The organism is Streptomyces sp. LaBMicrA B280 (assembly GCF_049222185.1).
Taxonomy (GTDB): Bacteria; Actinomycetota; Actinomycetes; order Streptomycetales; family Streptomycetaceae; genus Streptomyces; species Streptomyces murinus.
This window is the reverse complement of the sequence record NZ_JBMJCT010000044.1, coordinates 282,052-337,710: the sequence shown is the minus strand read 5'-3', so window position 1 is coordinate 337,710 and position 55,659 is coordinate 282,052. Positions and strand designations below refer to the sequence as shown.

Here is a 55,659-nt window from a genome sequence, read left to right as displayed (position 1 = left end):
TCGGCTCGCTGCTGCTCGGCTCCCTGGCCGACCGGCTGCCGCCGCGCGCGCTCATCGTCGGCGGCTACGCCCTGGAGTGCGCCGCCGCCGTGCTGCTCGCCCTGGTGCGGATGCCGATCGCGGCGAGTCTCGCTGTCGTGGCCCTGATCGCCCTCGCCACCCCGCTGTTCAGCGGCGCTTCGAGCCGACTGGTCGCGCGGTGGCTCAAGGGCGACGCCTATGTCCTGGGCCGCTCGCTGAACAACATGGCCGCCTCCGGCGCGCAGCTCTTCGGCCTGGCGCTGGGCGGCGCCGCCGTCGCGGTGCTCGGCGCCCACCGGGCGCTCGCGGTGAGCGCCGCCCTCTACCTCGGCTGCGCGCTCGCCGTCCGCCTGCGGCGCCGGGACGTCCGCGAAGAACTCCGCCGCCGCCTCCACCGTGAGGTCCAGCACCTCGGCGATGTTCCGCCCCCGGTACGCCACCTGGAGGGTGTCGGGGTTGTAGCGGGCCCCGCCTCCGGCGGCACTCACGGCGACGGCGGCGCCGTCCGGGCCAGCCTGCGCGGCGCCGGTCTGCTGCTGCGCGCTCGTACGGTACGACGGCTGATGCTGGCCCAGTGGCTGCCGTCGGCGTTCGTGGCGGGCGCGGAGGGACTGATCGTCGCCTACGCGGGCGGACGGCACTTCGCGCCCGGCTGGTACGCGGTGCTGATGGGCTGTCTGCCGGTCGGCATGCTGATCGGTGACCTGCTGGTGGGCCGACTGCTGCGGCCGCCCACCCGGGAGCGGCTGGTCGTCCCGCTGGTCGTCCTGATGGGACTGCCGCTGATCGGCTTCGCCGCCGAGCCCGGCGTGGGCGTCTCGTGCGCCCTGCTGCTGCTCACCGGCTCCGGTTTCGCCTACGGCCTCGGGCTGCAACGGCCCTTCCTGGACGCCCTGCCGCAGGACGGCCAGGGGCAGGCCTTCGGACTGCTCGGCTCCGGCAACATGACGCTCCAGGGTGTCGGCCCGGCCTGCTTCGGCTCGGTGGCCGAGGGCATCGGAACGGGCGGCGCGATCGCCCTTGCGGGCGGCGCGGCGGCGCTGACCGCGGGCTGGATCCTCAGCTGGCGGCAGGCCCCGTGAGGCAGGATGGGGAACGTGGACGCGGAACTGTTCCCCCGGGAGCGCGCGGAGCCCGCGCCGGGCGCCGCGCACATCCCGGACTGGCTGCCGGCCGAGCGCCAGCGTGAACTCCTCGCCGCCTGCCGGGACTGGGCACGGCCCCCGGCCGGGCTGCGCACCGTGCGCACCCCGGGCGGCGGCACCATGACCGCCCGCCAGGTCTGCCTCGGCCTGCACTGGGGCGTCGTACGCGGCTGCCCCGCCTGCGGACGGCCCCTACGGGACAACCCCGGCTGCCCCGGCCCCCATCAGTACCCCTACGCGTACACCCCTACGGCCGTCGACGGCGACGGCGCCCCGGTCAAGCCCTTCCCCGGGTGGCTCGGCGAGGTGGCACGGCGCGCGGTGGCCGACGCGCTCGGACCGGCGGCCGTACCCGGGCCGCCGTACGACATCGCGCTGATCAACTTCTACGACGGCGCCGCCCACATGGGCATGCACCGCGACAGCGACGAACGGGCCGACGCACCGGTGGTCTCCCTGAGCCTCGGTGACACCTGCGTCTTCCGCTTCGGCAACACCGCGACGCGGACCCGGCCGTACACCGATGTCGAGCTGCGCAGCGGTGACCTGTTCGTCTTCGGCGGCCCCGCCCGCGCCGCCTACCACGGGGTGCCCCGGGTCCACCCGGGCACGGCACCGCCCCGGCTGGGGCTGGCCGGGCGGCTGAACATCACGCTGCGGGTGAGCGGGCTGTGACGGCGGCGCGGGCCACGGGCGGGGCGGATCATGGGAGACTCGCCCTCATGAGCGGCGAGGCGGAACCCCGGGCGGCGGGGGAGAGGACCACCACGAGGGCACGGCTGGACCGGGGCCGGGGCGCGCTCGGACCCGCCCTCGAACTGGTGCACACCGGACGGGCGCCGACCCGGGCCGTGCTCACCGCCGAACTCGGCGTCACCCGGGCGACGGCCGGCGCGGTCGCCGCCGAACTGGAGGCCCTCGGCCTGATCCGGGTGGACGCCCGCCCCGCCGCGGCCGGCTCCCAGGGCCGCCCCTCGCACCGGCTCGATGTCGCCGAGGAGGGCCCGGTCGCACTGGCCGCGCAGGTGCACGCCGACGGCTTCCGGGCCGCGCTGGTCGGCCTCGGCGGCCGGATCGTGGCCACCGCGCCCGGCTGCGAGACCGTGGCCGCCGACCCGGCGAAGGTGCTCGGCTCGGTGGTCGAGGCGGGCGCGGAACTGCTGCGCGGCACCGGCCGCCGCTGTGTCGGCGCCGGGCTCGCCGTGCCGTCCGCCGTCGCCCAGCCCGAGGGCCTCGCCCTCAACCCGCTGCACCTCGCCTGGCCCGTCGGGGCGCCGGTCCGCCGCCTGTTCGAGGAGTGCGTGCGCGCGGCGGGCATCCCCGGGCCCGCGTTCACCGGCAATGACGTCAATCTCGCGGCGCTCGCCGAACACCGGCATGGCGCGGGCCGGGGCGCCCGCGACCTGCTGTGCGTGGCCACCGGACACCGGGGTGTCGGCGGCGCGCTCGTCCTCGACGGCCGTCTGCACACCGGCAGTTCAGGGCTCGCCCTGGAGGTCGGGCACCTCACCGTCAACCCCGAGGGCCGCCCCTGTCACTGCGGCGGCCGGGGCTGCCTGGACGTCGAGGCCGATCCGCTGGCGCTGCTCGTGGAGGCCGGCCGCGAGCCGGGCCCCGAGGACTCGCTCCTGAAGCAGGCGGACGACCTGCTGCGCACCCAGTACGACGACCCCGCCGTGCGCCGCGCCGCCGAGGCCCTGATCGACCGGCTGGGCCTCGGACTCGCCGGTCTCGTCAACATCCTCAACCCCGACCGGATCATCCTCGGCGGCCTCCACCGCACCCTGCTGGACGCCGATCCGAGCCGATTGCGCGCGGTGGTCGCCGACCGCAGCCTGTGGGGCCAGAGCGGCGGCGTCCCGATCCTGCCGTGCACCCTGGACCACAACAGCCTCGTCGGCGCCGCCGAACTGGCCTGGCAGCCGGTCCTGGACGACCCGCTGGCCGCACTGCGCTGAACACCTCGGCGGCGTGAGTCACCCCCGCCGCCCGGCCCCGGCATGCCACCGGCCGGTCGGGGTACGGGCCGAGCTTTCACAGGGCATCGGCGCGGGCCCGGCCGTCGTACCAGCCGCGCCAGCGGCCGTCGGCGCCGGTCCCGCGGGCGCGCGCCCAGGCGATCCCACCGGGGCCCGAACGGCATCCGGTCGATGCCGCGTTGACGCGGTCAAGCGCGCCCGGCCGTCGTCCGGCGCGGACGGCCCCGCGCGTTCTCGTACGCGGCGACGATGAGCCACTCGTGGTGCGCCGACGTCATGCCGGACATGATGGCCGCCGGGACCGTCACCGTCACGCCCAGTCGACGGAGAACGCCCTCCCCGGGTTCTCGGTGAGGATCCGGTCGACCAGTTCCGGGCCCAACTCCGCGGCCAGGCGCGGGCGCAGGCGTCGTAGCAGGTACGGCATCCCCGGTCCGCCGTCGACCGAGCGCGCTCCCGCGGTCACCGTGTCGCCCCCGAGCAGCAGACGGTCGCCGAAGCCGGCCTCCGCGAGGGCGCGGGCGGCGGTCGGCATCTGCCAGTCGGTGGCGTGGTTCGCGCGGGAGGGGCCGTCGAAGGCGAGCCAGCAGCCGGAGGCGGCGGCCTGCCGCTGGGTCACCGGGTCGGGGAAGCGGTTCAGATGGCCGAGGATCACCCGCTCACCCGGAACACCCAACTCACCGCAGAGCAGGTCGAGTACGTCGAGCGCGCCGGTGCCCAGTTCCAGGTGGACGGCGACGGTCGCGCCGGTCGCATGGTGCGCCTCGGCCGCCGCGGCCATGGTCCAGCGGGCGTGCGCGTCGAGCGTGTGGAATCCGCCCGCCACCTTGATCAGCCCGGCCCGTACCCCGGTCGTGCCGATGCCCTCGGTCAGCTCGGTGACGAAGACCTCGGCCAGCCGGCCGCGCAGCCCCTCCAGCAACTCCCGTGCCACGTGCGGGGCTTGGTGCAGTCCCGTCGCACAGACCAGGTGCACCCCGGTGGCCCGGGACAGGTTCGCGAGGTCGGCCGCGCGGCGGCCCATGCCGTGCGGTGTCCACTGCACGACCGCGGCACCGCCCTCCGCCCGGAACGCCTCCAGTTCGGCCCGCGCGGCGGCGACGTCGTCCAGTTCCCTGCCCGGCAACTGCCTGCTGCGCAGGAAGAGATGGTCGTGGGCGTCGCACACCCCCAGCTCCTGCGGATGGATGTCGCCGAGGACCGTACGGATCACCAGTGCCTCCCGCGCGGGAGCCGGTCGCGGCCGGGGGCGGACAGATGCAGCACCCGGAAGAGGTCGCCCTCGGCCTTGGGGGTGTCGTGCTCCCACAGGGAGAAGTGGACCAGCTCCCAGCGGTGCGGGTCGGCGGCCGTCGCGGCCAGCACGGCACCGTCCTCGGCGGCCAACCGCTCGGCCGCACCGGCCGCTTCCTCCATCAGGGACGGCAAGTCCGCCCCTTCCGGGACCGGTTGCCCGCGCCGCACGGCGAACGCGGCACGGGTGCCGGTGCCCTCCGCGTAACCGAGCCCCGTCCACTGGCGTACGGCCGGCCGCCCGAAGTCATCGGCCAGGCGCTGGAACCCGCCGCCCCACAGGAAGCGGTTCATGCCCTCGACCGTGTGCCACAGATAAAACGGCGCGTACTCGTTGACCGGTGAGCCGTGGACACCGCGTTCCCGCAGCAGATACGCCTTGAGGCCGAGCCCCTCCCAGTCGTCCAGCAGATGCCCGAGGCGGTCGACACGGGCACGGATGACGCCCGTGTCGTAGTCCGCGGGCAGCGTCACCTCGTACTGCATGGCATGCATCAAGTGGCCCCTGTTCTCAGGCGGTTCGGGGTGCGAGGAGGACGAGCAGACCGTCGACGGCCGCGTCGAAGGCGGCGGGGGAACCGGCGGCGCGGGCCAGCACATAGCCGCCCTGCACGGTCGCGAGGATCGTCGCGGCGATCCGTCCGGCGTCCAGCTCCGGCGCGAACTGCCCCTGCCGCTTGCCCTCTTCGACGATCCCGGCGATCCGCTCCCGGATCGCCGCGAGGGTCTCGTCCACCGGGGCGCGCAGTTCGTCGCTGGCGATCACGTCCGGGTCCATGGTCAGCCGCCCGACCGGGCAGCCGCGCAGCACCTCGCGTTCGCGGCGCAGATACGCCTCGATGCGCTCGTACGGCGTGCCGGGGGCCTCCAGGGAGCGTTCGGCCGCCGCCCGCAACTGCTCGGCGGTGCGCCGGATCGCCGTCAGGGCGAGGTCCGGCTTGCCCTTGAAGTGGTGGTACATGCTGCCCTGGCCCGCGCCCGCGCGCTCCAGGATCGCCTTGGGGCTGGTGCCCACGTAGCCGCGCTCCCAGAGCAGGTCGCGGGTTGACTCGATGAGTCGTTCGGAGGTGCTCATGGAGTCAGTGTACATACTAGTAGATACAGAGAGGTCGGCAGATGCGGAAATGCTCGCCCCGCCGCTCGTCCCGCTGCTTGCCCTGTTGTTCGTGCCGTTGTTCGTCCCGGGGGTGCGCGGGTGTACGGCGGGCGGCCCGTCGCCGCTCGCCGTACACCGTGCCGCCGGGCGCCTGCCCGCCGGTCCGGTTCAGCCCGTGCCCGCCGGGACCGGCTGGGTGGCGGCCAGTTCCTGCCCGCCGGGGGCGGTCGTGACCGCCGCCGGGACGGCCGCGGGGGCCGCCGTACCGACGGCGCCCGCCGCGACCGGGGTGGGCGTCGGCTGGTGTTCCGGGGTGCGGCACGGCACCCGGGCCGCGAGGCCGGGCGTCGCGGGCAGGGTGAACCAGACGACCTTGCCGTTGTCACCGTCCGGCCGCGCGCCCCAGCTCTCGCTGACCGCGGCGACCATGGCGAGGCCCCGCCCGCAGGTGGCGAGCGGTGTGGTGTCTCCCGCGTCCATGTCCGTGTCGTCGGCCGGTACCGGCAGTCGCGGATCATGGTCGCGTACCGACACGGTGAGCCGGTCCGGTCGCAGCTCCAGCTCGACGGTGCACGACTTGTCGGGCCTGGCATGTCGGTGGACGTTGCTGAGCAGCTCGGTCACGCCGAGCGCGGCTCGGTCTATCAACGGGTCCAGATGCCAGTAGCGCAATTGCGCAGATACGATTCTGCGGACCTGGCCGATCCGCGACGGCAGGGCTTGGAGCTCCACCGTGCAGTGCCTGCTTGGGTGACTGATCACGGCTGCGACTCCCCGGTGTGAGGTCCGGAACGGAACCGGAAAACACGGAGAACAACGGATCCAGCAGGCCCCCCGGGAAAGCGGCCGCCTGCTGTCGGTGGCCGGCGGGCTGGTTCGCAGCGTTATCGCCGGTAAACCCAGAGTGACGTGAGACCAGCGTGGCGCAGGGGGCGGAGTGATGCAACTCGCCGCGTCCGGATGGCTGCGGACGGTGGATTCTGGTGCCCTGATCACCGGTGTCCGGTGCGGTGCCGATCGACCGAACACCGCGTGCCCCTCGGTGGATTGGCGCCGCCCGGCCTGCGGGCACCGCGTGCCGGCCGGGCGCCGTACGCCGTCCGGACAGCGCGTGCCGACCGGGCACCGCGTGCCGTCGGACGCCGCGCCGCGTTCGCCCCGGACATCGCGGCGTTCGCCCCGGACCGGACGTCGCAGCCGTGGCGCCGGGGCACCGTGTGCCACCCCGGGCGATGCGCCGCCGCGGGCCTCGGTCCCCTTCAGCCGCCGCGTCCCGCCGCGCGGCGGACCGCCTCGATGAAGCGGCGGGCCGCGGGGGTGCCCGCCTCGCCCGGGGCGGGGTCGTGGTCGGCCAGGGTCAGCAGGTACCGCTGGCCGTTGATGTCGGCCAGCGCCTTGTCGTCCGGCGCGAACCACGGCTTGGAGGCGCGCACCGCCTGCACCGGCGCGCTGTCGATCTCGCTGCCGTAACTGTTGAGCAACTCCACCCTGCCGTCATTGATCCGGACCTGTCCGGCCCGGGTGAGCGAGCGCATGCGTTTCCCGATCCGCACGCCCTTGGCCGTGAACTCCGGCTCCGCCATCCCTCGCCGCCCCCTTGCGCGCGTGTTCCCGTGTTCCGGTGTGCGCCCCCGTCCGCGTACGGGACCGAAGTCCCGACGCGTGCAGTCTGCCGCGCCACAGGGCGGAGCACCAGTGCGCGCGGGGGCGCGCACGACAGCGGCCCGGAGCACGCGCGGCGGCACGCGCAGGCCGCTCGTACGCCTGTGCCCCAGGGTCTCTTTGGGCCGCCCAAAGATGCGTTTATGCAGGTGGGAAGCGGTCTGAAAGATGCCTATGCTCGAAAGTGCCGGCCCGCCCGAGGCGCCGTCGGCGCAGAGCGTAAGGAGCACCGACGTGAGCATCACCCACCAGGCCAGGACCGGCGCCACCCTCGATGTCGACCGTACCGACCCCGCCTATCGCGACTGGCTGAAAGAGGCCGTCCGCAAGGTGCAGGCCGATGCCAATCGCTCGGCCGACACCCACCTCCTGCGCTTTCCGCTGCCCGAGCGCTGGGGCATCGACCTCTATCTGAAGGACGAGTCGACACACCCCACCGGCAGCCTCAAGCACCGCCTCGCCCGTTCGCTGTTCCTCTACGGCCTCTGCAATGGCTGGATCCGCCCCGGCCGCCCGGTGATCGAGGCGTCCAGCGGCTCCACCGCCGTCTCCGAGGCGTACTTCGCCAAGCTGATCGGGGTGCCCTTTATTGCGGTCATGCCCCGCACGACCAGCGCCGAGAAGTGCCGACTGATCGAGTTCCACGGCGGCCGCTGCCACTTCGTGGACGACTCCCGCAAGATGTACGAGGAGTCCGCCCGCCTCGCGGTGGAGACCGGCGGCCACTACATGGACCAGTTCACCTACGCCGAGCGGGCCACCGACTGGCGCGGCAACAACAACATCGCCGAATCGATCTTCCGCCAGCTGGAGTTGGAGCGGTTCCCGGAGCCGGCCTGGATCGTCGCCACGGCGGGCACCGGCGGCACCTCGGCGACGCTCGCCCGCTATGTGCACTACATGCAGTACGACACCCGTATCTGCGTCGCCGACCCGGACAACTCCTGTTTCTTCGAGGGCTGGACCAGCGGCGACCCGGACGTCACCTGCGACTGCGGCTCCCGGATCGAGGGCATCGGCCGGCCGCGCATGGAGCCGAGCTTCGTGCCCGGCGCGATCGACCGGATGATGAAGGTCCCGGACGCGGCCAGCGTCGCCGCCGTACGGGCCCTGGAAGGGGTCATCGGCCGCAAGGCGGGCGGCTCCACCGGAACCGGGCTGTGGAGCTCACTGAAGATCGTCTCCGAGATGGTGGCCGAGGGCCGCACCGGCAGTGTCGTCACCCTGCTGTGCGACCCGGGCGACCGGTATCTCGACAAGTACTACTCGGACGCGTGGCTCACGGAGCAGGGCCTGGACATCGCGCCGTACACGACGGCGATCGAGACGCTGCTGGCCACCGGCGTGTGGCCGGACTGAGCGGTGCGCGCCCCGGCGGATCCCGGCGTGCGGCTACGATCGGACGGTGATCCAGAGCGCAGTCCTGGCCGGTGTGTTCGACGAGTTGGCCGACAGCTACGACCACGGGCACCACGAGGAGATCGCGCGGGCCCTGATCGAGCAGGTGGCCCCGGGCGCGGACGACGCGGTCGCCGATGTGGCGTGCGGGGCGGGAGCCGTCGCCCGTCAGCTCGCCCGGAACCGCCCCGCCGCCGCGAGCCCCGTCCTGGCCGTCGATCTGTCCCCCGAGATGATCGCCGTCGGCCGGGCCCGCGCCGCCGGACCGGCGGGCGCCGGGGCGATCGACTGGCGGGTCGGCGACGCCGTGCCGCTGCCGGTTCCCGATCACTCGCTCGACGTCGTGTTCTGCGCGTCCTCGCTGCACTTCCTGGGCGCCCGGGCCCTGACCGACTGGCGGCGCGCCCTGCGGCCGGGCGGCCGGGTCGGATTCTCGCTGCCGCTGGCCACGCACTTCCGTCCGTCCCCGCGCTTCGCCGAACTCCTCGCCCGGGACGTGCCGTTGCCCGGCGGTGCGCCGGAGGCGAGCGATTGGGCGAAGGCTCACGGCTTCACCGGGGCCACTTCCCGGGTGCTGGTCCTCGGCACCCGTCGTGTGGTGGTGACCTCGGCGATCCGTCCGGACGGCGGATGAGTACGGGGGCGGGGGCGGCTGGAATGGCGGTCCGTCAGCCGCCCGCGCGTTCTGTGGACCGCCCGCCACGCCGGGCGTCGGCCGGGCGGTCCAGGTAGCTCGCGCGGTCGTCGTCCCACGCCCGCCGCAGCGGGTCCCGCACCGCACGGACGCACAGCCCCGCCGGAGTGAGCACCGCGAAGTACAGCGCGGCCAGGCCGATGTGGAGCAGTCGTTCAGTCCCTCGGGATCGTGGCACGCCAGTCGCCCTCCTCTTCCCACACAGGCTGGTCGCGCTTGTCCAGGAGGCGGTCGCCGAGGACGAGCAGATCGATCCCGGTGCGCATGAAGCAGGCGTACGCCTCCGCCGGGTCGCGCACGATCGGCTCCCCGCGCACATTGAAGGACGTGTTCACCAGCACCGGGCAGCCCGTGCGCTCCCGGAAGGCGGTGAGCAGCGCGTGGAAACGGGGGTTGTGCTCGGCCGTCACCGTCTGCACCCGGGCCGAGCCGTCGACATGGGTGACGGCCGGGACGGTCGAGCGCGGCACCCGCAGCAGCTCCAGGCCCGTCAGCTGCTCGGCCGCGGCCGGGCACTCCCGCCGCCGGGCGGCGGCCACCTGCGCCGTCAGCAGCATGTAGGGACTCTCCTGCGGCAGCTCGAACCAGTCCTTGGCGTCCTCGGCGAGCACGGCAGGGGCGAACGGGCGGAAGGACTCGCGGAACTTGGTCCTGAGGTTGAGGGTGGACTGCATGGCGGGATCGCGCGGGTCGGCGAGGATCGACCGGTTGCCCAGCGCGCGCGGGCCGAACTCCATCCGCCCCTGGAACCAGCCCACCACCCGGCCCCCCGCCAGCTCCGCCGCGACCCGCTCGACCAGCTCCCGCTCCGGGAGCCGTACGGCGGGGTATCCGCCCTGTTCCAGGAACCGCTCGATCTCGCGGTCGCCGTAGCCGGGGCCGAGCAGCGCGCCCGCCATCGCGTCCCTGCCGCGGCGCACATGGGCGCGGGGCGCGCCCCGGCCGTGCGACTCGGCCAGGGCGGGGCGCGCCCCGGCCGTGCGACTCGGCCAGGGCCGCGCCGAGCGCCCCGCCCGCGTCGCCGGCCGCCGGCTGGACCCAGATCTCCTCGCAGCCGCCGTCGGTGAGCAGCCGGCCGTTGGCCACGCAGTTGAGCGCGACCCCGCCGGCCAGGCACAGCCGCCGTTCCCCGGTGCGGCGCAGGGCGGTGCGGGCCAGCCGCAGCAGTACCTCCTCGGTGATCTGCTGCACGGACGCCGCCAGGTCGAACTCCCGCTCCGTCAGGGGGCCTTCGGGTGTCCGGCGGGGCCCGTCGAACAGCTCCTCGAAGGCCCGGCCGACCATGGTCCGCCCGTACTGGAAGGTGAAGTACCGCAGGTCGAGACGGAACGAGCCGTCGGGTTTCACATCGATCAGCCGCTGCCGGATCAGGGGCGCGTAGCGGGGGGTGCCATAGGGCGCGAGGCCCATCAGCTTGTACTCGCCCGAGTCCACCTTGAAGCCGCAGAAGTAGGTGAACGCGGAGTACAGCATGCCGAGCGAGTGCGGGAAGCGCAGTTCCGCGAGCGGGACGAGGTCGGTGCCCCGGCCGTGCCACAGACTCGTCGTCGTCCACTCGCCCACCCCGTCGACGCAGAGCACCGCGGCCGAGGGGTACGGGCTCGGGTAGAAGGCCGACGCGGCGTGCGAGGCGTGGTGCCGGTGGGACACCAGCGGCGGGAGGGACTGCCCGGGCGCCAGGGCGCGCAGCCGGGCCCGCACATCGTCCAGCGCCCGGCGCTTCCAGCCGGCCCACTGCGGGAACGCCCGCCGGAAGACGGGGTAGCCGTGCGGGGCGGTCGCCAGCCAAGTGGCCAGCACCCGGCGGAACTTCAGCGCCGGATCCTCGTAGAAGGCGACGGCCGCCAGCTCGTCCAGGCGCAGCCCGGTCTGGCGCAGACAGGACAGCACGGCGTGGGCGGGGAAGCCGGGGTCGTGGCGGCGCCGGGTGAACCGCTCCTCCTGCGCCGCCGCGAGCGGGACGCCCTCCGCCACCAGGGCCGCCGCGCTGTCGTGGTAATAGGCGGAGATACCCAGGACCGGGCCGCCGCCCTCGCCGTCGCCCATGTCAGAACAGGGGGTAGACGGAGGCGTCGTCCTCGGGCTGCGGGCGCAGCCGGGACGGGGGCGCGGGCGGGTCGGCGGGGGGATCGGCGGGCGGGTCGGCCGGGGCGGCGGGGGTGTCGGGGCGGGGGCGGTCCCGGTGCCGCAGCCAGGAGCTGAGGCGGCGGACCGCGGATTCGGGTGCCGCGCCGGTGTCCTCGCGCATCGGGTCGCGCATCGACGGGCTCCTCACGCCAGATCGAGGTGGTTCGCGAGCTGGCGGGCCACCAGGTCGTAGCCGAGGTCGGTGCCGTGCACCCGGTCGATGAACAGCCAGTCCTCGGGCGCCGCGACCGCGCCGAGCGCCACGTTCATGTCCAGGAAGGGCACCCCGAGCCGGGCGCATCCCGCGGCCAGCCGCTCGGCGTAGGCACGGCCGACCGCCATGGTGGAGATGTCGTGGTGGAACCGGCGGAAGTTGGAGACCTCGTCCAGCTCGTCGAAGAGCGCCTGCTCCCGGGGCAGCGGCCGCTCGCGCACCCAGGGGGCGAGCGGCTGGAGCACGAAGGTGAGCCGGGCCCCCAGGCCGTCGGCGAGCGCCTTCCACCCGCCGAGGTGACGCAGAGTCAATTCGGTTGCGTGCGCGACACGTTGTTCGGTCGGCGGTACGACCTCGGGGGCGGGCCCGCAGTCGAAGAAGGCGCCGTGCCTGCCCTGCTTCTCCTCGGGCAGCCTGCTCAGGACCAGGTTGTTGACGCCCGAGAGCAGCACGATGTCCTCAAGGGGCGGGAGTTCGTGCCGGAAGAGGGTGAACAGCAGCAGTTCCTGGGCCGAGTTGTGGCTCTGGCCGGACAGGTTCAGCCAGGGCAGCCGGGGCGCGTGGGCGTTCCACAGCCGTGCGGTGATCGTGGCCTCGTCACCCGTGGCGCCCACGCCGAAGACCGCGGAGCTGCCCGCGAGCATCCGTGCCGGGCCCTCGGGGCGGTCGTCGCCGACCGTGGCCCGCAGCCCGCCGGGACCCGGTGTGACCCGGAAGCCGTGCCGGTCGGTGGTGTAGACGGGGGTCTTCTCGTTGCCGTACTGGAAGTAGCCCAGATACGGCTGGTCCTCCAGGACGAAGGTGTAGTGCTCCATGTGCGGGGCGAACTCGGCGCGCGGTGAGGCCATCGTGACGGGGCTCCCTGGCGTGGGTGGGTGGGCGGGTGCTCAGCGGGCCGGGGTCGGCGGCGGCTCGGGCAGGGAGCCGGGGCGGTCCTCGCGGATCAGGTCGGCGTTGATCGCCATGGCGGCCAGTCCGCCGCTCGCCGCGGCCATCGCGGCCTGCTGCATGTTCCGGCCCAGGTCCCCGGCGACGTACAGACGGGGCAGGCTGGTACGGCCGCGGTCGTCGGTCTGCACCGACTCCAGGTCCGGGGCCTCCAGCCAGGGGCGCAGCGGGGCCACCCGGGGCTCCATGTCCAGATGCAGGAACAGCGCCCCGTAAGGGACGGTCCGGCCGTCGGCGAAGACGACCCCGACGCCCTCGGGGTGCGGCCGGAGCTCGCGGACCCCGTCGGCGAGGACCGGCACCCCGGCGGCGGTCAGCCGGTCCCGCTCGTCCTGGGGCAGCGCGCGCCGGTCGGTGAGATAGGTGATGTCGTCGGACCACACGGTCAGCGTCGAGGCGAGGCACTCGCTGGGCACGCCCCCGCCGTAGACGGCGAAGCGGCGTTCGCGGACCTCCCAGGCGTGGCAGTACGGGCACTCGAAGACGGTCTTGCCCCACAGGTCCGCCAGCCCGGGGACCGGGGGCAGCACCGAGCGGACCCCGGCGGCGTACAGCAGGGCGCGGGCGCGGACGGTGCCGGACTCCTTGGTGGTGACCACCACATGGTCGCCGCCGGACTCGGCGGACACCACCTCGTCGTCGCGGAACGTGACGTCGTAGGAGGCGAGTTGGGCGCGGGCGCGGGCCCGGAAGTCGGCGATGGCCGCGCCGTCGTTGGTGAGGACGTTGTGCATGACGCCCGCGGCCATGTTGCGGGCGTCACCGGAGTCGACGAGCAGCACGCGACGGCGTGAACGGCCCAGGTAGAGCGCGCCGTTGAGGCCGGCCGGGCCGCCGCCGACGATCACCGTGTCATAGAGCTGAGTGTCCAATGGTCATCCTCCGTCGTGCGGTTCGCCGGGTGGAAGCGGTGCGGTGGGCGCGGGGGGTTCGTCGCGCAGGGGAGCGAGCAGGAGCAGGGCGCCGACGGCCAGCACGCCGCCGCACACCACGAACACCGCGGGCACGGTGAGCGTGGTGGCGAGCAGTCCGCCCAGCGTCGCGCCGACGGGCATGCTGCCCCACGAGCACAGCCGGGACACGCTCATCACCCGGCCCTGGAGGTCCTCCGGGGTGAGCCGCTGGCGCAGGGACAGCACGGGGATGTTCCAGCCCATCATGAAGACGCCGTTGGCGGCGAGCGCGAGCGCGGCCAGGGCCGGGTGGCGGACCAGCCCGAGGGTGACGTAGGCGGCCCCGGAACCGGCCAGGGACCAGCGTGCCAGCCGTACGGTGGGCAGCCGGTCGGCGGCGCGGGGCGCCAGCCAGCTGCCGGCGACGGCGCCCACCGACCCGGCGGCCAGCAGCAGTCCGTAGCCGGTCTCGCTCAGCCGCAGGGTGCGCTCGCTGAGCAGCACCAGCATCGAGAAGGTCGCCGAGAACACCAGGCCGTACAGGGCGCTCGCGGCGAGGGTGAGGCGCAGGGTGCGGTGTCCGAGGACGAAGCGGAGACCCTGGCGGATGTCGCGCAGCACTCCGTCGCGCGCCCCGGTCGGCGCAGGTCCGGGGGCGGGTGCGGAATCTCTCTCAGGACTCGACTCGGGACCCGGTTCAGGGGCCGTTGCGGGGCGGTTCTCGGCAGTGGCGCGGGCGAGCGGGGCGAGACCCAGGAGCAGCAGCGCGGCCAGCGCGTACAGGGTGCCGCCGGTGGCGAGCGCCGCCGCGGCGGTCAGCCCGGCGAGCAGGCCCGCCACGGGCGGCCCGACCATCTCGTTGAGCACGATCTGGGCCGCCGACAGCCGTCCGTTGGCGCGCTCCAGATGCCGTGCCTCGACCAGCCGCGGCAGCATCGCGGGCGCCGCCGTGTCGGCGAGGGTCTCCGCGATGCCGAGGAGGAACGCCAGCGCGTAGAGCAGGGGCAGCGGGCGGTCGGTGGCGAGGACGAGGGCCGCGCCGAGCAGCGCCGCGCCGCGGACCAGGTTGCTGCCGAGGACGATACGACGCCGGTCCACGCGGTCGGCGAGGACACCGGCGGGGAGGGCGAACAGCAGCCAGGGCAGCATGTTGACGGTGGTCAGCCCGGCGACGGCCGCCGGGTCGGGATGGTGGGCGACCACCAGCAGCGGCAGCAGCGTACGGGCGATGCCGTCGCCCGCGTTGGAGGCGGCCGTGGACGCCCACAGCCACTGGAAGGGGCGGCCCAGATCCGTTCGTCGGCCGTGCGCGGTGGCGGGCCGGGTGGTGCTAGCCAACAACCCTCCCCTCGGCCCAGGTCCGCAGGCCCAGGAGGCGCTCGCCGAGTTCCGTCAGCGCCGCCGGGCCGTACAGGTCGGCCTCGGCCTTGCGGATCCCGCCCTCCGGCGGATGCGGCGGGACGCGGTCGCGCCAGAACCGCACCCGGGCCTCCCGCAGATCGGCGTGGTCCTCCCAGGCGGGTGCCATGGTCAGGTACTGGGCCATGCGCACCCGGCCGTCGGAGACGTTGGGGTGCACGCCGTGCGGCAGCAGGCTGTTGAAGATGACGAGGTCACCGGGGGCGACCTCCGGCGTGGTGATGGGGTAGCCGGTGATGTCCGGGGTGAACGGGTCGCGGTCGGCGGGCTGGTCGCTCACCCACTTCTCCCACTCCGCGAAGATCTCCGGCACGCACTGGAAGCCGCCGACCTCCTCGTCGCCGTGGGTCAGCGAGAGCACCGACTGGCAGCTCACGGGCAGCGGGTCCGCGGTGGTGTCCACGTCCCAGTGGATGAACCCGTCGAAGGCGCGCGGCCCCCGGTTGGGCGGGTTGACGTTGGCGAAGTCGATGGTGACCCACAGGTCAGGGCGGTCCCAGAGGTCGGCGAAGGCCTCGTACACCCGCGGGGTCTGCCGGGCGTCCCACTGGGCCTGGTGGTTGTACATCTCGACCAGTCCGCTGTGGCCGGGCAGCCGGTCGTTGCCGGTGTGCGGGGAGGTCCAGGTGGCGGGGTCGTCGGGGCGCATGTCGAGGAAGGAGCACAGGCCCTCGGTGAGGGCGGCGACGGTGTCCGGCGCCACCGCCTGACGCACGATCACATAGCCTCGGCTGATCCAGTGTTCCCAGTCCGCGGGCGACAGGACGCGCAGGGGTTCCGTCTTGTGGATGTCTCGGAGTTGAACTGCCACGGACACTCTCCAGGGTGCGGTACGGGAGCGGGGTTCACTCGGCGATCAGTCGGTGTTCGGGCAGCGCCACCGCGTCCAGTTCGGTCTCGGCGAGCAGTTCGATCGCCTCGTCGACGTGGTTGAGGATGGGGCGGCCGCCGCCGTTGGCGCTGGTGTTGATGAGCACGGGCAACCCGGTGCGGGCGGCGACCGCGTGGCACAGCCGGTGCAGCAGGGGCTGGGTGTCGGGCCGTACGGTCTGCAGGCGGGCCGTGCCGTCGATGTGCCGTGCCTCGGCGAGCTGTTCGGCCCGGTCGGGGCGCACCCGTACGGCGAACAGCATGGTCTCGGTATGGTCCAGCGGCCCGGCGAAGTACTGGTCGGCGACCTCCTCCGGGCAGATCGGGGCGACGGGCCGGAACCACTCGCGCCGTTTGATGGTCTCGGAGACGTACCGGCGGGCGCCGGGCCAGTGGGCGGAGACCAGCAGGGAGCGGTGGCCGAGGGCCCGGGGGCCGGTCTCCATGCCGCCCTCCAGCCAGGCCACACAGCGCTGTTCGGCCAGCAGCGCGGCGACGGACTGAAGGAACTCCTCGTCGTCGGCCGCGCGGCGCAGGGACAGCCCGAGGCCGCGCAGGCGCGCCGTGAGGCCGTCGGTCAGGGGAGTGGCCCCGGGGCCGAGGGGGTCCAGGCCCCGCAGGGACGGTCCGGCGTAGGCGAGGGACGCCCAGTCGGAGCGGCCGATCAGGGCGGGCCGGTCGGCGGGGTCGGCGACGGCGAGCGCCGCGCCGAGGGCGATTCCCGAGTCGTCGCAGCAGGTGGGGACGGACACGCGGGTGAACTGGCCGCTCTCGGCGAGCAGGCTGTTGGCGGTGATGTTGAGCGCGCAGCCGCCCGCGTAGCAGAGCGTGGCGTAGCTGGGGAAGCGCCGGCTGAGCCCGGTGACCAGCTGGGTGAGGTCCTGTTCCACGGCGGTCTGCAGGGTGGCCGCCAGATCCCGGCAGATCCGCTCGTCCGGCGAGGTGCCGATCGCGGTGGTGGCGCCGTCGGCGGTGCGGATCTCGTCGGGGAAGACCGAGCCGAAGGAGTGCACGACATCGTCGTCGGAGGAGTCGGCCAGGCCCGCGTCCAGATAGCCGCCGCTGCCCGGGTCGTACTCCCACCAGGTGTCGGCGTAGCGCAGCGCGGTGCCGGTCAGCCGGTCCTCGTCCAGCGGCTCGTACAGCTCCGGGGAGGCGCGCCGGGTGGACTGCGGCACCAGCATGGCGCGCAGTACGGGCAGCAGGGCGGCGGAGGTCTCGCCGGTGGCCGTCAGCCCGAGCAGTTTGCCGGTGTCGAACTGGCTGCCGTGGATCCGCCGGGCGAGCGCCTCGTAGACCAGGCCGAAGCGGGGGCCGGTGCGGTTGGTGAAGGACATCACGGGGGTGAGCTGGTCGCCGTCGCCGAGGCAGACCATGCCGCACTCGGCATAGTTGCCCGTGCCGTCCAGGGCCAGCACCAGGGCCTTGCGGGCACCCGAGGTGAAATAGGCGAGGGCGGCATGGGCGTAGTGGTGGCGCACCGCGGTCAGGGTGATGTCGTCGAAGCCCTTGGCCAGCGGCCAGTCCAGGGGTTTGATCACCCGGGTCACGGCGTCCGCGAGGCCGGTGCCCCCGGTGGCCGTCCAGCGGGCGTCCTCGCCGACGAGTTCGACCAGCGCCGGGGGCAGCACCTGGCAACGGGGTGTGTACCAGTCGGCCACCGCGATCCGGGTCACCGGGCTCGCGGCCCGGGCGCGCAGTTCGGCCAGCCAGACGGCGGCCTCCCGCGGGAAGTCGCCGTTGCCACCGCACACATGGCGAAAGCCCAGACGGCGTTCGGCCTCGATGACGCGGTAGCCGCCCGCGTCGGTGAGCGCGACGCCCGCGTCATGGCCGAAGTGCATGCCGATCGTTGCCATGGAGTCAGTCACCCTTCCTGGGCCCGGACCTCACGTCGCGGGGCCGGATCGTGGATCGGCGGCCCGCCGCGCGTGCGGGCGGGCCGTTGCGGGGGAGCGCGGGGGCTCCGGGTCAGGACAGGGTGGCGAGACTCTGGGTGTGGTGGCGCTCCAGCAGGCCCTGGACCACCTCGCGCATATAGGCGCAGTAGCCGGGCGACATCACCTGGATCGAGCCGTTCTCCTCCTCCAGCGCTCCGGCGGAGCCGCCCGAGCAGGTGCCCTGCAGCTCGCAGCCCTGGCAGCCGGGGCCGTTGGTGTAGGCCCGCATGCCGTAGTCCTGGTAGGCGGGAGAGGCGAAGATGCCGCGCCAGTCGTCGATGGTGCCCAGCTTGCGGGCGGTGGCCTTGCAGGCGAAGACGCTGCCGTTGGGCTCGATGGAGAGCTGACGGCCCACCGCGGGGCAGGTCTTGTAGTCGGCCTGCTCGGCCCACTTGGCGTCGTCGATGATCATCTGGAAGGTCTGGTACCAGTAGCCGCTGAGCTGGACGCCGCGCTCGCGTCCGTAGTCGACGGCGGCCAGCAGCCGCTGTGCCACGTCGTGCGGGCTGTGCTGCCGGAAGAACTCCTTGGCCTGGAAGGAGACGATGACGTCCAGGGTGCCGAGGCCGGCCTCGGCGACGAAGTCGATGAGCGGGGTGCCCCACTTGCCCCAGGTGTACTGGGAGAGCACGGTGGTGATGTTCACGGGGACGCCGGCGGCCTTCATGTCGAGGATCGCCTTGCGGACCACCGCCCAGGGGGTGCGCTGCTGCTGGCCGCCGCGGAACTCGCCGGTCTCCGGGACCAGATAGTCGATGGAGACGGTGGTGTCGACGTGGTGTGCGGCGAGGGCCGCGAGCAGTTCGTCGTCGATACGGGAGCCGTTGCTGGTCAGGTCGTAGGAGAGGGTGACCCCGTCGTAGTGGTCGCCGAAGGTGCGCAGGACGTGCAGGATGGTGCCGCGGGCGAGGGTGGGTTCGCCGCCGAAGAACGACACCGTCAGATGGCCGCCGCCGTTGGCCTTGCGCAGCGCGATGGCCTCCTTGACGGTCTTCTCGGCCACGTCCCGCGACATGTGCATCGAGGGGTTGCGGCCCTCGTCCGAGCCGTGGTTCCAGTCGCCCCTGGCGAGCGTCGGGCCCGAGTCCTGGTGGGTGGCCGGGCCGGTGTCCGCACGCGAGCGGCGCAGCTCGACCAGGACCGGGCCCGGTTTCACCGACTCGCCCGAGGTGTTGCGCTCCTCGACGCCGCCGTCGAAGTTGTAGGCGAAACAGCCCTGACAGGAGAAGTTGCAGGCGTTGGTGAGCACCAGCTGGATGGAGGAGTGGAACACGCCGCTGCCGAGGGCACCGCGCCGGCTCTCCAGCAGGGTGTCGATCTCCCTGGCCTCGTCGTGCCCCGCCTCGACCAGGAACCGGGCGGCCACGAGGTCGCGCAGGGAGTCCTCGTCGACCCGCTCGCGCAGCCGGTCCCAGCCGAGGCCCTGGGCGGCCTCTTTGAGGAGTTCCACGATGTCCCGGTCGATCAACCGAGCATTTCCGAAGAGTGAATGAAAGGCCATGGTTCGCTCGTCGTCCCCGTAGGAATCGAGTCGGCCTCCGAACGACGTGAAATCCTGATCGCCTGCGGTACGAAGAGTACGGACGTAGCGCGAGGACTGGTACATCGAATTCTGCATGGCGGAGCCTTCTCCCTGCGTCTCACGACTTCCGAGGGGACGTGCGGCGTGCGGCACGAAGCCGGTGCGGGCGGACCGCCCCGGTCCTCGGTCCGGTCCGCGTGAGACCGGGGGCCCGGCCGGAGGACCGGGACCCCGGAGGACATCGGCCGTCAGGCCGACGCACACTCGTTTCGCTGCTCAGCGGGGGCGGAGACGGGCTCCGCCGCCTTGCGGACGGGGGTGATGGTCGGGGCGTTGCCCTTGTCCGGCGAGACGAACGCGCAGGGGCGGGACGACGCGGTGATCGCGGGGCGGACGACCTTCTTGACTTCGGCCATGCGGCCTCCTCGGTAGGTGCGACACAACGCGTTCCAATGAAGCAGAAGTGAAGACCGCCAATAAGTCGTCATTCGGCCATGGTTGGGAAATAGCGATGATTCCGCGGGTGCACCGGAGTAATTGATCTCTTGTTTTGTTGATTGTTGATTTCACGCACGCCCCGCGCACACCAGTACGCCCGCGTGCGCCGCGCGAGGGCGTCGGACATCGCGGTCCTGCGCCGTCCCGGACGGCTCAGGACAGCCGTCGGTCCAGCGCCCCCGCCGCCTGCCGGAAGGCGCGGCCCACGCCCGGGGCGGCCAGTCGGCAGCCGAGGCGGAACGCGGCGGTGCCGTCGAGGGCGAAGACCGCCCGGATGCGGGTGCCGGTGCCGACGGGGGTCAGCCGCCATTCCTCGACCCAGGCGCGGGCGCCCGGGGTGTTGGTCACATCGACGCGGTACGTGTACAACTCGGGCTTCTCGGCGGCGAGGACGGTCTCCTCGAAGCGGATGCCGCCGCGCAGCCGGACCTCGCGCCCGCCGTCCGTCGACCGGGCGCCGGCCACGGCCGAGAACCACTGCGGCATGCTCGACACGTCCTCGGCGAGGGCCCGGTAGACGAGATCCGGGGCGGCGTTCATGTCCCGGCCGAACACCAGCCGTACGGGCGCGCGGTCGACGAAGTCCGGACCGACCGGACGCAGACGCTGGGCCATGGCGGCAACCTCCTCGTGAAGTCCCGCACGGAGGTGGGGCGTTGACGAGTGCTGGTCCCTTCCGCGCGGACGGGCCGTGGGGGCAGCGTAGTTGACGTGGTGTCAGTTGTCCTCGACGGCGTCGCCGGGTTCCGTGTCGGTGTCGGTGTTGCCGTCCGCGTCCGCGTCCTCGTCGTCCCCAGTCGCGTCCTCGATGTCCGGCTCCCCGGCCACGATCAGCCGCCGCAGCCGCTCGGAGACCTCGGCGCGCGCCTCCTGCGGCAGCCCCGAGTCGGTCACCAGGGTGTCCACCTGCCCCAGTGTGGCGAACGAACTGAGGCCCACCGTGCCCCACTTGGTGTGGTCGGCGACCACCACCACGCGCCGCGCCGAGTGCACCAGGCGGCGGTTGGTCTCGGCCTCCGCCAGGTTCGGCGTGGACAGGCCCGCCTCGACCGATATGCCGTGCACCCCGAGGAAGAGGAGGTCGAAGTGGAGCGCGGCGATCGCCTGGTCCGCCACCGGGCCGACCAGCGAGTCGGACGGGGTGCGCACCCCGCCGGTCAGTACGACCGTCGCCGCGCCCTGGTGCTGTCCCGAGGTGCGCTGGGCCGTGTGGAAGACGTCCGCGACCCGCACCGAGTTCGTCACCACGGTCAGGTCCGGGACCTCCAGCAGATGCTGCGCGAGCGCGTACGTCGTCGTACCGCCGGACAGGGCGATCGCGGTGCCGGGGGTGACCAGGGTGGCGGCGGCCCGCGCGATGTCCTCCTTGGCCGACAGCTCCAGGCCCGACTTGGCCTCGAAGCCCGGCTCATGGGTGCTCGCCTCGACCACCGGGACCGCGCCGCCGTGCACCTTCTCCAGCACGCCCTGCCGGGCCAGCGCGTCCAGGTCGCGGCGCACGGTCATGTCCGACACACCGAGCCTGCGGGTCAGTTCGTTGACCCGGGCACCGCCGCGGCGCCGGACCTCGTCCAGGATCAGGGCGCGGCGCTGCTCCGCGAGGAGGTGCTGATTCTCGCTCACGTACGCTCCGGTCCTTTCGCCGCCAACCGTTCGACACACCCGGCGCACCCGCCTGCGAGCGGTGCGTTCGTCCGTCCGGAGGTGCGCGGGCGTCCCATCTTTCCACGGGACGGCACGGGGTGCGCCACCGCCCGGTGCCATGCGGGCGGGCGGCCCGGGGCCCTGCGCGTCGCCGCGCCGATCGGGGAGATTCTGTGACGAGCGGTGTGCGGTGGGCCGGAACCGGACATCCTGAAGCGCGCACGGACACTGGCCGTACGGCGTCACGGGGGAAGTGTGGAACGCGCTCAGGAATGCCCCGGCGGACAGCCGGCCGGGGGCCGCGCGCCCGAGCCGGTCGATCTCGAGTTACTGGTGCACGGGGTCGGCGGTACGACCCCGGAGGAGATGCTGGGCGACGCGCGCACCGTGCGGGTCGCCGGGGACGACACGGCGGCGGTCTTCCGCCGCGCCGACGACGTCCGCCGGTCCTGGCCGAGGTCCCGGGGCGGGCCGGTGCAGGAGGCGTACGTCTGGTGCAACCTCACCTCCGGTGACGCCGGGCGCGCCCTGTGGCTGTTGCTGCTGCCGTTCATGGTGGTCAACCTCGCCCACTGGATGCGCCCCGCCGCCCCGGCCCGGCCGCGCGCCGTCCGCCTCTACGGCCTGCTGGTGCGGCTCGTGGCCCTCACCCTCACGGTGCTGCTGGTGGCCGCCGCGTGCGAGGTGGCCCTCGATCTGGTGGCCTGGCAGTGCGCCGGCGCCCGCGGCTGCGCCCGGCGCCATTTCTGGCTGGCCTTCCTCACCCCGGACGCGGCCCAGGGGCCCGGCGTACGCCGGTGGGCGGCGCTGCTCGGCACCTCCGGCGGCTGGTGGGCCCAGCCGGGACGGCGGCTCGCGCTCGGGGCGGCGGCGCCGGGCGGGCTGATCCTCCTGCTCTGGTATCTGTCGCACCGCACCTGGAGCGCGTACGAGTCGCACCGGCCGCTGGTCCAGGGTCCGGCGCCGGACCCCGGCGACAGCGCCCTGGCGCGGCCCGGCTTCTGGTACGGGCGCCGACTGGTGGCCCGGCTGCGCGCCGCCCATACGGCGGCCGGGCTGCTGACGGTCGCTGCCGCCCTCGTCACTCCTGCCGTCCGCTTCGACCACCGGCCCGGTGGCTCCGGGGCGCTGGAGGCCCTCGGCTGGGTGCTGACCGCCTGCCTGCTGGCCGGGGCGGGCGCGACGGTGGCCGTGGTGTGCCGCCGGGGCCGCGACGAACACCGCGTCGACCAGCGGCTCGACCCGCACGTGGTACGACGCCTCCCGCTCGGCGCGCTCGCCCTGCTCCTCCTCGCCACCCTCTACACCGGCTGGTCCCGCCCCGACTGGCGATCATCGGGCCGCCTACCCGGTGACCCGGCCTTCGGCGGCCTGATGCTGGCGCAGGGGGCGCTGGTGGTGGCACTCGGGGCGGTGGCGTGGGGGATGTACCGCAGGGGAACGGAGCGTCCGACCCCCACCGACGAAACCAGCCCTAACCCTGGCCTGGCCGCTGGTTCCGGCTTGGTCTCCGGCTCCGGCTTGGCCGCTGGCTCCGGCTTGGCCGCTGGCTCCGGCCTGGCCGCTGGCTCCGGCCTGGCCGCTGGCCCCGGCCTGGCCGCTGGCCCCGGCCTGGCCTCCGGCCCCGGCCCGGTCTCCGGCTCCGACCCGGTCTCCGGCCTGGCCGCTAACCCCGGCCCGGTCTCCGGCTCCGGCCTGGCCTCCGGCCCCGGCCCCGGCTTCGGTCCTGGCTTTGGTTCCGGCTTCGGCTCAGGCCCCGAGCCTGGCTCTGGCCCTGACCGCGGCCCCGGCTCCGACCCTGTTCCCGGCCGCGATCCCGGTCCTGGCCCCGGTCTTGGCCTCGGCCCCGGCCGCAACTCTGGCCCTGGCCTTGGAGGCGACTCCGGTTCAGGCTCCGACCGCGACCTCGGTTCAGACCTCGACCGTGCCCCCGGTCCTGGCCGCAGCTTCGGCCCTGGCCCTGGCCCCGGTCGCAATCCTGGTCCTGGCCTCGACTCAGAATCTGGCCTCGGCCGCGACCCCGGCCCTGGCCTCGGCTCATGCCCCGGTCCTGGCCTCAGCTCCGGCCCCGACCGCGCCCTCGGCTCAGATCTCAACCGTGTCCCTGGCCCCGACTCTGGCCCTGGCCTCAGTCTTGTTCCCGGCCCCGCCCCCGGCCTCACCTCCGGCCCCGATCGCGACCTCGGTTCAGACCTCAACCGTGTCCCTGACCCAGACACGGCCCCAGACCCCGCTTCCGGCCCCCGCCCCGTCCCCGGGACCCGCGGTCTCGGTGGGCCCGCCACTGCGTTGCTCGCCTGTGTGTTGGGTGGGGTGATGTCCGGTGGGGTCGCTCAGCGGGTGGCTGACTGGCTGGACGGGGCCGGGGCCGGGGGCGGCATCGTCGGGCCGCCGGTGTCGTTGACCTGGCAGGCGTCCATGATTCCGCCGCTGCTCGCGGTCCTGCTGGGGCTGGCCGTCCGGCTCGCCGTCGGTACCGCACGGCTCGCCCGTGCCGAGCGCGAGCGCGTACGCCAAGAGCACCCGGGGGAGCCCGAGGACCCCGCCCGTACCCGTGCCATCGCCCACACCCGGGCCATGGCCGCGCTCACCGACCGTGCCCCGCTCGTCCTCACCGTGCTCTCCGCCGCCGCCCTGGTGCTCGGCGGCGGAGCGCTGGCCGGGGCGCTGGCCAGCGGGAGGTCGCCGGACGGCGCGGCGGGCGGCGCGGCGGCCGCCGTACGGATCGCCGCCGGGATCTCCCAGGGCCTTGGCTCCTGGCTGGTCGGGCTCGGCTTCCTGCTGTTCGTCACCTGGGGGCGGCGCGCCTACAAGGACCGCGGCGCCCGGCGCACCGTCGGCATCCTGTGGGACGTCGGCACCTTCTGGCCGCGCGCCGCACACCCCTTCGCGCCCCCGTGCTACGCCGAGCGCGCGGTGCCCGACCTGACCTGGCGGATGGCGACCTGGACCGAGGCGACCGGGGGCCGGCTGGTGCTCTCCGGCCACTCCCAGGGCAGCGTGCTCGCCGCGGCGGCGGCCTGGCAGCTGACGCCCGCCACCCGGGCGCGGATCGCGCTGCTGACGTACGGCTCACCGCTGGAGCGGTTGTACGGCCGCTGGTTCCCGGCCCACTTCGGGCCCGCGGCGCTCGCGGGGCTGCACCGGGACGTGGCGTGCTGGCACAACCTCTACCGCCGTACCGACCCGATCGGCGGCCCGGTGTGCCTGCCCGCCGACGGCCAACCGCCCGTCGACCGGCCGCCGTTGCGGGACCCCCTCAGCTACGGCCGTACCCCCGAGCACCCGCTCCCGGCCCCGATCCTCGGTCACTCCGGCTACCAGGTTGACCCGGCCTTCGCCCAGGTACGGACGGAGTTGCTGGCCCGCCTGCACACCGAACTGCCCGCTCCACGCGGGGAGTCGGCGACCTGATGAGACCGCTCAGGGCAGTTCCGGCAGGTCCTCCGGATAGAGCAGGGTCAGATCGTCCGTGGTCGGGTCGGGGAGCTGGGCGACACGGCTCGCATGGCGTTCGACCATGGCCTCGAAGGTCTGGCGGGCGGTGCGGCCGTTGCCGAAGGCGGGGCCCTTGGGGAGGGCGGTGAAGTAGCCGACCAGGGCCTCGGCGGTGCCGGGCGCGAGCCGGTACTCGTGCTCGTCGGACTGCTGCTCCACGATCCGCAGCAGCTCCTGCGGGCCGTAGTCGCCGAAGGTGATGGTGCGGGAGAAACGGGAGGCCACACCGGGGTTGACGGACAGGAAGCGCTCCATCTCCGCCGTGTACCCGGCGACGATCACCACCACCGCGTCCCGCTGGTCCTCCATCAGCTTCACCAGCGTGTCGATGGCCTCCTTGCCGAAGTCACGCCCGGCGTCCTGTGGCGAGAGCGCGTACGCCTCGTCGATGAACAGCACCCCGCCGTGCGCCCGTTGGAACGCCTCCTGGGTGCGGATCGCGGTGGAACCGATGTGCTCGCCGACCAGGTCGACCCGGGACACCTCGACCAGATGGCCCTTGTCCAGCACGCCGAGGGAGGCGAGGATCTCACCGTAGAGCCGGGCGACCGTCGTCTTGCCGGTGCCGGGGGAACCGGTGAAGACCAGATGCCGTTTGACGGACGCGGCCTTCAGACCCGCCCGCTGCCGGCGCCGGCCCACCTCGATCATGTCGGTCAGCGCCCGCACCTCGCGCTTGACGCTCTCCAGGCCCACCAGCGCGTCGAGTTCACCGAGCACGTCCTTCGACGTACGCGGCGGCTCCACCGGCTCCGCCGCGGCGAGCGACGGCTCCTGCTCGGTGCTGCGCTGCCCGGGGATCGAGCCGAGCAGCCCGGGGGAGTGCGACACCGTCTGCACGGCCGTCTCCCGCGTCGCCGGGGGCCGCAGGCTGCCGCTCTCGTCGCTGGTGCAGTCCTCCACCACAGGACCCGAACCCGAACCGGCGTCCGCGCCGCCCTCGGCGAACTCGTAACCCCCGCGCGCACAGCGCTCGGTGCGGCACTTGCGCAGCGTGGTGCGGCAGCCGTCGATCACATGGAAGCCGTAGCCGCCGCTCCCGCTGACCCGGCAGTTCAGGAAGCTGCCCCGGCCGCCCGCGGAGACGTAGAAACCGGCCTCGGCGGGGGAGTCGACGGTGCAGCGCTCGATGGTCGGGTCGGCGCCCTTGGTGACGATCACACCGGTCTGGGTGCCGTCCACGGTGCAGTTGTTGAGGGTGCCGCCGCTGCCGTGGTCCCGGAACCAGGCGCCGGTCGCCGTGTCCCGGATCCGGCAGTCGTCCAGCTGCGCGGTCGCCCCGTCGCTCACCGACACGGCCGTGTTGCGCACCTGGGACAGATCGCTGTCCACCACGTCCACCCGCGAACCGCGGTCCAGCACGAACAGCGCGTCCGGCACATCGTGCACCCGGCAGGAGTCCAGCACCGCGGTGGCGCCGTCGCTCACCCACACCGCCGGGTAGTCACCGGTGCTGTCGAAGATCTCGCACTGGTTGGCGTCCACCCGGGTGCCCGGGTCCCACACCGACAGCCCGTTGCGCCCGAACTGCCGGACCGTCGTCCGGGTCAGCGTGAGCACCGAACGCGAGCGCAGATCGACCGCGTTCTCCGGGATGTCGTGGATCCGGCAGTCCTCCAGCGTGAGCACCGCGTCCGTGTCCAGCGTGACGCCGTCGGCGGTGGTGCGGTGCACATCGCAGTCGGTCAGCTGCGCGGTCGCCCGCTGGCTGACCTGCACCCCGGAGCCGCGGACCTCGTAGATCTCGCAACCGACCGCCTCCAGCGCGGAGTTCTCCCCGGTCACGGTGAACCCGGTGCCCGAGGCGTGGTGCACCCGGCAGCGGTCCAGGCGCGGACGGCCGCCGCCGCGCACCGCCACGCCCGCCTGTCCGGCCGCCACGATCTCGCACTCCTCGAACACCCCGCTGCCGCCGTCGAGTACGGCGATGCCGATACCGGCCGGGTTGTCCACGGTGATCCGGCGCACGGTCGGACGGGCCGCGCCGCGCACCTCCACGCCGACGGCCGAGCGGGTCACGATCCGCACATCCATCAGCTCGGGCGTGCCCTCCTCGACCAGCAGCGCGGGCGCCGCCGCGTCCTGGCCCTCCACATGCAGGTCGTGTACCACGGCCGAGGCCCGCACGGTCAGCGGCACCCCGTCCACCGGCGCGATCCGTACCGAGCCGGGCGAGCCGTCCGGCCCGCGGAGGGTCACCGCCCGCTGGATCACCAGGTTCTCCCGGTAGGTGCCGGGGGCGATGGTGAGGACGTCGCCGTCGGCGGCGGCCTCCAGGGCGGCGGCGAGCGATGCGTACTCACCCGTGCGGCGCCGCCACCGCGAGGTGCCGGTGTGCGTCACCTGGACCGTGCCCTGTGCCATGGCGTTGCTGTGCCCCCACCTCGTCGTACTGATGGCCGACGCCCCGTACGGGCGGCGCTGCCGGGTCCGTGAGCGTGCCCGGCCCCTGGGCCTGTCCGTTCGCGTCCCGCGTACCTGCGAGTCCCTGACGTGCGTCCGTCTACGGGTTGTCGCCGAAAGCGCTTCGGCCGGTCCACCGTAGCGTGTGCGCCCGGGGTGGGTTGACCACAGGCCGCCCGCGGTCAGCTGCCGGTGCCCGCCTTGCCCCAGTCCGGGCCCGCCCGGTCCCAGGCCTGCTCCCAGCGTGCGTACCGGCGGCGGACCAGGCGCCAGACGGTGAGCCGCCGGACGGTCTCGACCAGGCCCGCGGTCAGCAGGGCGGCGCCGAATCCGGCCAGGACGGCGTGGGCCGCCGCCGTGACGGAGTCCAGCGGGCGGGTCGTTATTCGGCCCTGCGGATCCGTCCAGAGCCCGAAGTGGTCCCCGGCACGCGGGGACTTGAGGTCGGCGAGGACCGGGCCGCGGTGCGCGGTGCCGTCCGCCGCGGACCAGTCGGCGAGGACGCGGCTGCGGGCCTCGTGCGCCCCGGCGGAGTCGGGATCGCCGTCGGGGGCCCGGCCCAGCGGCCGTACCACGGTGGCCGTGACCAGATGGTGGGTGTGCTGTTCCACCCGCGCGGCACGCTGGAGCGAGTCCTCGGCGACGAAGCCGACCAGCGCGCCGGTCACCGGCGCCACCACGGCGATCAGCATCAGCGCCACCAGCGCCACCCACGCCTCGGCCAGATCGGTCGCGCGGCACAGCGGATTGCGTCTCCAGCGCCACAGACCCGTGACTGCCCGCATCTCCCCACCCCCCACGTCCCCCGCGGCCGGTCACGGCCGCGACGTCTCACGCCTTTCTCATGTCACCCCAACGACCGGCAACGCCCCCGGGGTTCCCGGGTCCGCCGATCTCAGGCCGGCCCGCTCCCGCCCCGCTCCAGCACCCGGACCGGATCGCCGACCCGGACGGTCCCGCGCGTGAGCGGAACGAGGTTCTGCCCGAAGACGAGGCTCCCGCCGAACCTGCGGTGCCGGGCCAGGGTGTACAGCGGCTCCCGGCCGCGCGCGGCGGTGCCCTGGTCGGTGGTGGTCACCACACAGCGCCCACAGGTGCGCGCCACACGAAAGACGACCTCGCCGACGGAGATGCGCGCCCACGCGTCCTCCGCCCACGCCTCGGTGCCACGGACCACGATGCTGGGCCGGAACCGGTTCATGGGCAGCGGCCCCTCGGCGGCGTGCCGGCCCTGGGCTATCAGGGAGTTGAGGGCGTCCAGCGAGGCCGAGGTGGTGACGAGCAGGGGATAGCCGTCGGCGAAGCTGACCGTCTCGCCCGGCAGCGCGTAGTCCGGGTCGACGGGGCGGCGGGTGGCCGGGTCGTCCAGATGCACCAGGCGCACGTCCCGGTCGAGATAGGCGCTGCACCAGGCGTGTGCCGCCGCCGCGGCCGGTACCGCCTCCATCTTCTGCCCGAAGATGTTCACCGGCACGGTGTCCGAGGGCTCCGGCACCTCGACGGTGATCGCCGATCGCCCGGCCGCCGACAGACGCAGACCGCCGCCGGCCAGGGGCTCGGCGGCGGCCAGAGCGAGACGTGGCTGCTCCCGCTGGGTGACGACCTTTCCCCCGGCGTCGATCAGTGCCCAGCGCCGGTCTCCGGCGAGTCCCCACGGCTCCACCGCGGCCGCGTCGGCCGCGAGGCCCTGGAACGCCTTGACCGGGTAGAGGTGGATCGACTGCACTTCGGCGAGTTCCATGTCGCCATCGTGCCAGGTGCCACCGACAGCGGGGGCGCTTCGATCAGTAACCCCGCTGCTGAGGGTTGTTGTACGGGTCCTGGTACGGCGTCTGCGCGGGTCGCGGCGCGGCCGGGCGCATCGCCTCGTAGCCGGTGCCGGGCGCCATCGGGCGCTGCTGCGGGGCCCCCGGGCCGGGGTAGCCGCGCGGGGCGCTCGCCTGCTGCGGGATGTACGCCGTGGGCGCCTGCTGGAACGGAGCGGGCTGTGCCTGCTGGGGATAGCCGTAGCCGAGGCCCTGGGGCTGCGGGGAGGGCGCGGCCGGGAGGGCGGGGAGGGCCGACGGCAGGGCGGGCAGGTTGCTGCCCATGTCGTAGGCGGCGGGGACCCGGATCGGGGCGATCTGCGGGGTTCCCCGCTCGGCCACGAGGGCGTCGTAGATCGGAGTGTCCCGGAAGGAGGCGGAGTAATAGCCGCCGCCATAGGTGGAGCGGGGGGAGGTCATGGCACATAAGTTAAGCCCACGATGTGCTGGTTGGGGAGACCGATAAGAGGGTTGTTTTCCGTGTCGGCGGTGACCGGGGATACTCAATCAGAGCGAACTTGTCGAAAAAGGGCAGCGGTTCACGTATAGATCATGTAAGGAACGGACTTCTCGGCCGGGTTACCGGCGGTCGACCGGCGATCTTCCTGCGTCTTTGCCCGCGCGGCCCAGGGGAGTTCGGCGGGGGCCGGGCATAGGTTGGGCATGCGGGGATGATCCGGACGTCCGCGGACACCGCGGGCGGGAGGCGAGGGGGCGACATGACGATGGCGAAGGGATCGAACACACCGGTTCCGGCCACCGCGCTGCGGGTCGAGCTGGGGCGGCGCCAGGGGCCCGGAGTGCCCGACGCGGACGCCTCCGCGCTGCTGCTCGCCGCCGGGAAGGTCCGCTCCGACGCTGACTTCGTCTTCTACAACCAGCCCGTCCACCCCTCGGGCGCGGTGCGCCACGAGGGCAAGCGGACCGAGGGCGCGCTCGCCGTCGACACCCTGGCCGTGGACCTGGCGCGGGTGGAGGGCGCGATCGAGCGGATCGTCCTCGCCGCCTCGGCGGACGGTGGCACCTTCGGGCAGGTCCCGGACCTGTACATCGAGGTGACCGACCCCGCGTCCGGCCAGGTCGTCGCCCGCTTCGACAGCCCGGGCGCGACCGTGGAGACCGCCTTCCTGCTCGGCGAGTTCTACCGCCGCCAGGGCGGCTGGCGGTTCCGCGCCGTCGGCCAGGGCTACGCCGGCGGACTCGAGGGCCTCGCCACGGAGTTCGGCATCACCGTGGACGAGCCGCAGCACCCGGCACCCCCGCCGCCGGACGTACCACCCCCGCCCGCACCGGTCTCTCTCGCCGACGCGCCGCCCCCGCCCGCCTGGGCCCGCGGGAGCGACGTGCCGCCGCCCCCGCCACCCGCCGCACCCCCCGTCCGCCTCGCGAAAGTCACCCTCACCAAGGCCGCCCCCGCCGTCTCGCTGGCGAAGCAGGGCGGCACCTCGGGCGTCCTGCGGGTGAACCTCAACTGGCGGATGCGCAAACAGCTTTCGGGCTGGGGCGCCCGCTGGGGCGACGGCGGAGCCGGGGACCTCGACCTCGACCTGTGCGCCCTGTACGAACTCGCCGACGGCCGCAAGGGCGTCGTCCAGGCGCTCGGCAACTCCTTCGGATCGCTGCACCGGCCGCCGTACATCCATCTCGACGGCGACGACCGCACCGGCGCCGCGGCGAGCGGCGAGAACCTCACCGTCAACCTCGACCACCTGGCGGACCTGCACCGCGTCCTCGTCTTCGTCACCGTCTACGAGGGCGCGTCGTCCTTCGCCGGACTGCACGCCACCGTCACCCTCCAGCCGCAGTACGGCGCCCCCGTCGACTTCGCGCTGGACGAGTGCACGGCCCCCTCCACGGTGTGCGCGCTCGCCCTGATCACCAACACGGGCGGCGATCTCGTCGTCCGGCGCGAGGCCCGCTACCTCGTGCCGGAGCGCGGGGTGAGCCCGCAGCGGACCGTGGACCGCGCCTACGGCTGGGGCATGAACTGGACGCCCGGCCGCAAGTGACTCAGCCCTCGTCGGGAACCGTGCCGGGACGCGCGTACGTACGGCCCTTCCAGGCGGCCCCCCGCCCCCGGTGGTGCTGCACGGCCGAGTCCACCGTCATCAGCAGATACAGGAACGCGGTGTACGGCAGCAGCGGGGCGAGCCACAGCGGCTGCCGGTAGTACCGCAGCATGGGCGCGTACGTGCCCGCCATCACCGCCCACGCCAGCGCGCCGACGACGGCCACCGGCGCGCTGCCCGCCGCCGCGCCCGCGACCACCGCCACCGGCGGCACCAGGTACACCAGCGCGAGCCCGGCCACCGTGCCGAGCAGCAGCGGCGGGCTGTGCCGCAGCTGGGCGTAGGCGCTGCGCGAGACCATCCGCCACAGGTCGCCCAGCCGCGGGTAGGGCCGCACGCTGTCCACCCGGTCGGCGAGGCCCAGCCAGACCCGGCCGCCCGCGGCCTTGACCGCGCGGGCGAGGGCGACGTCGTCGATGACCGCGTGCCGGATGGCGTCCGGGATCCGCGCCCGCTCCGCCATGTCCGCGCGCAGCAGGACGCAGCCGCCCGCCGCGGCCGCCGTACGCGAACCCTCGCGGCCGATCCACCGGAAGGGATACAGCTGCGCGAAGAAGTACACGAACGCCGGGACCACCAGCCGCTCCCAGCGGCTCGCCACCCGCAGCCGGGCCATCTGCGAGAGCACGTCGAAGCCGCCGCCATGGGCCGCCGCGACCAGTTCCCGCAGGCTCTCCGGGGCGTGCGCGATGTCCGCGTCCGTCAGCAGCAGGTACTCCGGCTCGCGCGCGCGGGCCAGCGCGATGCCGTGCCGCACCGCCCACAGCTTGCCCGTCCAGCCCGCGGGCGGCTCGCCCGGCGAGCCCACCGTGAGCGGCAGCCCCCCGTGCCGCCTCGACAGCGCGCGGGCCAGCTCCCCGGTGCCGTCCGTGCTGCCGTCGTCCACCAGGAAGACCTCGGCCCGCCCCGGATAGTCCTGCGCGAGCAGCGACGGCAGGCTCGCGGGCAGCACTGCGGCCTCGTCGCGAGCCGGTACGACCACGCAGACCGACGGCCACGCCTCCGGCTCCCGGCGCGGCGGCAACCGGACGTCCGTGCGCCAGAAGAACCCCTGGCACAGCAGCAGCCAGCACCAGGCGGCCAGCGAGACGACGGTGATCCACAGGAAGGCGCTCACGGGCGCAGTCTGCCCCACCCGGGCCGTTCACATGAGCGGATCGTCTATCGTGGCCGGGTGAAGATCGCGCTCATGGACTCCGGAATCGGTTTGCTCGCGGCCACGGCCGCGGTACGACGCCTACGGCCCGACGCGGATCTCGTTCTCTCCCTGGACCCCGACGGCATGCCCTGGGGACCCCGCACCCCCGAGGACCTCACCCGGCGCGCGCTGGACGTCGCCGAGGCCGCCGCGGCCCGCCGTCCCGACGCGCTGATCGTCGGCTGCAACACGGCCAGCGTGCACGCCCTGCCCGCGCTGCGCGCCCGCCTGGAGCCCGGCATCCCGGTGATCGGCACCGTCCCGGCGATCAAGCCGGCCGCGGCCGGTGGCGGCCCCTTCGCGATCTGGGCGACCCCCGCCACCACCGGCAGCGCCTACCAGCGCGGACTCATCGCGGACTTCGCCGACGGCGTGCCGGTGACCGAGGTGCCCTGCTGGGGTCTCGCCGAGGCCATCGAACACGCGGACGAGGCGGCGATCGAGACGGCCGTCGCCGCGGCCGCCGCGCTGACACCGGCGGAGGTGACGACCGTCGTCCTCGGCTGCACCCACTACGAGCTGGTCGCCGAGCGCATCCGGACCGCCGTGCGGCGCCCCGGCGCGGCCCCGCTGGTCCTGCACGGCTCGGCCGGTGCGGTGGCCGCGCAGGCACTGCGCCGACTGGGCGAACTTCCCGCCTCGGGGGCGCCCGCCGAGGGCGGCCTCACGGTGCTGCTCAGCGGCCGCGAGGGCGAGCTGCCCGCGGCGGCGCTGCACTACGCCGAGGGACGGCTGCTGCCCGCGGTGGGACCGTTCGCCGACCGCCGCTGAACCCGTTCCGCCGCCCCGTCCCGTTTCCGTCGTCCAGGGCCGCACGGGGGCGGGCACGGGCCGAGAGACGGTACCCGCGCAGGGAATCCTGAGTAATGTCGTAGTCATGAGGGACCAGCCCCGTACCGAGGACGACGCCACCCCCGAGGTCTGGACCGGACGCGCCACCAACCGGGTGCAGTGGCTGCTGGCGCCGGCCGGGGCCGCCTGCCTGGCCCTGGGGATCAAGCTGGCCGTGGACTCCGCGTGGACGTCCGGGATCACCGCGCTGACGATGTCCGTGGTCGGCTGCATCGCGGCCGGACTGCTGGTCATCTTCGGCACCCTCGCCTTCGTCCATGTCGACCTCAGACTCGACCGGGAGTGCGTCGAGGTGCGCTGCGGCCACATCGGACTGCCGCGCCGCCGCATCCCGCTCTCCCATGTGGCGGGCGCCGACTTCACCGCCCTGGTGACCCCGCGGCAATGGGGCGGCTGGGGCTACCGCTGGCGCCCCGAGAAGGGCACCGCGGTCGTCGTACGCCGGGGCGAGGGCGTCGTGCTCAGCCTGTGGGACGGCCACACCTTCACCATCACCGTGGACAACGCGGAATCCGCCGTACGGGTGCTCAGGGCACGGCTGCGCTCGATCACCCCCGGGACGGCCGCGTAGCGGATCCCGGGCCGGTCCCGACAGCTTGCCCCGCACGGCCGGACGGCGTTCTTCGACCTGTCCGCCTCGCCCGAGGTGCGCACGGCGGCGCTCGCCCGGTTCGCGGACGCGCTGCCCGGCGACCCCGTGTGCCGAGCAGTGGTTCGGTGTCCGGTTCCCGGCCGCCGTACAGCCGGGTTGAGGCGGTGGGCGCCCGCCGACCGTGGCTGTCGGCGCCGAGGCCGGCGGCCGTACACTCACCCGGGTGACCGTCACCGCAACTTCCGTGGACCAGCCGGACCGGCTCCGGACGTCCCCCGCGCCCGGCGCATGGCGTCGCCGGCTGCCGCGCCTGGTCCCGGCCCTCGCCTCCGCCCTGTGCGGAGTGCTGCTCTACGTCAGCTTCCCGCCCCGCCCCCTGTGGTGGCTGGCGCTCCCCGCGTTCGCCGGGTTCGGCTGGGTGCTGCGGGGGCGCGGCTGGAAGGCGGCGCTCGGGCTCGGCTATCTCTTCGGCCTCGGCTTCCTGCTGCCCCTGCTGGTGTGGACCGGCGTGGAGGTCGGCTACCTGCCGTGGCTGGCCCTGGTCGCGGTGGAGGCCGTGTTCGTCGCCCTGGTCGGCGTGGGCGTCGCCGCCGTGTCCCGGCTGCCCGCCTGGCCGGTGTGGGCCGCGGCGATCTGGATCACCGGCGAGGCCGTAAGGGCGCGGATGCCCTTCGGGGGCTTCCCCTGGGGGAAGATCGCGTTCGGGCAGGCGGACGGCGTCTTCCTGCCGCTCGCCGCGGTCGGCGGCACCCCTGTCCTGGGCTTCGGGGTCGTGCTGTGCGGCTTCGGTCTGTACGAGGCGGCCCGCCTCGCCGCCGAAGGGCGCCGCTCGCGCTCCGTGCGCCGGGCCGCGGCCGCCGCCGCGCTGCTCAGCTCCGCGGCCGCCGCCGCGCTGCTCAGCGTGGCCGTGCCGGTGGCCGGCGCGTTCGCCGCGCGCGGCCTGGTCAGCGACAAGGCGGAGGACGGCACCAGGACGGTCGCCGTGATCCAGGGCAATGTGCCGCGCGAGGGCCTGGAGTTCAGCGCCCAGCGCCGCGCGGTGCTGGACCGCCATGTGAAGGAGACCCTCAAGCTCGCCGCCGACGTCAAGGCGGGCAAGGTCCCGAGGCCCGACTTCGTGCTCTGGCCGGAGAACTCCTCCGACCTCGACCCCTACAACGACCCCGACGCAGCCACCGTCATCGACGAGGCGTCGGCGGCCATCGGGGTGCCCATCTCGGTCGGCGCCGTCGTGGACAAGGACGGCAAGCAGCTCAACGAGCAGATCCTGTGGGACCCGGCCAAGGGCCCGACGCAGACGTACGACAAACGGCAGATCCAGCCGTTCGGCGAGTACATGCCGCTGCGCGGGTTCGTCGGGGCCATCAACAAGGACTGGACCACGATGCTCCGCCAGGACTTCAGCCGGGGCACCAAGCCGGGTGTGTTCGACATGGACGGCGCCAAGGTCGGGCTCGCCACCTGCTACGAGGCCGCCTTCGACTGGGACGTGCGGGACACCGTGACGCACGGCGCCGAGATGATCTCCGTGCCGAGCAACAACGCGACCTTCGACCGCAGCGAGATGACCTACCAGCAGCTCGCCATGTCCCGGGTCCGCGCCGTCGAGCACAGCCGCACCGTGACCGTCCCGGTGACCAGCGGCGTCAGCGCGATCATCATGCCGGACGGGAAGATCACCCAGCGGACCGGCATGTTCGTGCCCGCCTACCTGGAGCAGAAGGTGCCGCTGCGCACCTCCACCACGCCCGCGACCGACCTCGGCATCCTGCCCGAGATGGCGCTCGTGCTCGTCGCCGTGGGCGGCATCGGCTGGGCGATCGGGAGCGGGTCCCGGGCGCGCCGCGCGGGCGAGGTGTAGCACGGCGGCGACGCGGGGCCCAGGGGTGGGCGAGGCCCGGTTAGGGTCGCTCCCATGGCTACTCCTGACTTCATCCGCGCCCTGCGTGCCTCGGCCGGTCACCAGTTGCTCTGGCTGCCCGGGGTCACGGCGATCGTCTTCGACGACGCGGGCAGGGTGCTCCTCGGCCGGCGCACCGACACCCGGAAATGGTCGGTGATCGGCGGCATCCCGGAGCCGGGCGAGCAGCCCGCGGACTGCGCGGTGCGGGAGGTCTTCGAGGAGACGGCCGTACGGTGCCTGCCCGAGCGGGTCGTCCTGGTGCAGGCGCTCCAGCCGGTCACGTACGGCAACGGGGACGTCTGCCAGTACATGGACATCACCTTCCGCTGCCGGGCCGTGGGCGGCGAGGCCCGGGTCAACGACGACGAGTCGCTGGACGTCGACTGGTTCGCGGTGGACGCGCTGCCCGAACTGAACGAGTTCGCGCTCTCCCGGATCAAGCGGGCCATGGCCGAGGAGCCCACCTGGTTCGAACCGGCCACGCTCGGCTGACCCGGGCACGGCACGGCACGGCAGGGCACGGCACGGCACGGCACGGCACGGCACCCGTGGCCGAGACGCTCCCCGCCGCGGCCGGTGGCCTTCGTTAGGGTCGGCCCATGACCTCCCGCAGCCGGCCCCTCGCCCTCGATCTCGCCGGGCGCACCGCCCTCGTCACCGGTGCCGCGAGCGGAATCGGCCGTGCCTGCGCGCTGCGCCTCGCGGCGGCCGGGGCCCGGGTGAGAGCCGTCGACCGGGACGCGGCGGGGCTCGCCGGACTCGCCGAGGAGGCGCGGGGCCTTTCGGACCTCGCGGGCGCCGTCGTCCCGCACGTCCTCGACCTCACCGACCTGGACGCGGCCGAGGCGGCGGCCGCCGGCACCGATGTGCTGGTCAACAACGCGGGGCTGCAACTGGTGCGCCCCATCGAGGAGTTCCCGCCGGACGTCTTCCACACGGTGCTGACCGTGATGCTGGAGGCGCCCTTCCGCCTGGTGCGCGGCGCCCTGCCGCACATGTACGGGCAGGGCTGGGGCCGGATCGTCAACGTCTCCTCGGTGCACGGGCTGCGCGCCTCCGCGTTCAAGTCCGCGTACGTCGCCGCCAAGCACGGGCTGGAGGGCCTGTCCAAGACGGCCGCGCTGGAGGGCGCCGCGCACGGTGTCACCTCCAACTGCGTGAACCCGGCCTACGTCCGCACCCCCTTGGTGGAGAAGCAGATCGCCGACCAGGCGGCGGCCCACGGCATCCCCGAGGAACGGGTGCTGTCCGAGGTGCTGCTCAAGGACAGCGCGCTGCGGCGCCTGCTCGAACCGGAGGAGGTCGCCGAGGCCGTGGCCTACCTGTGCGGCCCCCAGGCGTCCTTCGTCACCGGTACGTCCCTGGTCCTGGACGGCGGCTGGACCGCCCACTGAGCACGCTCACGCGCCCGTCAGCTCACGCCCCGTGACCACCTCGGAGTCGATCCGCACCAGCACGTCGTCGCGGACCGGCATCCAGGAGTCCGGCCCGTCGAGGAGTTCCCGGCCGTCGGTGTCGGGCAGCAGCGTGGCGCGGCCGGTGACGACCACGCTCCAGCCGGAGCGGGTCGCCGCGTCGAACTCGTCCGCCTCGAAGGCGACCACGGCACCGTCGATGGCGCGCACGAGGTCCGAGCCCGCCGAGGTGCGCAGCAGCACGGAGGAGTCCGCGGCGAGGCAGAAATTGACGGGGAGGACCGCGGGGAGCGCCTGCCTGGTGTACACGACCCGGCCGACCGGCACCCCGGCCAGCAGGCGCAGACAGGTCCCCCGGTCGAGCGGGCGGAAGCCGTCGTTCTGGAGCACCGGTCCATCGTGCCCGTGCGTACCCGGCCGGGATAGGGCCGGTCGGCCCTTGTCCGTGCCTCGGTGGCCTCCCGCGCCGCCGAGGTCCCGTGCGCAGGGTGCCTCGGTGCCGCCCGGCCGGGTCCGCGCGGCCATGGCTCACACCAGCGCGGCCCGCAGCACACCGAAGGCGTCGCGCGGGTCGGCCAGGGCGTGGTGGATGCCGGGGATCTCGCGGTCGACGCCGAACAGCTCGTACACGGCGTGCATCGCGCCGCGCACCGAGTACTCGACGGTGAAGACGACGTCCTCCGGGACCTCGGTGTACTGCCCGAGGAAGGCGAAGTTCGCCGATCCGCGCGGGACCACCAGCGGCCGGTCGTCCACCGCGCGCGGCGCGAACTGGCTGGTGATGTAGGGCATCATGACCGGGACCACGGTCGTGGTCGCCGCCACGTCCTCCTCGATGTCCGACATGCCGAGGTGGCCGAGGAGTTCGGTCAGGATCTCGCGGCCGGTGCACTCGGCCATCGGCTTGCCGGTGAAGTCGCCGGGTTGGTCCGGGAAGAGGCCGTAGCCCCACAGCGTGTACACGTCCTCGGGCTGATCCGCGAAGTGCGGGGCGTGCGGGACCACCACGGACATCAGCCAGCCGGAGTCCGTGAAGGTCATCAGCGCGCCGGTGCCGGGCAGATTGCCCGACAGCTCCTCGATGCGGTGCAGCAGCCGCGGGGAGCGCAGGGTGAGCGTGAAGGACTCCCACTTCGCCTCGTCCACGTCGCCGCTGAACACCGCGGGCCGGCCGAAGTCGTCCGCCTTGGCCGCGACCGCCTCCCAGAGCCGCCAGCCGCCGTCGCGCTTGTCCCGCACCAGCTCGGGCGCCCGGTCGTCACCGCCGTACGCGGCGTCGGCGGTCATCGAGCCGAGGGTCAGGAACGCGTAGTCGTCGGGGCCGAGTTCACAGGTCTCCGGCACGCCCGCGCGCTCCAGGTGGAGCCGCCGCAGCCGTCGGGCACCCTGCTCGTCGGTGCCGAAGTCGGCGTCCGTGACCCGTACCCCGTGCTCGAAGCGCACCCCGCGGGCCTCCAGCCAGGCCCGCACCGGGCGGATGATCGAGTCGTACTGGTTGAGCTTGGTGCGGCGCACCCCGGACAGGGTGTGCAGGCGCGGGAACTCCTGGAGGAAGCGCAGGAGATAGCGGCGCAGTTCGATGGCGCTGTGCCAGTTCTGGAAGGCGAACGTGGTGCGCCACATCGTCCAGAAGTGGGTGCCGAAGAAGTGCGGGGAGAAGAAGTCCTCGATACGGCGGGCGCCGATCAGCCGCTCGGGCAGCATCAGCAGCCGCAGCAGTTCGAGCCGGTCATGGGTGTCGAGGCCGTAGTCGGCGGCGTCCAGGATCCGCGCGCCCGTGCCGATCAGCCGGGCCCTGGCCTCGGTGGGCCACTTCTCGTTGAAGTCGATGATCTCCTGGCGCACCGAGACCGTCTCGTCGTCCAGGGTCGGAATCGTCTCCAGCAGGTCCCACAGGCAGGTGTACGCCTCCTCCTCCAGCATCCGCCCGCCGCGGGTGACGTAGCCGGTGGGCTCCCCGCCGCCGTCCATGGAGCCGCCGGCCACCGGCAGCTCCTCCAGGACCCGGATGTTCTCGCCGGGAAGCCCTGCGTCGCGGACCAGGAAGACCGCCGCCGCGAGCGAGGCGATGCCCCCGCCGACGAGATGGACCCGGGACTGCCGCGGAGCGTCTGCCATGACGTTCCTCCGTTCTGTGCGCCCCGGCGGACCGGGGCGGCCGAAAGTGGTACGGCGTCCAGCCAACACCCCGGGTGCCCCGCGCGGCAGGGCCGTACGTCCCCGGCCGTGGGGCCCCTGGGTGCCCAAGTGGGGACCGGTTGCCGTACGGCGCGCACCCCGGTGACCAGCAGGATCGGTGGCGCACCAGCACCGGAGCCCGTCGAGGCGCACAAGGAGCACAGGTATGTCCACCACCACACGCGGCGGGGAAGACACCCGCGGCGGGGAAGAGTCCCGCGGCGCGGAGGAACCCGCTCCATCGGAACCCGCTCCACCGGCCGCCCTCGGGCTGCCCGCCGCCACCGCCCTGGTGATCGGCAGCATCATCGGCACCGGGGTCTTCGCGCTCCCCTCCGCGCTCGCCCCCTACGGGCCGATCGCCCTGGTGGCCTTCGGCGTCGTCACCCTGGGCGCGCTCGCGCTGGCGATGACCTTCAGCTCGCTGTCCGGGCGCGTCCCCGGCAGCGGCGGTCCCTACGTCTACGCCAGGGAGGCGTTCGGCGAGTTCGCCGGGTTCCTCAACGCGTGGTCGTACTGGATCACCGCGTGGGCCGGGAACGCCGCGATCGCGGTGGCCTGGGTCGGCTATGTCGAGGTGTTCGTCAACACCGGTCACCGCACCGGGATCTCCCTGCTCATCGCGCTCACGGGACTGTGGATACCGGCCGCGGTCAACCTCACCGGGGTGCGTAACACCGGCGCCTTCCAAGTGGTCACCACCGTACTGAAGTTCGTCCCGCTGGTCTTCATGGCCACCGTGGGACTGCTGTTCGTCAAGGCGGACAACTTCGGCCCGTTCAACGCCAGTCACCAGTCCGCGCCCGGCGCGATCTCGGCCGCCGCGGCCATCGCCCTGTTCAGCTATCTCGGCCTGGAGGCCGCCTCGGTCGTGGCCGGGCGGGTGCGCGAGCCGGGCCGCAATGTGCCGCGCGCCACCGTGTACGGCACCCTCGCGTGCGCCGTCATCTACATCCTCGGCACCCTCGCGGTCCTCGGCACCGTCCCGCACGGCCGACTGGGCTCCTCCACCGCGCCGTTCAGCGACGCGGCGAACAACATCTTCGGCGGCGGCTGGGCCGGCGACGCCGTCGCGGTCGCCGCCATCGTCTCCGGCATCGGCGCCCTGAACGGCTGGACCATGCTGTGCGCCGAGATGCCGTACGCCGCCGCCCGCGACGGACTCTTCCCCGGCGCCTTCGCCCGGCTGCGCGGCAAGAACGACGTACCGGTCTTCGGAATCCTGGCCCAGGCCGTACTGGCCTCGCTGATCACGGTGTTCAGCTACACCCGCTTCCAGGACGTCTTCACCAAGATCGTGCTGCTCAGCGTGCTCACCGCGGTCATCCCGTACCTCTTCTCCGCCGCCGCCCAGCTGTACTGGCTGCTGGTGCGCGGCCGAGCGAGCCTGAAGCCCGGACGCCTCGCCCGGGACACCGTCGTCGCCGCGCTCGCGATGGCCTTCTCCTACTGGTCGATCCAGGGCAGCGGCTACCAGACCGTCTACTACGGCCTGTTCGTGATCCTGCTCGGACTGCCCGTCTACATCTGGCTCAAGCGCGACCGCGGCGAGTACGGCGAGACGGTGCCGGCACCGGCCACGACGACGGAGGCCCGCGCCCCCGAGACACCCCCGGCCGACCGCGCCGCCCGGCGCCCCTGGGCCGACCGCGCGCACCGCCTCAACCCCCTGCGCCACCACCACTGATCCCACGGAACACCCCGAAGGACACCGCCATGACCACCTTCCACGTCGACTCCGAGGCCGGCCGGCTGCGCCAGGTCATCCTGCACCGGCCCGGACTCGAACTCTCCCGGCTCACCCCGCGCAACGTCGACGCGCTGCTCTTCGACGACATCCTGTGGGCCAAGCGGGCCCGCGAGGAGCACGACGCCTTCGCCCAGGCGCTGCGCGACCACGGCACCCGGGTGCACTACTTCACCGACCTGCTGGCCCAGAGCCTCGACGTCCCCGGCGCCCGCGACTGGCTTCTCGACCGCGTGGTGACCACCGCCACCGTCGGCCCCGCGCTCGTCGAGCCGGTGCGCGAACTGTGCGCGGGCATCGACGGCGCGACCCTCGCCGAGTACCTCATCGGCGGGCTGCTCAAGAGCGACCTGCCGCTCGCCAGCCCGCACAGCCTGGTCTGGAACGCCCTGGACGACGAGGAGTTCGCCCTCGCCCCGCTGCCCAACCACCTCTTCCCGCGCGACAACTCCTGCTGGATCTACGACCGGTTGTCCATCAACCCGATGGCCAAGGCGGCCCGGCGGCGCGAGAGCCTGCACGCCGAGACCATCTACCGGTTCCACCCGATGTTCGCCGCCCAGGCGCCCCAGCCGATCCTGGCCGGACCGGTGGGCACCCTGGAGGGCGGCGACGTCCATGTCCTCGGCAACGGCGCCGTCATGGTCGGCATGGGGGAGCGCACCACCGCCCAGGCCGTGGAGAACCTGGCCGCCCGGCTGTTCGCCGCGGGGACGGCCGCCAAGGTGATCGCCGTCCAACTCCCCGCCCAGCGCGCCTACATGCATCTGGACACCGTGCTCACCATGGTCGACCGGGACGCCTTCGTGGTCTACCCGGGCCTCGCCGACTCCCTGCGCTCATGGACCCTCACGCCCAGCGACGCCCGCCCGGTCCGCTTCGCGGTCACCCCGAACCCGGACCTCGCGACCGCCCTCGCCGAGGCACTCGACCTGGACAAGGTGCGGATGCTGTCCGCGCCGCAGGACATCCGGGGCGCCGAACGCGAACAGTGGGACGACGGCAGCAACTTCCTCGCCCTCGAACCCGGTGTCGTCGTCGGCTACGAGCGCAACGTCACCACCAACACCTATCTGCGCAAGCAGGGCATCGAGATCGTCACCGTCGCAGGCGCCGAACTCGGCCGCGGCCGCGGCGGCCCGCGCTGCATGAGCTGCCCGATCGAACGCGACCCGGTCGCCTGACACTTCCCCGAGGACACCAGAGATGACCATCGACCTGCGAGGCCGCTCCTACCTGAGCGAATTCGACTTCACCGCCGCCGAGATCGGCCACCTCCTCGATCTCGCCGCCGACCTCAAGACGGCCCGGCGGACCGGCGCCGAACACCCCCGGCTGACCGGCAGGCAGCTCGCGCTGATCTTCGAGAAGACCTCCACCCGCACCCGCTGCGCCTTCGAGGTCGCCGCCCGCGAGCAGGGCGCCGCCACCACCTACCTCGGCCCCGGCGACACCCACCTCGGCGGCAAGGAGTCCGTCGCCGACACCGCCCGCGTCCTCGGCCGGATGTTCGACGGCATCGAGTACCGGGGCTCCGCCCAGACCGTCGTCGCCGAACTCGCCGCGCACTCCGGCGTCCCCGTCTACAACGGCCTCACCGACACCGCGCACCCCACCCAGAGCCTGTGCGACGTGTTCACCATGCGCGAGCACAGCACCAAGCCGCTGTCCGAGATCGGTTACTGCTACCTCGGCGACGCCCGCAACAACATGGGCAACTCGCTGCTCTCCATGGGCGCCCTGCTCGGCATGGACATCCGGATCGCCGCGCCCCGCGCCCTGTGGCCCGCCCCCGACCTGGTCGCCGACTGCCGGGCGCGGGCCGAGCACAGCGGGGCCCGGATCACCCTCACCGAGGACGTCGAGACCGCCGTGCGCGGCGCCGACTTCCTGCACACCGATGTCTGGGTCTCCATGGGCGAGCCCGCCGAGACCTGGAAGGAACGCGTCGACCTGCTGCTGCCCTACCAGGTCAACGCCAAGACGCTGGCCGCGACCGGCAATCCCGGCGTCGCCTTCATGCACTGCCTGCCCTCCCTGCACGACGACCGCACCCGCCTCGGCCGTGAACTGCGCGACACCTACGGCCTGATGGGCCTCGAGGTCACCGACGAGGTGTTCTCCTCGCCCCGCTCGCTCGTCTTCGAGCAGGCGGAGAACCGGCTGCACACCATCAAGGCGGTCCTCGTCGCCACCCTGGCGGACCGGCCCGGCGCCGCGGAGGGCTGACCGATGCGCATCGTCATCGCCCTCGGCGGCAACGCGCTGCTGCACCGCGGCGAACGCCCGGACGCCGCCGTGCAGCAGGCCAACATCGACCGCGTGGCCCTCGCGATCGCCGCCCTCGCCCAGGACCACGAGGTCGTCGTCACCCATGGCAACGGCCCCCAGATCGGGCTGCTCGCCATGGAGAGCGCGGCCGACGCGGCGCTGAGCGCCCCCTACCCGCTGGATCTGCTCGGGGCCCAGACCCAGGGCATGATCGGCTCCCTGCTGGCGCGCGCCCTGTACGACGCGCTGCCCGGACGACGGGTCGCCGCGCTCGTCACGCACACCCAGGTGCGGGCCGACGACCCCGCCTTCGGGCACCCGGAGAAGTTCATCGGCCAGGTGTACTCGGCGGAGACCGCCCGCGCGCTCTCCCGCGAACGGGGCTGGCACATCGCCCGGGACACCACCGGATGGCGCCGCGTGGTGCCCTCACCGGCGCCCGAGCGGATCATGGAGACCGGCACCGTCCAGGACCTGCTGGGCCTCGGCACCCTCGTGGTCTGCGCCGGGGGCGGCGGCGTCCCGGTCGTGGACGGCGAGCACGGCAAGCTGCGCGGGGTGGAGGCCGTCGTCGACAAGGACCTGACCGCGGCGCTCCTCGCGGAGGACCTCAAGGCGGACTTCCTGCTGATCCTCACCGATGTGCCGCATGTGTACGCCGACTACGGCGGCCCCCACCAGCGGCCCGTCCTTCAGGCCACGCCCGCCGAACTGCGCGCCGGGGACTTCCCGGCCGGCTCCATGGGCCCCAAGGCCCAGGCGGCGGCCCGGTTCGTGGAACGCACCGGCGGCCTCGCCGCGATCGGCGCCCTCGACGCGGCGTACGAGATCGTCCGCGGCCGGGCGGGCACGCTCATACGGCCCGAGCCGTGACGAGCCCGTTCCCGGCTCCCGCACCGGTGTGCCTCTCAACGGCCCACCGGTGCGCGGGTGTTCACAGCTTCAGCGTGAACCAGGTCGTCTTGCCCTCGTCGGTCGGCCGTACCCCCCAGCCGTCGGCGAGCGTGCGCACCAGGAACAGGCCCCGCCCGTGCTCCTCGTCCCCGGCGGCGTGCCGGGGCTGGGGGAGATGCGGGCTGCGGTCGCTGACCTCGACGGTGAGATCCGTGGCCGTACGGCACAGCCGCAGCCCCACCGGGCCCTCGGCGTGCTGCACCGCGTTGGTGAGGGTCTCCGACAGCAGCAGAAGCGCGTCGTCGGCCGGTGCGGGACACTCCCACGCGGCCAGCGTCCGGCGCAGAAAGGCCCGGCCCTCGGGGACCGAGGCGGGCGCGGCGGGCAGCTCGGTGGTGACGGCGGCCAGCGGCGCCGCCGGGAGCTGCGCGAACAGCAGCGTCACATCGTCGTCATGGCCGTCGACGTCCGGCAGCAGCTCGGCGAGCACATGGTCGGCCGCCGCCTCCAGGCTCGCGGAGTGCGGGAAGAACGAGTCCAGGACGGTGGTGAGTTCACCGACCCGCGCCTCGATGTCGCTGCCCGGCGTCTCGATCAGACCGTCGGTGTACAGCACGAGCGTGGCGCCCGGCGCGATGTCGAAGCACGCCTGCTCGTACAGCACACCGCCGACCCCGAGCGGCGCGTTGACCGGCGCGGGCAGCGCGCGGACGCCCTCCCAGGGGCCGACGACGAGGGTCGGCAGATGCCCGGCGGAGCAGACGGTGACGGTGCCCGCGTCCGGCGCGATGACCAGATAGCAGCAGGTGACCAGCTGGTCCGGCACATCCAGGTCACCGACCACGGTGTCCAGGGCCTGCATCAGCTGGCGGGGCTGCATGCCCGTCTTGGCGAGCGCGTGGGCGGCCGAGCGCAGCTGGCCCATCACCGCCGCAGCCTCCAGACCGCGGCCCATCACATCGCCGATGAGGACGCCGACCCGGCCGGCGCCCAGCGGTATCAGGTCGAACCAGTCGCCGCCGACACCGGCGCCCTGGGTGGCGGGCCGGTAGCGGCTCGCGGTGTCCAGACCGGGCAGCGCGGGCGGTGTGCCCATCAGGCTGCGCTGGAGCGTGAGGGCGATGTGCCGCTGCTGCTCCAGCAGAGCCTTCAGCTCCGCCTCCACCTGCTTGCGGTCGCTGATGTCCCGCACGATCGCGCACGCCCCGATGATCTTGCCCGCGGTGTCCCGGGTCGGCCACAGCGTGACGTCGACGTCCAGCAGCGCTCCGTCCTTGGTGACCCGCAGCGTCTCGAAGTGCTCGACCTTCTCCCCGTGGCGCAGGCGTTCGAGCAACGCCCAGATGTCGTCTTGGAGTTCGGTGGGGGCGAGCATGGAGACGTGCCGGCCCATGGCCTCCTCGGCGGTGTAGCCGTACAGCTCGGTGGCCGCCGCGTTCCAGTACGTGATCTCGCCCGCGAGGGTCTTGGCGAGGATGGCGTCCTGGGAGGACTCCACGAGCGCGGCGAGTTCATTGATCCGGGCCTCGGCCGCCTTGCGGTCGCTGACATCGCGCACCGCCGCGGAGACCAGCAGCCCGTCCGCCGTCTCCAGCGGGCTCAGGCTGATCTCGACGGGGAACTCGCTGCCGTCCTTGCGCAGTCCGTGCAGTTCGAGCCCCGCGCCCATGGGCCGCACCTGCCGGTTGGCCGCGTAGCCGTCGCGGTGCCGGGTGTGGTGGGCGCGGAAGCGGTGCGGGACGAGCAACTCCACGGGACGGCCCAGCAGTTCCTCGCGAAGGTAGCCGAACAGGGCCTCGGTCTGGGCGTTGACCAGCCGGATGACACCGGTGTCGTCGACGATCACCATGGCGTCCGGCGCCGCCTCCAGCAGCCCCCGGAACCGTTCTTCGGCAGTCGACGGGCCGGCCCCCGGCACGGGGGCTCCGCACCGGCACCGCCGGGGGACCGCGGGGTCCGCCGCACAGGCCGGCTCGTCCACGCAACCATTCATATCTACCCCGCCATGTCGCTCGTGATGCTACGGACATCCCAGCGCAACCGGCCGCCCCCCGCCGCGACTTGTCGCGTCCTGGCCGGAACACATCCCCACGGCGGACGAACCCGTGCAGGACCGGTCCCGGTCGAGCACAAGCGGTCGCCCGCGTCATGGTGCCCGGCCCAGGGCCGGTCGGCCCCGGAGGGGGGCCCTGAGGGCCCTGCCCGTAGGGGGGCCGCCGCGAAGAGACTTGAGGAGATCCCGAACGGGATGTCCGACAACAGGAGGTGGACGTCATGTCCCGCACCGTCACCGTGGGCCTCGACGGCTCCCCCGAGAGCCGTACCGCCGCCGAGTGGGCGGCGGGCGAGGCGCGACTGCGCGGTCTGCCGCTGCGCCTGGTGCATGTGTGGGAGCCGGTGACGGAGTCCATGGCGCAGGATCCGGTCATCGGCGTGGCGACCCAGCGGCACTGGACCGAGCGGATCCCGCGCGAGACCGCCGAGGAACTGCGGCTGCGCCACCCCGATCTGGAGGTGCTCTCGGAGCACCGGGACGGCTTCCCGGGCGAGTTGCTCGCGGCGGCCGCCGAGGAGTCCGAGCTGCTGGTGCTCGGCTCGCGGGGCCTCGGCCGGGTCGGCGGCTACCTCGTCGGCTCCGTCGGCTTCTCGGTGGTCGCGCGGACCGGCCGCCCCGTGGTCCTCGTGCGGTCCGGCTGGCGGCCCGACGGCGACGCCCCCGAGGGCCCGGTCGTCCTCGGCGTCGACACCACCGCGCCGGACGACGCGGTGTTCGCGTTCGCCTTCGAGGAGGCCGAGCGGCGCGGGACGTCGGTACGGGCCGTGCGCACCTGGTCCATGCCGCCGTACTACGTCTACGGATTCGCCGCCGACCCCACCTTCGACCAGGAGTGGTCGCTGCAGGAGGAGGCCGCGCTCACCGAGGTGCTCAAGCCGTGGCGGCAGAAGTACCCGAGCGTCGAGGTCACCGAGGAGTGCGGGTACGGCAGCGCCGCGCTGCACCTGGTCGAGGCGTCGCACGGTGCCGGACTCGTGGTCGTCGGCCGGCGCCGCCGCCCCGCGTCGTTCGGCACGCACATCGGCACGGTGACCCATGCGGTGCTGCACCACGCGACGGCGCCTGTGGCGGTGGTGCCGCACGACTGAGGGTGACGGACAGGAACTGCGGCGCGCCCCACCCGGGTTCATCCGGGTGGGGCGCGTGGGGTTCGCGGGAACGCCGGTGCTGCGGGCGGAAGTGACGTACGGCCCCGAGGCGTTGACGGTACGGCGGCGGGGCGCCCCGCCGTACCGGTCGTGCCGGTGTGGCGGAGCGCCCCGGGATCTCCCGTCGGTGGGCGGATAACTCACCTTCTCCTATTGGCCGTTCACGAGGTCTCGCCGCCCCGCCACGGCGGCGGCGTGGCCGTCCTGCGGGTGCCGTGTGTGCGGTGGGCGACGCGGTCGGTGCGGCTGCGCAGCCGGTCCTGGAGGCGGTCGGCGAGTTCGCGGGCGCTGTGCTCACGGGCGTGGACGACGACGAGGTAGTGGCCCACCCGGATCTCGGCACCGGCGGTCCAGGGCTGTCCGACATGGTGGGCGGCCGCCCTGAGGACCCGGATCTCGCCGCTCACGGGCGGCAGACCCGGCCGGCCGAGCACGGCGTCCATCTTCTCCCGGAGATAGGCGAGGTCCTCCTCGGGCATCTCGCCGTCGACCCGTACGCGGACGGCGACGGCGGTCTCGGGGGCGCGGACGCCGGTGTCCCTGGCAGTCATCTGCTCCACTCCTTCTGATCGTTGCGTGCTGATCGTTCGGTGCAGCGCACCCAGCGTCTCCCGCGCGCCGCCCCCGTCCCCAGGGCCGCCCGACCCGGGGTCCTGGGCCGGTGGTCCCGCCCGCCGGACCCGGATTCCGGAACCGGCCGGCTTTCCCCCGGATCGGCACGATGTGACGCCCGTGCCCGTGTGAGCCCTGTACGCGCCCCCGCGTACGCGAGCAGACTGCGGGTCCCCCCGAGGAAGGCAGGTAGGTCGCCATGCTGTTGCGTCTGCCCACGTCCGTGTCCGAAGCACAGGAGTGCCTGGCCGAGGGGGCGGTCCCGGTCGGCGGGGCGACGCTGGTGTGGGCCACGTGGCAGCGCGAGGGATTTCCCGAACTTGCCATGTCGCTAAGGAAGTTGCCGCAGGCCAATGTCATCGGCTCCGAGCGGCTGGGCGCCGCCGTGCTGCTCGGGCAGATCGACGGCCGGGTGCCGGAGGTGCTGCGCCGCGCGGCCGGCACGGTGGGCACCGGGGCGGTGCGCCGCGCGGCGACGGTCGGCGGCAACCTCGTGGGCAGCGCGCTGCGTTGTCTGCTCCCGGCCGCGCTGGTCCTGGACGCGCGGGCCACGGTGCTGGAGTCCGACGGCGTCCGGGAGACGGACCTGGCCGAAGTCACGGTGAAGCGGCCCCTGTTGCTCAGCCTGCGCTGGCCCGCCCCGCTCGCCTGCGCCTACCGCAAGCTCCCCGCCGACGCGGGAGCCCCGCCGCCCCTCGTGGTGGCCTCGGCCCTGCACGCGGGCGACGGCGCGAGCGACGGCGCGGGCGGGGGCGGGGGGTGCGGCGTCCGGGTCGCCGTACGGGACGGTTACGAGGTGTTCGAGGGCGCCGCCGTCCACGGTGCCGACCCCGAGGAGACCCTGGAGTCCCTGCGCGCCACCGCCCTCGGCGATCTGCCCGCCGCCGCGTGGACGGTCGTACGGCCCCAGGTGCTCGACCTGCTGGCCCGCGAGCGGTAACCCGCCGGGCCGCCCTACCCGTCGACCAGGGCGGCCACCAGACGGCTCATGGCGGGCCGGGGGTCGGGGGCCCCGGGCCCGCTGGTCATCAGCAGGTGGTGGGCGGTACCGACGATGGCGAGCGCCGCGGTGCCCGGGTCGACGGACTGCGCCACCCTGCCGAGCCGCTGTTCGGCCTCCAGGTAGCCGGTGACGGCCTCCTGGATCGCGGCGAACCCCGGCGCCCCGCCCTCCAGCGCCGCGCGGATGAGGGCCGCGGCGGCGGGGCGCGTCATGGCCAGGCCCGACAGGGCCGGACCGCCGGAGTCGAACAGTGCGAGCACGACGGCGTCCAGGTTCCGCACCACCGTGCCCTGCCCGGCGCGCCCCGTAAGGGCCCCCGCCTTCAGGGCCGTCCGCGCGAACCGGTCGAGGCACAGCTCGGCCACGAACTCGTCGAGCCCCGCGAAGTGCGTGTGCAGCAGCCCCTTGGCGCAGCCCGCCTCGGTGGTGACGGCACGGCTGGTGAGCGCGCCCGGACCGGCCCGTTCGACGACGCGCTCCGCCGCCGCGAACAGCCGCTCGCGCACATCCGGCGTCGCCACTCCACGCGGTGACATGGGCCTCTCTTCCGCTCCGCCGCCCTCGCCCGCAAAGGACGCAGCTCCCGCAACTCCCGCAGCTCCCACAACTCCCTGGATGGTAACGGGGATTGCGGGTATGGGCACGCGCCCATACAGTTTGGGCGCACGCCCATTCTTCGCCGCCCACCGCAGGAGGCACCCGTGCCGGACATCGTCAACACCGAGCAGGCGCAGGCGTGGAACGGCCCGGAAGGCACCCACTGGGCGCGCCATCAGGACCGCTGGAACGCTGTCAACGAGGGTTTTGACGAGCCGCTGCTCGAAGCCGCCGCGATCGCCGGGGCGCACCGGATCCTCGACCTCGGCTGCGGCGCCGGGCAGACCACCCGGCTCGCCGCGCTCCGCGCACCCCGGGGCGGCGCGCTGGGCCTCGACCTGTCCGGGCCGATGCTGGCCGAGGCACGGGCCCGCGCGAAGCGGGAGGGCGTCGCCAATGTGGCCTTCGCGCAGGGCGACGCGCAGGTGCACCCGTTCGAACCGGGCGCGTTCGACGTGGCCGTCAGCCGTTTCGGGGTGATGTTCTTCGCCGACCCCGTGGCCGCGTTCGGCAACATCGGCCGGGCGCTGCGGCCCGGTGGACGCCTGGCGTTCGTCTGCCCGGCCGATGCCACGCTCAACGGCGGGGTGGCGGCGCTGGCGTCCCTGCGCGGGATGCTGCCGTTCGGCGACCTCGGCAGGCCGGGGCTGCCCGGCATGTTCTCCCTGGCCGCCCCGGACCGCGTCCGCGACGTCCTCACCGCGGCCGGTTTCACCGGCGTCACGATCGACGCGGTACGGGCGGACGGGATCTGGGGCGAGGGGGCCGAGGGCGCCGCGGACTTCCTGCTGGGCACCGGACCGGGCGGCCATCTGATACGGCAGGCCGATGCGGCGACCCGCGCCCGGGCCCGCCGCATCCTGACGGACCATCTGCGCCCCCATGAGGCGGAGGACGGCAGGGTCCGGCTCCCGAGCACGTCCTGGCTGGTCACCGCGGTGCGCCCGGCCGTGCCCCCGGAGCGGTCCTGGCGTCCCCCTCCGGAGGTGTCCCGGTCAGTCCCCGTGGACGGTGAGCCGGTAGCCCTCGGGTCCGGTGAAGGAGAACGAGGGGCCGAACGGGGTCGCCTGGAGCGGGGTGACGTCCGCCGTGCCCGCCGCCACGAGCTGCTCGCGCAGGGCCGGGGCGTCGGTGGTGCGCAGCCACAGGGCGACACCGAGACCGGGGCGCCCGGTGCTGTCCAGGTCGACGCCGGGCAGCGGCTCGCGGACGGCGAACGGGATCGGGCTGGTGGTGAAGACGACCGCGTTCGGCGGTCCGCCCTGCGCCCGCCGCAGTCCGAGCCGCTCCTCGAAGAACGCGGCCGCGGCCGGTACGTCCCTCACCTGGAGGGCGATGAAATCGGGGCCTTCGACGGTGGCGGTCATGGTGACTCCAAGGGGTGATCTGTCGGTGTGCGTATGTCAGAACTTTGACATGACCGACCGTAGGCCGCCACCCTTGGATATGTCAAAATGCTGACATGGAAGATCGAGCGCCTGTCCCCTCGCCCCACCCCGCGCAGGACGTCACCGAACACGTGGGATACCGCCTGAAGAAAGCTTCGGCCGCGCTGCGCGGCGCCATGGACAGGGCGTTGCGCGAGCACGGCCTCACCGTCCCGCAGTACTCCTGCCTGGAACTCCTCGACGAGCGGCCCGGCCTGTCCAACGCCGACCTGGCGCGCGGCACCTTCGTCACCCGGCAGTCGGCCAATGTCGTCCTGCGCGGTCTGAAGGAGGCCGGCCTGATCACCCAGGCGACCAGCACCGATCACGGCCGGGCCCTGCCCGTCCACCTCACCGCCGCCGGGCAGGAGCGGCTGCACGCCGCGCGCGGTGCCGTGTACGCCATCGAGGAACGCATGATCGAGAACATCCCCGCGCGTCGGCTGACGGCGCTGCTGGCCGATCTCGACACGATGACCGGAAACCTGGAGGCGTGACCGGCCCGCTGAGGCGGCGATTCAGGTTCCGGGCGCGTCGGCCGTCCCATAGGCGGCGCGCCAGGCGGCCGGGGGCGTGCCGGCCTGGCGGCGGAAGAACGTGCTGAAGTTTCCGGCGTCGCGAAAGCCGAGGCGCCGGGCGCAGCCCGTGACCGGCAGGTCGGTGTGCGCGAGGAGCCTCTTGGCCTCCAGCAGGATGCGCTGGTCGAGGAAGGTCTTGGCGCCCGTGCCGGTGGCGGCGCGGGTCGCCCGGGTGAGGGTGCGTACGTCGTAGCCCAGGGCTCGGGCGTACTCGGCCACGTGGTGCCACTCGGTGAAACGCTCCTCGACGGCGGCCCGGTAGGCACGGAACACGTGCGCGCCCCCCTCCCCGGCCGGGGGCGCGTCGGCGCGGGCGGGCGCCTCGGGAAGCGCCCGCAGGATCAGTGCCGCCAGCAGGTGGGAGAGCAGCGCGGGGGACCCGAGGCGCGGGTCGCGCGCGGTCGCCTCGTGCTCACGGCCGAGGTGTTCGGCCGCCAGCAGCGCGAGGGGCAGCCGCTGCCGGTCCAGCCGCCAGCACGCCGCAGCGGCGGCCTCCGCCGCGCCGAGGCCCGCGAGGAAACCGGGCCGGAAGAGGACCAGCGGCCCGTCACAGGAGTCGACGTCGCTCCAGCGGTGCACCATGCCGGGCCGGATCCATACGACGCTGCCCTCGGCAAGCCGGTAGCCATGGAAGTCGGCCTCGTGGCCGCCGGTGCCGGAGGCGATCAGGGCGAGGACATGGAAGTCGGGGCGCTGGGGCAGCACGCGACGGCGCTGGGTGTCCATGCGGCGCAGCGCGGCGAAGTCGATGACCTCCACCCCGTGGACCGAGCCAACGGCGGGGAGATAGCGCAGCTGCCGTACCCCACCGTGTCCGTTTTCCACAACCACCGTGTCCCTTTCCACCGGGAAGCGGATCGCACCGGCCGTACCGTCGATGTGCGCCTGACAGGCAGGTCAGGCTACTTGTCCGAGGCACCGGCCGCCGGGCCGCCGATCGGCTCACGCGGCCGGGTGAGAGGGACGAAGACCATGGAGAACACAATGCGCGTGGCGGTGCCGGGCGGATCCCTCGAGGTACGGATCGGGGGCCGAGACCGGGGTCGGGGCCGTACCGGACCGGCGTTGGTGTTCGTCCACTACTGGGGCGGCTCCGCGAGCACCTGGGACGACGTGATCGGGCACCTTCCGCCGGGGCGGCCGACGGTCCGTTTCGACCAGCGCGGCTGGGGTGCCTCGCGGGAACTGCCCGGGCCGTACCACCTGGACGCACTCGCCGACGACCTCGCGCGCGTGGTGGACGCGGCTGTGCCGGGGCCGTTCGTCCTCGTCGGACATTCGATGGGCGGCAAGGTGAGCCAGCTCGTCGCCGCGCGCCGTCCGGCCGGTCTGCGGGGCGTGGTCCTCGTCGCGCCCGCACCGCCCGAGCCGCCCGCCACGGTGACCGAGGAGTACCGGCGAGGGCTGTCCCACGCGTACGACTCACCCGCGTCCGTACGGCACGCCCTCGGCCATGTCCTGACCGCCGCGCCGCTGCCCGGGACGGTGCTGGCCACCGCGGTGCGCGCGAGCCTCGCCGCCGGGGCCGAGGCGCGGCGGGAGTGGCCGCTGCACGGCATCGCGCGGGACATCACCGGCGCCGTGCGCGACATCGCGGTCCCGGTGACCGTGCTGGCCGGTGCGCACGACCTGGTGGAACCGCCGGACGTCCTGCGCGCGCACCTGCTGCCGCACCTCCCGCACGCGACCCTCACCACCGTCCCCGCCGCCGGCCACCTCCTCCCCCTGGAGGCTCCGGGCGCCGTCGCGACCGCCCTCGGTGACTTCCTCGCCCGCCTGCGTTGACGCACCCGGCTAGGAATCCAGCGGCAGCACCCGGGCGATGAGGAGGGCGACATCGTCGTGGCCGGCCGGGTGGCGCAGTTCGCGCAGCAGGCGGTCGCAGGTGTCCTCCGGGGAGGGGGAGGGCGGGGAGAGCAGGCGGAGCAGCTCGTCCAGGCGGGCGTCGATCGGGTCGTCGCGGGTCTCCACCAGGCCGTCGGTGTAGAGCACCAGTTGATCGCCGGGCCGCAGTGCGAGCGTGGTGGACTCGAAGGGCACACCGCCGACGCCCAGCGGGGTGCCGGTCGGCAGGTCGAGGAGCCGGGGCGGACCGTCGGAGGGGATCAGGACCGGCGGCAGATGCCCGGCCGACGCCACCTCAAGGCGGGCCAGACGGGGATCGTGCACGGCGTAGACGCAGGTGGCGATGTACGGGTCGAGGCCGAGGGTGATCCGGTCCAGATGGGTGAGGACGCGCGCCGGGTCGAGATCGAGATCGGCCAGCGTGGAGGTGGCGGTGCGCAGCCGTCCCATGGTGGCCGCGGCCGCGAGCCCGCTGCCCATGACGTCGCCCACCGCGAGGGCGGTGCGGTCGCCGTCCAGCGGGATGACGTCGTACCAGTCGCCGCCGACCTCGCCGATCGCCTGCGCGGGCCGGTAGCGGGCGGCGATCTCCAGGCCCGGGTGGTGGGGCGAGAGCCGGGGCAGCAGGCTGCGCTGAAGGGCCTCCGCGGTGCTGCGGGTGTGCTGGTGCAGTACGGCGTTGTCGATGCTCAGCGCGGCGCGCGAGGCGAGTTCGCAGGCCAGCTCCAGATCGTCGGCGTCGAAGGCCGCGGGGTTGCGGGCGCGGGCCAGGCCCAGCACGCCGATGCACTGCCCGCGGGCGATCAGCGGGACCGCCATGTCGGTGTGCACCCCGGCCCGGGCCAGCAGCCGGGCGGCCTCGGCGTCGGCGGCCACCCGGCCGACCTCGCCGCTGTCCAGATGGGTGATCAGCACGGGACGCCCGGTGCGCACGCTCTGGGCCGCGGGATGACCGGCGTGGTAGACGGTGAGCCGGCCGGGTGGCACCAGGGCCCCGGCCGCGTCGGTCGGGTAGGCGGTCCTCACGGCCAGCGCGCGGAACAGCGGGGGGCCCTCACCCGGATCCGTACGGCCCGTACGCAGCATGCTGTCCAGCAGATCCACCGCGGCCATGTCGGCGAGGTCGGGCACCAGGACGTCGGCCAGTTCCTGGGCCGTGCGCTCCACCTCAAGGGTGGTACCGATGCGCGCCGAGCCGCGGGCGATCAGCCGCACCCGCCGCTGGGCCCGCTCGGCCTCCTGGGCGGCGCGATAGCGGTCGGTGACCTCCACCGCCACCTCGGCGACGCCCAGCGTGTGGCCCTGGTGGTCCTCCAGCCGGTACAGCGACGTCATCCAGGCGTGATCGTTGCCCGGGTCGGCGGCGGTACGGCCCACCACCTCCTGGTTCACCAGCGGGACCCCGGTGTCCAGCACCCGGCGCATGGAGCCTTCGAGCGCCTGGAACGGCGCCTCGGGGAACAGCTCCCCGAGGCGCCGGCCCGCATGGTCGGCCTCGGACAGGCCGTGCATGGCCGCGAAGGCGGGGTTGACGGCCACGTACCGCAGCTCGGTGTCGAGGACGGCCAGCCCGATCGGGGCCTGGGTGACCAGCCGGGCGGACAGGGCGGCGTCCCGCTCCACCCGGCGCAGGGTGGAGCGGTCGGCGGCCAGCCCCAGCGCGTAGTGATCGCCGAGGTGGTCGGTCAGCCGCATGTTGCGGAACTCGACGATCCTGGTGCCGCCGTCCTTGCGCCGCACCGGGAACGCCCCGGCCCAGCCCCGGCCGGTCGCCATCACCTCGGCGAACAGCTGGATCGCCGCGTCCCGGTGCTCGGGGGGCAGCAGCAGAAGCGCCGCGTACTGCCCGACGGCCTCCGCGCGCTCGTACCCGAACAGCTCCTCGGCCTGCGGGCTCCACATGTCGATCCGGCCGTCCGCCTCCAGGAGTACGGCGGCCACCCCCAGGAGATCGAAGAGGCTGGTCGGCTGCTCCGCCTCGGGTTCCGCGGCGCGGTCCGCCCGGGGCGGGGCGACCGGATTCGGTGCCGCGGTGTGGTCCGGACGGGGGCGCGCGGGCCGGTCCTGGTCGGCCCCGGGCGCCGTGGCGTGCTCGGCGCGGGATTCCGTGACCGGGTCCGCGCGGGGGTGCGCGGGCCGGTCGGCCCGGGGCTCCGGGGCCGGGGCCGCCGGTCGGCCCGGGGCTCCGGGGCCGGGGCCGTCCGG

50 protein-coding genes and 2 pseudogenes (1 of these 52 only partly in view) are annotated in these 55,659 nt (G+C 73.8%); 21 read left to right on the top strand and 31 right to left on the bottom strand.

Going from position 1 to position 55,659, the window contains the following annotated elements:
- The 3 genes in view from ACLF5H_RS29855 to ACLF5H_RS29845 are tightly spaced (at most 47 nt apart) and all read left to right on the top strand, a layout consistent with a single transcriptional unit that may run on beyond the window.
- Positions 1-1,103 carry the 3' portion of an MFS transporter gene (locus ACLF5H_RS29855; protein ID WP_421679094.1) on the top strand. Its footprint begins 217 nt before the window's first position, so the window shows 1,103 of its 1,320 coding nt (coding positions 218-1,320); the start codon falls outside the window, past its left edge; the stop codon is at positions 1,101-1,103.
- 15 nt (positions 1,104-1,118) lie between these two features.
- The gene (locus ACLF5H_RS29850; RefSeq protein ID WP_421679093.1) at positions 1,119-1,841 is read left to right on the top strand and encodes an alpha-ketoglutarate-dependent dioxygenase AlkB family protein; all 723 of its coding nucleotides are present in this window, start codon (positions 1,119-1,121) and stop codon (positions 1,839-1,841) included.
- A gap of 47 nt (positions 1,842-1,888) precedes the next feature.
- The gene (locus tag ACLF5H_RS29845; RefSeq protein WP_421679092.1) at positions 1,889-3,124 is read left to right on the top strand and encodes an ROK family protein; all 1,236 of its coding nucleotides are present in this window, start codon (positions 1,889-1,891) and stop codon (positions 3,122-3,124) included.
- A gap of 331 nt (positions 3,125-3,455) precedes the next feature.
- Here ACLF5H_RS29845 and ACLF5H_RS29840 read toward each other — a convergent pair whose 3' ends face one another.
- From ACLF5H_RS29840 to ACLF5H_RS29820, 5 genes are all read right to left on the bottom strand, one after another.
- On the bottom strand, positions 3,456-4,358 hold the full coding sequence (locus ACLF5H_RS29840) for a phosphotriesterase family protein (RefSeq protein WP_421679091.1): 903 nt from the start codon (positions 4,356-4,358) through the stop codon (positions 3,456-3,458).
- Positions 4,355-4,933, bottom strand: coding sequence for a DUF4865 family protein (locus tag ACLF5H_RS29835; RefSeq protein ID WP_421679090.1), 579 nt, complete (start codon positions 4,931-4,933; stop codon positions 4,355-4,357). Before ACLF5H_RS29835 ends, ACLF5H_RS29840 begins: the two co-directional genes overlap by 4 nt.
- A 16-nt stretch (positions 4,934-4,949) precedes the next feature.
- Positions 4,950-5,513 (bottom strand): TetR/AcrR family transcriptional regulator, encoded by a 564-nt coding sequence (locus tag ACLF5H_RS29830; protein WP_421679089.1) that lies wholly within the window; start codon positions 5,511-5,513, stop codon positions 4,950-4,952.
- 189 nt (positions 5,514-5,702) lie between these two features.
- A complete protein-coding gene (locus tag ACLF5H_RS29825; RefSeq protein WP_421679088.1) occupies positions 5,703-6,296 on the bottom strand; it encodes an ATP-binding protein in 594 nt (197 codons plus the stop codon).
- Between the two features lie 497 nt (positions 6,297-6,793).
- Positions 6,794-7,117, bottom strand: a complete 324-nt coding sequence (locus tag ACLF5H_RS29820; RefSeq protein WP_421679087.1) for a hypothetical protein — start codon at positions 7,115-7,117, stop codon at positions 6,794-6,796.
- A gap of 313 nt (positions 7,118-7,430) precedes the next feature.
- Here ACLF5H_RS29820 and ACLF5H_RS29815 point away from each other — a divergent pair, with 313 nt between their 5' ends.
- Both ACLF5H_RS29815 and ACLF5H_RS29810 read left to right on the top strand, forming a co-directional pair.
- The gene (locus ACLF5H_RS29815) at positions 7,431-8,555 is read left to right on the top strand and encodes a PLP-dependent cysteine synthase family protein (protein ID WP_421679086.1); all 1,125 of its coding nucleotides are present in this window, start codon (positions 7,431-7,433) and stop codon (positions 8,553-8,555) included.
- 46 nt (positions 8,556-8,601) lie between these two features.
- The gene (locus ACLF5H_RS29810; RefSeq protein ID WP_421679085.1) at positions 8,602-9,228 is read left to right on the top strand and encodes a class I SAM-dependent methyltransferase; all 627 of its coding nucleotides are present in this window, start codon (positions 8,602-8,604) and stop codon (positions 9,226-9,228) included.
- 34 nt (positions 9,229-9,262) lie between these two features.
- On the opposite strand, the gene ACLF5H_RS29805 is transcribed toward ACLF5H_RS29810, so the two are convergent.
- The 13 genes and pseudogenes from ACLF5H_RS29805 to ACLF5H_RS29745 all read right to left on the bottom strand — a co-directional run bounded on the left by ACLF5H_RS29805 (position 9,263) and on the right by ACLF5H_RS29745 (position 21,342).
- On the bottom strand, positions 9,263-9,466 hold the full coding sequence (locus tag ACLF5H_RS29805; RefSeq protein WP_421679084.1) for a hypothetical protein: 204 nt from the start codon (positions 9,464-9,466) through the stop codon (positions 9,263-9,265).
- Positions 9,444-10,187 (bottom strand): carbamoyltransferase C-terminal domain-containing protein, encoded by a 744-nt coding sequence (locus ACLF5H_RS29800; protein ID WP_421679083.1) that lies wholly within the window; start codon positions 10,185-10,187, stop codon positions 9,444-9,446. The genes ACLF5H_RS29805 and ACLF5H_RS29800 overlap by 23 nt, the downstream gene beginning before the upstream one ends.
- A 151-nt stretch (positions 10,188-10,338) precedes the next feature.
- Positions 10,339-11,334 (bottom strand): annotated as a pseudogene (locus tag ACLF5H_RS29795) (carbamoyltransferase); the annotation flags it as partial.
- A 1-nt stretch (position 11,335) separates the two neighbouring features.
- Positions 11,336-11,548 (bottom strand): hypothetical protein, encoded by a 213-nt coding sequence (locus tag ACLF5H_RS29790; RefSeq protein ID WP_421679082.1) that lies wholly within the window; start codon positions 11,546-11,548, stop codon positions 11,336-11,338.
- Between the two features lie 11 nt (positions 11,549-11,559).
- Positions 11,560-12,477, bottom strand: coding sequence for an SGNH/GDSL hydrolase family protein (locus tag ACLF5H_RS29785; protein ID WP_421679081.1), 918 nt, complete (start codon positions 12,475-12,477; stop codon positions 11,560-11,562).
- Between the two features lie 39 nt (positions 12,478-12,516).
- Positions 12,517-13,449 (bottom strand): NAD(P)/FAD-dependent oxidoreductase, encoded by a 933-nt coding sequence (locus ACLF5H_RS29780; protein ID WP_421679080.1) that lies wholly within the window; start codon positions 13,447-13,449, stop codon positions 12,517-12,519.
- A 3-nt stretch (positions 13,450-13,452) separates the two neighbouring features.
- A complete protein-coding gene (locus tag ACLF5H_RS29775; RefSeq protein WP_421679079.1) occupies positions 13,453-14,808 on the bottom strand; it encodes an MFS transporter in 1,356 nt (451 codons plus the stop codon).
- Positions 14,801-15,700 (bottom strand): phytanoyl-CoA dioxygenase family protein, encoded by a 900-nt coding sequence (locus tag ACLF5H_RS29770; protein WP_421679078.1) that lies wholly within the window; start codon positions 15,698-15,700, stop codon positions 14,801-14,803. Before ACLF5H_RS29770 ends, ACLF5H_RS29775 begins: the two co-directional genes overlap by 8 nt.
- 34 nt (positions 15,701-15,734) lie before the next feature.
- Positions 15,735-17,618, bottom strand: a complete 1,884-nt coding sequence (locus ACLF5H_RS29765; RefSeq protein ID WP_421679077.1) for a carbamoyltransferase C-terminal domain-containing protein — start codon at positions 17,616-17,618, stop codon at positions 15,735-15,737.
- A 112-nt stretch (positions 17,619-17,730) separates the two neighbouring features.
- Entirely contained in the window at positions 17,731-19,200 is a 1,470-nt protein-coding gene (locus ACLF5H_RS29760) for a radical SAM protein (protein ID WP_421679076.1), read from the bottom strand.
- Positions 19,201-19,469: 269 nt separating this feature from the next.
- The gene (locus ACLF5H_RS29755; RefSeq protein ID WP_421679075.1) at positions 19,470-19,637 is read right to left on the bottom strand and encodes a hypothetical protein; all 168 of its coding nucleotides are present in this window, start codon (positions 19,635-19,637) and stop codon (positions 19,470-19,472) included.
- Positions 19,638-19,872: 235 nt separating this feature from the next.
- Positions 19,873-20,334 (bottom strand): SRPBCC family protein, encoded by a 462-nt coding sequence (locus tag ACLF5H_RS29750; protein ID WP_421679074.1) that lies wholly within the window; start codon positions 20,332-20,334, stop codon positions 19,873-19,875.
- Positions 20,335-20,436: 102 nt separating this feature from the next.
- A complete protein-coding gene (locus ACLF5H_RS29745; RefSeq protein WP_421679073.1) occupies positions 20,437-21,342 on the bottom strand; it encodes a DeoR/GlpR family DNA-binding transcription regulator in 906 nt (301 codons plus the stop codon).
- A 276-nt stretch (positions 21,343-21,618) separates the two neighbouring features.
- Between ACLF5H_RS29745 and ACLF5H_RS29740 the strand changes: the two genes are divergently transcribed.
- Positions 21,619-24,777, top strand: a complete 3,159-nt coding sequence (locus ACLF5H_RS29740) for a hypothetical protein (protein ID WP_421679072.1) — start codon at positions 21,619-21,621, stop codon at positions 24,775-24,777.
- A 9-nt stretch (positions 24,778-24,786) separates the two neighbouring features.
- Here the strand turns inward: ACLF5H_RS29740 and ACLF5H_RS29735 are convergent, their stop codons facing one another.
- The 4 genes from ACLF5H_RS29735 to ACLF5H_RS29720 form a co-directional block, all read right to left on the bottom strand.
- Positions 24,787-27,225: a right-handed parallel beta-helix repeat-containing protein gene (locus tag ACLF5H_RS29735; protein ID WP_421679071.1), complete on the bottom strand. Its 2,439-nt coding sequence runs from the start codon at positions 27,223-27,225 to the stop codon at positions 24,787-24,789.
- 221 nt (positions 27,226-27,446) lie between these two features.
- Positions 27,447-28,049 carry a hypothetical protein gene (locus ACLF5H_RS29730; protein ID WP_421679070.1) on the bottom strand — a complete coding sequence of 201 codons (603 nt, stop codon included), beginning with the start codon at positions 28,047-28,049 and terminating at the stop codon, positions 27,447-27,449.
- Between the two features lie 110 nt (positions 28,050-28,159).
- Positions 28,160-29,005 carry an MOSC domain-containing protein gene (locus ACLF5H_RS29725; protein ID WP_421679069.1) on the bottom strand — a complete coding sequence of 282 codons (846 nt, stop codon included), beginning with the start codon at positions 29,003-29,005 and terminating at the stop codon, positions 28,160-28,162.
- A 43-nt stretch (positions 29,006-29,048) separates the two neighbouring features.
- Complete coding sequence (locus ACLF5H_RS29720) at positions 29,049-29,489, bottom strand: DUF6643 family protein (protein WP_421679068.1); 441 nt, start codon at positions 29,487-29,489, stop codon at positions 29,049-29,051.
- Positions 29,490-29,794: 305 nt separating this feature from the next.
- On the opposite strand from ACLF5H_RS29720, the gene ACLF5H_RS29715 reads away from it, so the two are divergent.
- Positions 29,795-31,078, top strand: coding sequence for a TerD family protein (locus ACLF5H_RS29715; RefSeq protein ID WP_421679159.1), 1,284 nt, complete (start codon positions 29,795-29,797; stop codon positions 31,076-31,078).
- 1 nt (position 31,079) lies between these two features.
- Here the strand turns inward: ACLF5H_RS29715 and ACLF5H_RS29710 are convergent, their stop codons facing one another.
- Positions 31,080-32,273, bottom strand: coding sequence for a glycosyltransferase (locus ACLF5H_RS29710; protein WP_421679067.1), 1,194 nt, complete (start codon positions 32,271-32,273; stop codon positions 31,080-31,082).
- A gap of 54 nt (positions 32,274-32,327) precedes the next feature.
- On the opposite strand from ACLF5H_RS29710, the gene ACLF5H_RS29705 reads away from it, so the two are divergent.
- The 5 genes from ACLF5H_RS29705 (at position 32,328) to ACLF5H_RS29685 (ending at position 37,077) form a co-directional block, all read left to right on the top strand.
- The gene (locus ACLF5H_RS29705) at positions 32,328-33,107 is read left to right on the top strand and encodes a glutamate racemase (RefSeq protein ID WP_421679066.1); all 780 of its coding nucleotides are present in this window, start codon (positions 32,328-32,330) and stop codon (positions 33,105-33,107) included.
- 106 nt (positions 33,108-33,213) lie between these two features.
- Positions 33,214-33,759 (top strand): hypothetical protein, encoded by a 546-nt coding sequence (locus ACLF5H_RS29700; RefSeq protein ID WP_421679065.1) that lies wholly within the window; start codon positions 33,214-33,216, stop codon positions 33,757-33,759.
- A gap of 244 nt (positions 33,760-34,003) precedes the next feature.
- Positions 34,004-35,641 carry an apolipoprotein N-acyltransferase gene (gene lnt, locus ACLF5H_RS29695; RefSeq protein ID WP_421679064.1) on the top strand — a complete coding sequence of 546 codons (1,638 nt, stop codon included), beginning with the start codon at positions 34,004-34,006 and terminating at the stop codon, positions 35,639-35,641.
- A 54-nt stretch (positions 35,642-35,695) separates the two neighbouring features.
- The gene (locus ACLF5H_RS29690; RefSeq protein ID WP_421679063.1) at positions 35,696-36,175 is read left to right on the top strand and encodes an NUDIX hydrolase; all 480 of its coding nucleotides are present in this window, start codon (positions 35,696-35,698) and stop codon (positions 36,173-36,175) included.
- 107 nt (positions 36,176-36,282) lie between these two features.
- The gene (locus ACLF5H_RS29685; protein WP_421679062.1) at positions 36,283-37,077 is read left to right on the top strand and encodes a 3-hydroxybutyrate dehydrogenase; all 795 of its coding nucleotides are present in this window, start codon (positions 36,283-36,285) and stop codon (positions 37,075-37,077) included.
- A 6-nt stretch (positions 37,078-37,083) separates the two neighbouring features.
- Here the strand turns inward: ACLF5H_RS29685 and ACLF5H_RS29680 are convergent, their stop codons facing one another.
- Together ACLF5H_RS29680 and ACLF5H_RS29675 are read right to left on the bottom strand one after the other, a co-directional pair.
- Positions 37,084-37,488, bottom strand: a complete 405-nt coding sequence (locus tag ACLF5H_RS29680; RefSeq protein ID WP_421679061.1) for a pyridoxamine 5'-phosphate oxidase family protein — start codon at positions 37,486-37,488, stop codon at positions 37,084-37,086.
- A gap of 138 nt (positions 37,489-37,626) precedes the next feature.
- Complete coding sequence (locus tag ACLF5H_RS29675; protein ID WP_421679060.1) at positions 37,627-39,216, bottom strand: oleate hydratase; 1,590 nt, start codon at positions 39,214-39,216, stop codon at positions 37,627-37,629.
- A 352-nt stretch (positions 39,217-39,568) separates the two neighbouring features.
- On the opposite strand from ACLF5H_RS29675, the gene ACLF5H_RS29670 reads away from it, so the two are divergent.
- Genes ACLF5H_RS29670 through ACLF5H_RS29655 form a run of 4 tightly spaced genes read left to right on the top strand, consistent with a single transcriptional unit; the run spans position 39,569 to position 44,167 of the window.
- Complete coding sequence (locus ACLF5H_RS29670) at positions 39,569-40,963, top strand: APC family permease (RefSeq protein WP_421679158.1); 1,395 nt, start codon at positions 39,569-39,571, stop codon at positions 40,961-40,963.
- 29 nt (positions 40,964-40,992) lie between these two features.
- Positions 40,993-42,207 carry an arginine deiminase gene (locus ACLF5H_RS29665; RefSeq protein WP_421679059.1) on the top strand — a complete coding sequence of 405 codons (1,215 nt, stop codon included), beginning with the start codon at positions 40,993-40,995 and terminating at the stop codon, positions 42,205-42,207.
- Positions 42,208-42,229: 22 nt separating this feature from the next.
- Positions 42,230-43,252, top strand: coding sequence for an ornithine carbamoyltransferase (argF, locus tag ACLF5H_RS29660; protein WP_421679058.1), 1,023 nt, complete (start codon positions 42,230-42,232; stop codon positions 43,250-43,252).
- Positions 43,253-43,255: 3 nt separating this feature from the next.
- Positions 43,256-44,167: a carbamate kinase gene (locus ACLF5H_RS29655; protein WP_421679057.1), complete on the top strand. Its 912-nt coding sequence runs from the start codon at positions 43,256-43,258 to the stop codon at positions 44,165-44,167.
- Positions 44,168-44,228: 61 nt separating this feature from the next.
- Here ACLF5H_RS29655 and ACLF5H_RS29650 read toward each other — a convergent pair whose 3' ends face one another.
- On the bottom strand, positions 44,229-46,181 hold the full coding sequence (locus tag ACLF5H_RS29650; RefSeq protein ID WP_421679056.1) for a PAS domain S-box protein: 1,953 nt from the start codon (positions 46,179-46,181) through the stop codon (positions 44,229-44,231).
- Between the two features lie 281 nt (positions 46,182-46,462).
- Between ACLF5H_RS29650 and ACLF5H_RS29645 the strand changes: the two genes are divergently transcribed.
- Entirely contained in the window at positions 46,463-47,332 is an 870-nt protein-coding gene (locus ACLF5H_RS29645) for a universal stress protein (protein WP_421679055.1), read from the top strand.
- Positions 47,333-47,553: 221 nt separating this feature from the next.
- Here the strand turns inward: ACLF5H_RS29645 and ACLF5H_RS29640 are convergent, their stop codons facing one another.
- Positions 47,554-47,943, bottom strand: coding sequence for a hypothetical protein (locus ACLF5H_RS29640; protein WP_421679054.1), 390 nt, complete (start codon positions 47,941-47,943; stop codon positions 47,554-47,556).
- A gap of 260 nt (positions 47,944-48,203) precedes the next feature.
- Between ACLF5H_RS29640 and ACLF5H_RS29635 the strand changes: the two genes are divergently transcribed.
- Positions 48,204-48,944 (top strand): FAD binding domain-containing protein, encoded by a 741-nt coding sequence (locus ACLF5H_RS29635; RefSeq protein ID WP_421679053.1) that lies wholly within the window; start codon positions 48,204-48,206, stop codon positions 48,942-48,944.
- Positions 48,945-48,958: 14 nt separating this feature from the next.
- Here ACLF5H_RS29635 and ACLF5H_RS29630 read toward each other — a convergent pair whose 3' ends face one another.
- Positions 48,959-49,543, bottom strand: a complete 585-nt coding sequence (locus ACLF5H_RS29630; protein WP_421679052.1) for a TetR/AcrR family transcriptional regulator — start codon at positions 49,541-49,543, stop codon at positions 48,959-48,961.
- A gap of 165 nt (positions 49,544-49,708) precedes the next feature.
- Here ACLF5H_RS29630 and ACLF5H_RS29625 point away from each other — a divergent pair.
- Positions 49,709-50,560: pseudogene (locus tag ACLF5H_RS29625) on the top strand (class I SAM-dependent methyltransferase); the annotation flags it as partial.
- Between the two features lie 39 nt (positions 50,561-50,599).
- Here ACLF5H_RS29625 and ACLF5H_RS29620 read toward each other — a convergent pair.
- A complete protein-coding gene (locus ACLF5H_RS29620; RefSeq protein WP_421679157.1) occupies positions 50,600-50,971 on the bottom strand; it encodes a VOC family protein in 372 nt (123 codons plus the stop codon).
- Between the two features lie 95 nt (positions 50,972-51,066).
- Between ACLF5H_RS29620 and ACLF5H_RS29615 the strand changes: the two genes are divergently transcribed.
- The gene (locus ACLF5H_RS29615) at positions 51,067-51,528 is read left to right on the top strand and encodes a MarR family winged helix-turn-helix transcriptional regulator (RefSeq protein ID WP_421679051.1); all 462 of its coding nucleotides are present in this window, start codon (positions 51,067-51,069) and stop codon (positions 51,526-51,528) included.
- A 21-nt stretch (positions 51,529-51,549) separates the two neighbouring features.
- On the opposite strand, the gene ACLF5H_RS29610 is transcribed toward ACLF5H_RS29615, so the two are convergent.
- On the bottom strand, positions 51,550-52,434 hold the full coding sequence (locus tag ACLF5H_RS29610; RefSeq protein ID WP_421679050.1) for a helix-turn-helix domain-containing protein: 885 nt from the start codon (positions 52,432-52,434) through the stop codon (positions 51,550-51,552).
- A 147-nt stretch (positions 52,435-52,581) separates the two neighbouring features.
- Between ACLF5H_RS29610 and ACLF5H_RS29605 the strand changes: the two genes are divergently transcribed.
- Complete coding sequence (locus tag ACLF5H_RS29605) at positions 52,582-53,394, top strand: alpha/beta fold hydrolase (protein WP_421679049.1); 813 nt, start codon at positions 52,582-52,584, stop codon at positions 53,392-53,394.
- Between the two features lie 9 nt (positions 53,395-53,403).
- Here ACLF5H_RS29605 and ACLF5H_RS29600 read toward each other — a convergent pair whose 3' ends face one another.
- Entirely contained in the window at positions 53,404-55,356 is a 1,953-nt protein-coding gene (locus ACLF5H_RS29600; RefSeq protein WP_421679156.1) for a SpoIIE family protein phosphatase, read from the bottom strand.
- Between the last annotated feature and the right edge of the window lie 303 nt (positions 55,357-55,659).

What these genes read in the sequence shown, in the direction of transcription:
- ACLF5H_RS29645 (WP_421679055.1), top strand. Translation starts at nt 46,463, where the DNA reads ATGTCCCGCACCGTCACCGTGGGCCTCGACGGCTCCCCCGAGAGCCGT.
- ACLF5H_RS29790 (WP_421679082.1), bottom strand. Translation starts at nt 11,548, where the DNA reads ATGCGCGACCCGATGCGCGAGGACACCGGCGCGGCACCCGAATCCGCG.
- ACLF5H_RS29730 (WP_421679070.1), bottom strand. Translation starts at nt 28,049, where the DNA reads ATGCGGGCAGTCACGGGTCTGTGGCGCTGGAGACGCAATCCGCTGTGC.
- ACLF5H_RS29605 (WP_421679049.1), top strand. Translation starts at nt 52,582, where the DNA reads ATGGAGAACACAATGCGCGTGGCGGTGCCGGGCGGATCCCTCGAGGTA.
- ACLF5H_RS29600 (WP_421679156.1), bottom strand. Translation starts at nt 55,356, where the DNA reads ATGTGGAGCCCGCAGGCCGAGGAGCTGTTCGGGTACGAGCGCGCGGAG.
- ACLF5H_RS29800 (WP_421679083.1), bottom strand. Translation starts at nt 10,187, where the DNA reads ATGGCGGGCGCGCTGCTCGGCCCCGGCTACGGCGACCGCGAGATCGAG.
- ACLF5H_RS29640 (WP_421679054.1), bottom strand. Translation starts at nt 47,943, where the DNA reads ATGACTGCCAGGGACACCGGCGTCCGCGCCCCCGAGACCGCCGTCGCC.
- ACLF5H_RS29830 (WP_421679089.1), bottom strand. Translation starts at nt 5,513, where the DNA reads ATGAGCACCTCCGAACGACTCATCGAGTCAACCCGCGACCTGCTCTGG.
- ACLF5H_RS29765 (WP_421679077.1), bottom strand. Translation starts at nt 17,618, where the DNA reads ATGGCAACGATCGGCATGCACTTCGGCCATGACGCGGGCGTCGCGCTC.
- ACLF5H_RS29735 (WP_421679071.1), bottom strand. Translation starts at nt 27,225, where the DNA reads ATGGCACAGGGCACGGTCCAGGTGACGCACACCGGCACCTCGCGGTGG.
- ACLF5H_RS29630 (WP_421679052.1), bottom strand. Translation starts at nt 49,543, where the DNA reads ATGTCACCGCGTGGAGTGGCGACGCCGGATGTGCGCGAGCGGCTGTTC.
- ACLF5H_RS29820 (WP_421679087.1), bottom strand. Translation starts at nt 7,117, where the DNA reads ATGGCGGAGCCGGAGTTCACGGCCAAGGGCGTGCGGATCGGGAAACGC.
- ACLF5H_RS29655 (WP_421679057.1), top strand. Translation starts at nt 43,256, where the DNA reads ATGCGCATCGTCATCGCCCTCGGCGGCAACGCGCTGCTGCACCGCGGC.
- ACLF5H_RS29665 (WP_421679059.1), top strand. Translation starts at nt 40,993, where the DNA reads ATGACCACCTTCCACGTCGACTCCGAGGCCGGCCGGCTGCGCCAGGTC.
- ACLF5H_RS29675 (WP_421679060.1), bottom strand. Translation starts at nt 39,216, where the DNA reads ATGGCAGACGCTCCGCGGCAGTCCCGGGTCCATCTCGTCGGCGGGGGC.
- ACLF5H_RS29785 (WP_421679081.1), bottom strand. Translation starts at nt 12,477, where the DNA reads ATGGCCTCACCGCGCGCCGAGTTCGCCCCGCACATGGAGCACTACACC.
- ACLF5H_RS29755 (WP_421679075.1), bottom strand. Translation starts at nt 19,637, where the DNA reads ATGGCCGAAGTCAAGAAGGTCGTCCGCCCCGCGATCACCGCGTCGTCC.
- ACLF5H_RS29715 (WP_421679159.1), top strand. Translation starts at nt 29,795, where the DNA reads ATGGCGAAGGGATCGAACACACCGGTTCCGGCCACCGCGCTGCGGGTC.
- argF (WP_421679058.1), top strand. Translation starts at nt 42,230, where the DNA reads ATGACCATCGACCTGCGAGGCCGCTCCTACCTGAGCGAATTCGACTTC.
- ACLF5H_RS29705 (WP_421679066.1), top strand. Translation starts at nt 32,328, where the DNA reads ATGGACTCCGGAATCGGTTTGCTCGCGGCCACGGCCGCGGTACGACGC.
- ACLF5H_RS29720 (WP_421679068.1), bottom strand. Translation starts at nt 29,489, where the DNA reads ATGACCTCCCCCCGCTCCACCTATGGCGGCGGCTATTACTCCGCCTCC.
- ACLF5H_RS29650 (WP_421679056.1), bottom strand. Translation starts at nt 46,181, where the DNA reads ATGAATGGTTGCGTGGACGAGCCGGCCTGTGCGGCGGACCCCGCGGTC.
- ACLF5H_RS29750 (WP_421679074.1), bottom strand. Translation starts at nt 20,334, where the DNA reads ATGGCCCAGCGTCTGCGTCCGGTCGGTCCGGACTTCGTCGACCGCGCG.
- ACLF5H_RS29835 (WP_421679090.1), bottom strand. Translation starts at nt 4,933, where the DNA reads ATGCATGCCATGCAGTACGAGGTGACGCTGCCCGCGGACTACGACACG.
- ACLF5H_RS29700 (WP_421679065.1), top strand. Translation starts at nt 33,214, where the DNA reads ATGAGGGACCAGCCCCGTACCGAGGACGACGCCACCCCCGAGGTCTGG.
- ACLF5H_RS29760 (WP_421679076.1), bottom strand. Translation starts at nt 19,200, where the DNA reads ATGGCCTTTCATTCACTCTTCGGAAATGCTCGGTTGATCGACCGGGAC.
- ACLF5H_RS29685 (WP_421679062.1), top strand. Translation starts at nt 36,283, where the DNA reads ATGACCTCCCGCAGCCGGCCCCTCGCCCTCGATCTCGCCGGGCGCACC.
- ACLF5H_RS29690 (WP_421679063.1), top strand. Translation starts at nt 35,696, where the DNA reads ATGGCTACTCCTGACTTCATCCGCGCCCTGCGTGCCTCGGCCGGTCAC.
- ACLF5H_RS29615 (WP_421679051.1), top strand. Translation starts at nt 51,067, where the DNA reads ATGGAAGATCGAGCGCCTGTCCCCTCGCCCCACCCCGCGCAGGACGTC.
- ACLF5H_RS29635 (WP_421679053.1), top strand. Translation starts at nt 48,204, where the DNA reads ATGCTGTTGCGTCTGCCCACGTCCGTGTCCGAAGCACAGGAGTGCCTG.
- ACLF5H_RS29620 (WP_421679157.1), bottom strand. Translation starts at nt 50,971, where the DNA reads ATGACCGCCACCGTCGAAGGCCCCGATTTCATCGCCCTCCAGGTGAGG.
- ACLF5H_RS29845 (WP_421679092.1), top strand. Translation starts at nt 1,889, where the DNA reads ATGAGCGGCGAGGCGGAACCCCGGGCGGCGGGGGAGAGGACCACCACG.
- ACLF5H_RS29725 (WP_421679069.1), bottom strand. Translation starts at nt 29,005, where the DNA reads ATGGAACTCGCCGAAGTGCAGTCGATCCACCTCTACCCGGTCAAGGCG.